The 57,367-nt window shown below is 38.5% G+C and carries 44 protein-coding genes, 13 pseudogenes and 1 other annotated feature; of the genes and pseudogenes, 6 read left to right on the plus strand and 51 right to left on the minus strand.

Going from position 1 to position 57,367, the window contains the following annotated elements:
• Nucleotides 1–232: 232 nt before the first annotated feature.
• The 29 genes and pseudogenes from M44_RS12085 to M44_RS12225 all read right to left on the minus strand — a co-directional run bounded on the left by M44_RS12085 (nucleotide 233) and on the right by M44_RS12225 (nucleotide 24,872).
• Entirely contained in the window at nucleotides 233–1,336 is a 1,104-nt protein-coding gene (locus M44_RS12085; RefSeq protein ID WP_237705279.1) for a ribonuclease E/G, read from the minus strand.
• Nucleotides 1,337–1,419: 83 nt separating this feature from the next.
• A complete protein-coding gene (locus M44_RS12090) occupies nucleotides 1,420–1,674 on the minus strand; it encodes a hypothetical protein (RefSeq protein WP_010173957.1) in 255 nt (84 codons plus the stop codon).
• 60 nt (nucleotides 1,675–1,734) lie between these two features.
• Nucleotides 1,735–2,601, minus strand: a complete 867-nt coding sequence (locus M44_RS12095) for a M50 family metallopeptidase (protein WP_010173959.1) — start codon at nucleotides 2,599–2,601, stop codon at nucleotides 1,735–1,737.
• Nucleotides 2,594–3,353: pseudogene (locus tag M44_RS22810) on the minus strand (peptidoglycan DD-metalloendopeptidase family protein). Before M44_RS22810 ends, M44_RS12095 begins: the two are co-directional and overlap by 8 nt.
• A 122-nt stretch (nucleotides 3,354–3,475) precedes the next feature.
• Nucleotides 3,476–4,695: pseudogene (locus M44_RS22815) on the minus strand (ISL3 family transposase).
• A 177-nt stretch (nucleotides 4,696–4,872) separates the two neighbouring features.
• Nucleotides 4,873–5,676 carry a septum site-determining protein MinD gene (gene minD, locus M44_RS12110; protein ID WP_010173962.1) on the minus strand — a complete coding sequence of 268 codons (804 nt, stop codon included), beginning with the start codon at nucleotides 5,674–5,676 and terminating at the stop codon, nucleotides 4,873–4,875.
• Nucleotides 5,677–5,678: 2 nt separating this feature from the next.
• Nucleotides 5,679–6,354: pseudogene (minC, locus tag M44_RS22820) on the minus strand (septum site-determining protein MinC).
• A gap of 76 nt (nucleotides 6,355–6,430) precedes the next feature.
• Nucleotides 6,431–6,751 (minus strand): hypothetical protein, encoded by a 321-nt coding sequence (locus M44_RS27040; RefSeq protein WP_155814961.1) that lies wholly within the window; start codon nucleotides 6,749–6,751, stop codon nucleotides 6,431–6,433.
• Between the two features lie 198 nt (nucleotides 6,752–6,949).
• Entirely contained in the window at nucleotides 6,950–7,849 is a 900-nt protein-coding gene (mreC, locus tag M44_RS12125) for a rod shape-determining protein MreC (RefSeq protein ID WP_010173969.1), read from the minus strand.
• Between the two features lie 24 nt (nucleotides 7,850–7,873).
• Entirely contained in the window at nucleotides 7,874–8,893 is a 1,020-nt protein-coding gene (locus tag M44_RS12130) for a rod shape-determining protein (RefSeq protein WP_010173971.1), read from the minus strand.
• Nucleotides 8,894–9,019: 126 nt separating this feature from the next.
• Nucleotides 9,020–9,160: pseudogene (locus M44_RS12135) on the minus strand (JAB domain-containing protein); the annotation flags it as partial.
• Between the two features lie 121 nt (nucleotides 9,161–9,281).
• Nucleotides 9,282–9,449 carry a group II intron reverse transcriptase/maturase gene (locus M44_RS29980; protein WP_155814962.1) on the minus strand — a complete coding sequence of 56 codons (168 nt, stop codon included), beginning with the start codon at nucleotides 9,447–9,449 and terminating at the stop codon, nucleotides 9,282–9,284.
• Between the two features lie 55 nt (nucleotides 9,450–9,504).
• A complete protein-coding gene (locus M44_RS12145; protein ID WP_010173974.1) occupies nucleotides 9,505–10,350 on the minus strand; it encodes a hypothetical protein in 846 nt (281 codons plus the stop codon).
• Between the two features lie 425 nt (nucleotides 10,351–10,775).
• Nucleotides 10,776–11,348, minus strand: coding sequence for a RadC family protein (gene radC / locus M44_RS12150; RefSeq protein ID WP_010173976.1), 573 nt, complete (start codon nucleotides 11,346–11,348; stop codon nucleotides 10,776–10,778).
• A 33-nt stretch (nucleotides 11,349–11,381) separates the two neighbouring features.
• A complete protein-coding gene (locus M44_RS12155) occupies nucleotides 11,382–11,939 on the minus strand; it encodes a Maf family protein (protein WP_010173978.1) in 558 nt (185 codons plus the stop codon).
• 141 nt (nucleotides 11,940–12,080) lie between these two features.
• Nucleotides 12,081–12,776: a hypothetical protein gene (locus tag M44_RS12160; protein ID WP_010173980.1), complete on the minus strand. Its 696-nt coding sequence runs from the start codon at nucleotides 12,774–12,776 to the stop codon at nucleotides 12,081–12,083.
• A 61-nt stretch (nucleotides 12,777–12,837) separates the two neighbouring features.
• Entirely contained in the window at nucleotides 12,838–13,029 is a 192-nt protein-coding gene (locus tag M44_RS12165) for a hypothetical protein (protein ID WP_010173982.1), read from the minus strand.
• Nucleotides 13,030–13,128: 99 nt separating this feature from the next.
• On the minus strand, nucleotides 13,129–13,581 hold the full coding sequence (locus tag M44_RS22825) for a type II secretion system protein (protein ID WP_010173984.1): 453 nt from the start codon (nucleotides 13,579–13,581) through the stop codon (nucleotides 13,129–13,131).
• Nucleotides 13,582–13,592: 11 nt separating this feature from the next.
• Nucleotides 13,593–14,513, minus strand: coding sequence for a hypothetical protein (locus tag M44_RS12175; protein ID WP_010173986.1), 921 nt, complete (start codon nucleotides 14,511–14,513; stop codon nucleotides 13,593–13,595).
• Nucleotides 14,510–15,127, minus strand: coding sequence for a hypothetical protein (locus tag M44_RS12180; protein WP_010173987.1), 618 nt, complete (start codon nucleotides 15,125–15,127; stop codon nucleotides 14,510–14,512). Before M44_RS12180 ends, M44_RS12175 begins: the two co-directional genes overlap by 4 nt.
• A gap of 1 nt (nucleotide 15,128) precedes the next feature.
• Entirely contained in the window at nucleotides 15,129–16,085 is a 957-nt protein-coding gene (pilM, locus tag M44_RS12185) for a type IV pilus biogenesis protein PilM (protein ID WP_010173989.1), read from the minus strand.
• Between the two features lie 45 nt (nucleotides 16,086–16,130).
• Nucleotides 16,131–16,879, minus strand: a pseudogene (locus M44_RS22830) (prepilin peptidase).
• Between the two features lie 2 nt (nucleotides 16,880–16,881).
• Nucleotides 16,882–17,337, minus strand: a complete 456-nt coding sequence (locus tag M44_RS12195) for a pilus assembly FimT family protein (RefSeq protein WP_010173993.1) — start codon at nucleotides 17,335–17,337, stop codon at nucleotides 16,882–16,884.
• Between the two features lie 119 nt (nucleotides 17,338–17,456).
• The gene (locus M44_RS12200) at nucleotides 17,457–18,668 is read right to left on the minus strand and encodes a type II secretion system F family protein (protein ID WP_010173994.1); all 1,212 of its coding nucleotides are present in this window, start codon (nucleotides 18,666–18,668) and stop codon (nucleotides 17,457–17,459) included.
• Nucleotides 18,668–19,712 (minus strand): annotated as a pseudogene (locus M44_RS22835) (type IV pilus twitching motility protein PilT). The gene M44_RS12200 and the pseudogene M44_RS22835 overlap by 1 nt, the downstream one beginning before the upstream one ends.
• A 12-nt stretch (nucleotides 19,713–19,724) precedes the next feature.
• Complete coding sequence (locus tag M44_RS12210; protein WP_010173999.1) at nucleotides 19,725–21,386, minus strand: GspE/PulE family protein; 1,662 nt, start codon at nucleotides 21,384–21,386, stop codon at nucleotides 19,725–19,727.
• A 55-nt stretch (nucleotides 21,387–21,441) separates the two neighbouring features.
• Nucleotides 21,442–22,752 (minus strand): VanW family protein, encoded by a 1,311-nt coding sequence (locus M44_RS12215; RefSeq protein WP_010174000.1) that lies wholly within the window; start codon nucleotides 22,750–22,752, stop codon nucleotides 21,442–21,444.
• Between the two features lie 25 nt (nucleotides 22,753–22,777).
• Complete coding sequence (locus tag M44_RS12220) at nucleotides 22,778–23,497, minus strand: PRC-barrel domain-containing protein (RefSeq protein ID WP_010174002.1); 720 nt, start codon at nucleotides 23,495–23,497, stop codon at nucleotides 22,778–22,780.
• Between the two features lie 25 nt (nucleotides 23,498–23,522).
• Entirely contained in the window at nucleotides 23,523–24,872 is a 1,350-nt protein-coding gene (locus M44_RS12225) for a hypothetical protein (protein WP_010174004.1), read from the minus strand.
• Between the two features lie 215 nt (nucleotides 24,873–25,087).
• On the opposite strand from M44_RS12225, the gene M44_RS25385 reads away from it, so the two are divergent.
• The 3 genes from M44_RS25385 to M44_RS12240 are packed head-to-tail and all read left to right on the plus strand — an operon-like array spanning nucleotide 25,088 to nucleotide 28,161.
• A complete protein-coding gene (locus tag M44_RS25385; RefSeq protein ID WP_010174006.1) occupies nucleotides 25,088–25,585 on the plus strand; it encodes a type IV pilus modification PilV family protein in 498 nt (165 codons plus the stop codon).
• Nucleotides 25,527–26,138, plus strand: coding sequence for a prepilin-type N-terminal cleavage/methylation domain-containing protein (locus M44_RS25390; protein ID WP_010174007.1), 612 nt, complete (start codon nucleotides 25,527–25,529; stop codon nucleotides 26,136–26,138). Before M44_RS25385 ends, M44_RS25390 begins: the two co-directional genes overlap by 59 nt.
• 13 nt (nucleotides 26,139–26,151) lie before the next feature.
• On the plus strand, nucleotides 26,152–28,161 hold the full coding sequence (locus tag M44_RS12240; RefSeq protein WP_010174009.1) for a hypothetical protein: 2,010 nt from the start codon (nucleotides 26,152–26,154) through the stop codon (nucleotides 28,159–28,161).
• 169 nt (nucleotides 28,162–28,330) lie between these two features.
• Here M44_RS12240 and M44_RS12245 read toward each other — a convergent pair whose 3' ends face one another.
• The 5 genes and pseudogenes from M44_RS12245 to M44_RS22860 all read right to left on the minus strand — a co-directional run bounded on the left by M44_RS12245 (nucleotide 28,331) and on the right by M44_RS22860 (nucleotide 37,510).
• Nucleotides 28,331–31,582 carry a vWA domain-containing protein gene (locus M44_RS12245; protein ID WP_010174011.1) on the minus strand — a complete coding sequence of 1,084 codons (3,252 nt, stop codon included), beginning with the start codon at nucleotides 31,580–31,582 and terminating at the stop codon, nucleotides 28,331–28,333.
• Nucleotides 31,583–31,741: 159 nt separating this feature from the next.
• Entirely contained in the window at nucleotides 31,742–32,299 is a 558-nt protein-coding gene (locus tag M44_RS25395) for a GGDEF domain-containing protein (protein ID WP_010174013.1), read from the minus strand.
• Nucleotides 32,262–33,431, minus strand: a complete 1,170-nt coding sequence (locus M44_RS22850) for a GAF domain-containing protein (protein WP_010174015.1) — start codon at nucleotides 33,429–33,431, stop codon at nucleotides 32,262–32,264. Before M44_RS22850 ends, M44_RS25395 begins: the two co-directional genes overlap by 38 nt.
• Before the next feature lie 64 nt (nucleotides 33,432–33,495).
• Nucleotides 33,496–34,793, minus strand: a pseudogene (locus M44_RS22855) (bifunctional folylpolyglutamate synthase/dihydrofolate synthase).
• A 67-nt stretch (nucleotides 34,794–34,860) separates the two neighbouring features.
• A pseudogene (locus M44_RS22860) lies at nucleotides 34,861–37,510 on the minus strand (valine--tRNA ligase).
• A 56-nt stretch (nucleotides 37,511–37,566) separates the two neighbouring features.
• Nucleotides 37,567–37,798, minus strand: a binding site (T-box leader).
• A 144-nt stretch (nucleotides 37,799–37,942) separates the two neighbouring features.
• Here M44_RS22860 and M44_RS12265 point away from each other — a divergent pair.
• Nucleotides 37,943–38,131 (plus strand): hypothetical protein, encoded by a 189-nt coding sequence (locus tag M44_RS12265; protein WP_010174017.1) that lies wholly within the window; start codon nucleotides 37,943–37,945, stop codon nucleotides 38,129–38,131.
• 32 nt (nucleotides 38,132–38,163) lie between these two features.
• Here the strand turns inward: M44_RS12265 and M44_RS29500 are convergent, their stop codons facing one another.
• From M44_RS29500 to hemA, 10 genes and pseudogenes are all read right to left on the minus strand, one after another.
• Nucleotides 38,164–38,382 carry a hypothetical protein gene (locus M44_RS29500; protein WP_337444102.1) on the minus strand — a complete coding sequence of 73 codons (219 nt, stop codon included), beginning with the start codon at nucleotides 38,380–38,382 and terminating at the stop codon, nucleotides 38,164–38,166.
• Between the two features lie 4 nt (nucleotides 38,383–38,386).
• Entirely contained in the window at nucleotides 38,387–39,202 is an 816-nt protein-coding gene (ysxE, locus tag M44_RS22865; protein WP_010174019.1) for a spore coat protein YsxE, read from the minus strand.
• Nucleotides 39,203–39,275: 73 nt separating this feature from the next.
• Nucleotides 39,276–40,358, minus strand: coding sequence for a stage VI sporulation protein D (spoVID, locus tag M44_RS12275; RefSeq protein WP_010174020.1), 1,083 nt, complete (start codon nucleotides 40,356–40,358; stop codon nucleotides 39,276–39,278).
• 132 nt (nucleotides 40,359–40,490) lie between these two features.
• Nucleotides 40,491–41,781: pseudogene (gene hemL, locus M44_RS22870) on the minus strand (glutamate-1-semialdehyde 2,1-aminomutase).
• A 13-nt stretch (nucleotides 41,782–41,794) separates the two neighbouring features.
• Nucleotides 41,795–42,775 carry a porphobilinogen synthase gene (gene hemB, locus M44_RS12285; protein ID WP_010174022.1) on the minus strand — a complete coding sequence of 327 codons (981 nt, stop codon included), beginning with the start codon at nucleotides 42,773–42,775 and terminating at the stop codon, nucleotides 41,795–41,797.
• Nucleotides 42,772–42,954 carry a uroporphyrinogen-III synthase gene (locus M44_RS12290; RefSeq protein ID WP_010174023.1) on the minus strand — a complete coding sequence of 61 codons (183 nt, stop codon included), beginning with the start codon at nucleotides 42,952–42,954 and terminating at the stop codon, nucleotides 42,772–42,774. The genes hemB and M44_RS12290 overlap by 4 nt, the downstream gene beginning before the upstream one ends.
• A complete protein-coding gene (locus M44_RS12295; RefSeq protein ID WP_010174024.1) occupies nucleotides 42,951–43,568 on the minus strand; it encodes a uroporphyrinogen-III synthase in 618 nt (205 codons plus the stop codon). The genes M44_RS12290 and M44_RS12295 overlap by 4 nt, the downstream gene beginning before the upstream one ends.
• Nucleotides 43,568–44,501: pseudogene (gene hemC, locus M44_RS22875) on the minus strand (hydroxymethylbilane synthase). The gene M44_RS12295 and the pseudogene hemC overlap by 1 nt, the downstream one beginning before the upstream one ends.
• Before the next feature lie 12 nt (nucleotides 44,502–44,513).
• Nucleotides 44,514–45,347, minus strand: coding sequence for a cytochrome c biogenesis protein CcsA (gene ccsA / locus M44_RS12305; RefSeq protein WP_010174028.1), 834 nt, complete (start codon nucleotides 45,345–45,347; stop codon nucleotides 44,514–44,516).
• A gap of 13 nt (nucleotides 45,348–45,360) precedes the next feature.
• Entirely contained in the window at nucleotides 45,361–46,713 is a 1,353-nt protein-coding gene (gene hemA / locus M44_RS12310) for a glutamyl-tRNA reductase (protein ID WP_010174029.1), read from the minus strand.
• A 197-nt stretch (nucleotides 46,714–46,910) separates the two neighbouring features.
• Between hemA and M44_RS12315 the strand changes: the two genes are divergently transcribed.
• Nucleotides 46,911–47,396 (plus strand): hypothetical protein, encoded by a 486-nt coding sequence (locus M44_RS12315; protein WP_010174031.1) that lies wholly within the window; start codon nucleotides 46,911–46,913, stop codon nucleotides 47,394–47,396.
• 26 nt (nucleotides 47,397–47,422) lie between these two features.
• Here the strand turns inward: M44_RS12315 and yihA are convergent, their stop codons facing one another.
• The 3 genes and pseudogenes from yihA to lonB all read right to left on the minus strand — a co-directional run bounded on the left by yihA (nucleotide 47,423) and on the right by lonB (nucleotide 52,165).
• Nucleotides 47,423–48,004, minus strand: coding sequence for a ribosome biogenesis GTP-binding protein YihA/YsxC (gene yihA, locus M44_RS12320; RefSeq protein ID WP_010174032.1), 582 nt, complete (start codon nucleotides 48,002–48,004; stop codon nucleotides 47,423–47,425).
• Nucleotides 47,991–50,331 (minus strand): annotated as a pseudogene (lon, locus tag M44_RS22880) (endopeptidase La). The gene yihA and the pseudogene lon overlap by 14 nt, the downstream one beginning before the upstream one ends.
• Before the next feature lie 180 nt (nucleotides 50,332–50,511).
• A pseudogene (lonB, locus tag M44_RS22885) lies at nucleotides 50,512–52,165 on the minus strand (ATP-dependent protease LonB).
• Nucleotides 52,166–52,243: 78 nt separating this feature from the next.
• On the opposite strand from lonB, the gene M44_RS29030 reads away from it, so the two are divergent.
• Nucleotides 52,244–52,366 carry a hypothetical protein gene (locus M44_RS29030; RefSeq protein WP_272941197.1) on the plus strand — a complete coding sequence of 41 codons (123 nt, stop codon included), beginning with the start codon at nucleotides 52,244–52,246 and terminating at the stop codon, nucleotides 52,364–52,366.
• On the opposite strand, the pseudogene clpX reads toward M44_RS29030, so the two are convergent.
• From clpX to M44_RS12355, 4 genes and pseudogenes are all read right to left on the minus strand, one after another.
• A pseudogene (gene clpX / locus M44_RS22890) lies at nucleotides 52,363–53,635 on the minus strand (ATP-dependent protease ATP-binding subunit ClpX). The gene M44_RS29030 and the pseudogene clpX sit on opposite strands and share 4 nt — an antisense overlap.
• A 300-nt stretch (nucleotides 53,636–53,935) precedes the next feature.
• Nucleotides 53,936–55,222: a trigger factor gene (gene tig / locus M44_RS12345; protein WP_010174035.1), complete on the minus strand. Its 1,287-nt coding sequence runs from the start codon at nucleotides 55,220–55,222 to the stop codon at nucleotides 53,936–53,938.
• A 138-nt stretch (nucleotides 55,223–55,360) separates the two neighbouring features.
• A complete protein-coding gene (locus M44_RS12350; protein WP_010174037.1) occupies nucleotides 55,361–56,344 on the minus strand; it encodes a tetratricopeptide repeat protein in 984 nt (327 codons plus the stop codon).
• 184 nt (nucleotides 56,345–56,528) lie between these two features.
• On the minus strand, nucleotides 56,529–57,367 hold an 839-nt coding region (locus M44_RS12355; protein ID WP_010174039.1), incomplete at its 5' end, for a reverse transcriptase domain-containing protein.

The raw sequence follows: 57,367 nt of genomic DNA on the forward strand, positions 1-57,367 counted from the left end.
CCCTAGCTCGTGCGGATTTCCACCATTCTCGTGCGGCTTCCCTAATCCTGTGCGGCTATCACCTTTTCTCGTGCGGGTATGCGCGCTTTTCGTGCGGACACACCCTTATCTCGTGAGGATTTCCACCATTCTCATGCGCCCCACTCTCCACACCTACCGCACAAACCAAAGCCCTACCACAACTCCTAACTATCCACTCCTCCACCCCATTACAACAAAAGAACAACTCATATCAAAAATCCACTCGGACTATCTCATAAAAAGGAATAGGTTGATCTACTAAGCGAAACACCAATTCCTTATGAAGAACTCTCTCCAACCTTTCTTTATGTGAAGAGTTTTTTCCGCTAAAATACTCATGCACCCCGTTTGTCGTATGAATGGTTATTTTTTCTCCGTCATGCTGCTCATATTCCCATAGTTCTCTTTCTAGCTTTAAAGCAATATTCTCTTCGTGGTATACCCTACCGTACCCTAAGCATGTAGGACATTCTTTGGTAAAAGCATCTTGTAACGAGATACTCGTTTTTTTTCGAGTTAATTGTAAAACGTCAAGTTCAGTAAATCCTACAACCACGGTGCGCACTGGATCCTTTTTACATTCTTTCTTTACCAGCTCTAGTATTTCTTGCTTATCACGGCTCGATTTCATGTTAACGAAATCAATTAGGATCATTCCACTTAGGTTTCGTAATTTTATTTGCTCACAGATTAAAACAGCTGCTAACCGATTGGTTTCCATGACTGTCTGCTGAAGGCTCTGATTCTTCGTTGATTTTCCCGTGTTAATATCGATACTTGTTAAAGCTTCACCATAATCAAATACGATAAATCCGCCATTTTCTAACCAAAGCTTTCGTTTCATTAGGGCACCAACGGAATGGTCAAGATTAAATGAGTTGAAAATATTTTGAGCTGATACGTGTAACTTAACAGAGCATGCTTGACTCATATGCTGTTTGATTACGGTAAGCATTTCTTCAGAATCGACCCATACCGTATCCTCCGCTTTCCACTCCTTTTCAAATAAGGATGAAAGGCTATTCAGAAACGCATCCGTTTCTTTAATTAAGGCAGGTGCTGAAGTATGTACAAGCTGTTTTTCTACAAGCTGACTTTCCTGCATAAGCTGGTTCAGCTCTTCCTCTAATGTGGACCAATCACAGTGTCCCGCTACTGTTCTGAATAAAAGACCATCACCAGCTGGCAATTTCGTTTTTGCCCATTCTTTTAGAGCTTGGCGTTTTTCATCAGTAATTTTTTTACTTGCTGCGACATATCCCCCATTTGGCATATAAACCATATGTAGCCCTTTATATTCAATGAGTCCTGTCACCTTAGGGCCTTTTGAGTCCGTTTCATCTTTCATCACTTGAACGAGAATTTTCTCTCCTTGATGAAGATAGTGTGAGATGGGCTTTAGGTGTTTTTTTCGTCTTTACAGGAGGCGAAGCTCGCGACATCCTCTTTTGATAAAAAAGCTCTCTTATCCTCTCCGAAATTCACAAAAGCAGCCTGTAAGCCACTGACTACTTTTTCTACAACAGCATAATAAACAGACCCTACCTTAGATTGGTGGGTCCCTTGCCTAGTATGGAATTCTTGAAGCATCCCGTCTTCACGTAATGCCCATCTTTTATCTCTTCCTTTAGCATTAACTATTAATTCTTTCATTTGTACCACCCAGCTCTGTTCTATTTTATACCGTAACTCTAATAGAACAAACATAGCCGGTCAATAGTGAAGCAGCAAATCTTTTGTTAAAGCATCTGTTCTGTGCTCCGCAAAAAATGCATGCAATACTTCATTTTCATCTAACTCTCCTGTTTCTCGTCCATTCTCAAAGATGATAATAGGGTGTTTGTAGCCTCTATAAAAATGCTCTAGCACCTTCATGATCGGCCATTCCCCTTCGACTTTTAATGGCTTTAGCTTTTGAAAGGTTTCCTTTTTACCGTAATAACGCTCTAGTAAAAATTTCATATAGTGAAACTTTCTTTGCTTCCACTCTAAATAGAGAGAAAGGTATAAGAAGCTTAAAACAATCCATAAATGAATATGAAAAGGAACCGTCAAAAGAACGAAAACATGTAAACCTAGTAAAAATAACAGAGAGGAAATAATGGAATATTGACTACTCGTTAAGTAGGAATATCTTCTTGTCAGCATTAGATGGATAAGCTTCCCTCCGTCTAGCGGGCAAATCGGGAGTAAATTAAATAGCAAAATCATTCCATTATAAAATACAAACGTTTCATAATAATAAATAGGAATCAAATTCACCACATGTAAAAGGTACGCTACTACAATGAGCCAGACATGCTGAAAAGGCCCCGCCATGACAACAATTAGTTCTTCTTTGATCGGTCGATTTCCGTATTCGTCCATCTCCACAACTCCTCCAAATGGAAGAAGCCCTATTCTTTTTACTCTCCATGAAAAAACATGGGCTGCTACCCCATGTCCCATTTCATGAATAAAGATAATGCATAACAACATACTGATTTCGATAAAATGACCTGTAATAATCGCCAGAAAGATCACGAGCCATAATAAAGGATGAACATACACTTTCTTTAGAATGGAAAGGTAGTTAGTCAAATGTCATCACCTGGATTGGATCAATAAAAAGCTTGATCCTGCTTGATAGCAAAATAAAATTCACCTTGTCCTTCTGTATTCGTTGACACGGTTCCAATCGCCGCTCCAGCACTCACGGCTTCGTATGCATTTACCTGTATATCCTCTAAATGCCCATACCATGATTCAGATTTATCACTGTGTTGAATAATGACCGTTTCACCTAGATCATCTTTCTTTCCAGCAAACACGACAAGTCCGCCTTTCATTGCTTCAACCGGCAATTGAGGTGCGGTTTGGACCATAATCCCTTTTCCATTTGATTCAAAATTCTCTATCACTTTTCCTACAGCAGGTAAAGCGACCTCTTCTTTGGTCACCTCTGTACTTTCATTTGGACTTTCTGGAAATAATGCTAAAGGTTGTCCAAATTGTTCTTCATAGAATTCCGAAATCATGGCAAATTGAAACTCATTCTCCATTGTATTTTGGACAAATCCTCTCGCATCATTAAAATACGGGGCATCCATTCGGTACAATACTGCCACCGATAAGACCATAACAGCAGATAGAAGAACTTTAAATAGGAACACTTCTTTCTTAAAAAGTGGATGCAATTCTTTCTCAGAATGTGATCCATAGGATGTATGGGGCGGTCCATAAGTATCATATTGAGATTCATCATGAGTTGTTGAAGAATGTCTCTCCCCCGAACTGTTTTCTCTTTTACGCTTTGCTATTCGTTTTCTTATTTCATCCGCACGATTACCCATTGTCCCATTCCTTTCCACACGGCTTTTGTACAATGTATGACAAGCCTTTCACGTTTATGAAAAAAGAGGAGAGAAATAGGTTCAACGTCAAATGTTGGGGTGAAGTAATTCCTACTTCGCCCTCAACCAATATGAACACCCATTTTTTATACTTATGTGTCAATAATATTTTAGCTCTAAAACGCTTAAAACTTCTAAATCCAAATGCATTTCTCTTCATTACTTTAGTTAGATTATTAATTCCTTCTAAAAACCCATTAGAAAAGTTATAAACAAAGCTATTCAATATCTCTACCTGCCAATTTTGGAGCGTTTGAATAGCTTTCTTAAACTCTGGTAAATTGGCTTGTTCTACTTTTTGATAGAACTCTTGTAATAATTGTGGTTTGAAGAATAGAACCCTGACCGTTTTCTTTTGCCTCATTAAACCACTGGGAAAATGCCTCTTTCAGTTCATAAGCTACTTTTAATTCATTGGATAATCCTAGATATCGGTTTAAGTACCACCGATCTTCTTCTGTTAACTTTTCTGAATTCCGATGGAATACATAGCGCATCTTTTTACACTTTTTCCGATCATAATCATGCCAAGTTGACTGTACTCTTCTTCTAACCCCATCCAATGCCAGTAGATATACCGCACAAAATGAAAGCGATCTGCAACGATAATCGGTTTCCCCAGAGCTTGTCGAACAGCTGCTTTAAAAGAGGGGCTCATATCCATTACTACAACTTCTACATTCGTACCATACTTTCGCAAATAATGTGATATGGTCTTTTTATAACGGTTGGGTAGTATATCAATAGGTTCCCTTGTCACTCCATCAGCGATAATAAGTTGGTATTTTCCTTCTTTTGTGTCCCCTTTATACTCGTCTATCGCAATGACTTTTGGTAACGCATTAGGTTCTTCTTGTACCGTGTCTTCAGCCACCTTGTCAAACCTACGTACAATCGTTGAAGCTGACGTACCATAGATCTCAGCTGTTTCTTTAAATGTTTTCCCTTTTATACTTCTAATTGTAATGGSTTGATTATATKCAGTAGATAACCKTTGATWACGATTAATAAAGGGATWWTTCTCAGGAAACCTTTTTCCACAAAGACAAGTATAACGGCGCTTCCTATAAAAAATGAGAGTATTACGCTCAAACATCTTCAAGTGCTTTATTTTTTGAATTCTATAATCATGAACCTTCATGGTGTGTTTACCACAATTTGGACACGTATGCTTGCTTACTGGCATTTCAACGTATAGGCAAAGGGTACCCTCAATTACTTCAGTTTTATTGATTATCACTTCTTCAAATCCAGGTAAAACTATGTTAGAATTCATATGCACGTGTCCCCACTCTCTACTTGTTTCTCGACAATTCAAGTATATAAGAATGGGTGATATCGTGCTTTTTTTATTTCTTCAAATTGTGTGGAAACCCCAACATATATTATAGAACCAGAAAATATAAAATGCCCGATAAGAAAGCAAGTGAACTTGCTTTCTTATCGGGCATGAAAAGAATTACGCTTTAACCCCAAAAAATTTCTTTAATTTGACCATAACTCCATTCTTATCTTCGTGAAGAGTTTGAAGTGGAACAGATTCTCCGAGGATTCTTCTAGCAATGTTCCGGTAAGCAATAGATGATTTATTGTTAGCATCTAGTGCTACGGGTTCACCCTTATTAGATGAAGTAATGACAAAATCATCGTCTGCTACAATTCCAATAAGGTCAATGGAAAGATGCGTGGTGATTTCATCCACATCAAGCATTTCACCGCTTTTCACCATATGGGTTCTAATTCGGTTAATAATTAAACTTGGAGGATCAATATTTTCTTGTTCTAATAAGCCGATGACACGGTCTGCATCACGAACAGCAGAGATTTCTGGTGTTGTCACTACAATTGCGCGATCTGCACCGGCAACAGCATTTTTGTAGCCTTGTTCTATTCCAGCAGGACAATCAATGACTATGTAATCAAATTCTTGTTTTAGTTCATCTATCAATTTCTTCATTTGCTGTGGATTTACAGATGTTTTATCACTAGTTTGAGCAGCTGGTAATAAAAATAATTTATCATCAAACCTTTTATCTTTGACTAGAGCTTGATGAGTTTTACATCTTCCTTCTACAACGTCCACTAAATCATAGATGATTCTATTTTCTAGCCCCATGACAACGTCTAAGTTCCTAAGACCAATATCTGTATCTACTAAACAAACTTTCTTTCCAAGAATGGCAAGAGATGTTCCTACATTCGCCGATGTAGTTGTTTTTCCAACGCCGCCTTTTCCAGACGTAATGACAATCGCTTCTCCCATCATCAATACCCCCCTACTAAACTAGTAATTTGTGGTCTAAGCTGTTTTAACACTTGTAAGCGGTCTATAACGATTTGATTTTCTTCGTTAACATACGCACACTCCATTTCCTGAGTTAGAGCTTCCTTCATTTGTGCACGGTTAACATGGGTGGCAATTCTCAGCTGATTTGGAACCATTTTGGAAGCAACAATGACAGCCGAATTGCTTCCAGCATAACCTGCATGTGCGATCCCTTTTAATGCTCCCATTATGTAAATGTTTCCTCCCGCAAGTACTGTTCCTCCTGGATTTACGTCACCTATTAACAATAAATCACCAGGAACCTCTAATACTTGTCCTGAACGAATAACTCCAACTTTCGAAGAAATATGGTTTTCTTCTTTTAATTTTATTTGCTTCTTCATTGGTCATTACATTTGAAGTAATTTCGTCTACTACTAAATTTCGTTTATGTCGAACGATAGTTCGAATGTCTTCTTTTTGATTTTCTGTAAGGTATCGATTCCCTGTTTGTATTTTAACACTCAACAAAGGAGTCTCTGTTTCTAACTTCGAGTGAGAGGCTAGTTTCTGATCTAACTCTTGCACTAATTCATCCATGGAACAGGTATCACTCAAGTGTAAAATTAATCCGTCTTTTGTTCCTTTTATCATTACATGTGGTTTCTTTTTCATCGCTTGTCTTTCACCTCAGTCATCAACTAATTCGACAAACCCCTTACAATACCCTTTATTTTTTTCAAAAATACCGTTAAATGTCCAAGATTCTTTTTCTAATCCATAGGAGAAATTGCTTAAATGGATAGGAAAATAGAAGAAGAATGATTGCATTTAACACAATGGTTGGAACGAGCCTTTCGAGTAAGAACTCTTGAAACGTAACAGAAGTATTTTGGATCATTAAATGAAAAGCATATAGAATAAATTCGCCAATCATTAAACCTAGAAGGGATAAAAAAGATGTAAATACGACATTCGTATCAAACCCCCTAGATGCTTTTGAGAACAAATAAAAGCAATCCAGGCAACAAATACAAATACACTCCAAAAATCGTTGTATGATAAACATCATAAAAAAACCCCGAAAAATGACTGCATAAATGAAGCTTGCTTTTTTATCATAATACACATTCACAAAAAACAAGGAGAGTAATAAAAATCTAGGAACAATGGTCATATCTGGAAAATATACGAGTGAAAAGAATTGAACAAAAACACTTTCAAAATAAAACAAGAAGCAGGATAACACCAGGAAGAAGGAAGCGAATCATTATTCTTCCTCCTCTTCTGACTTATCCTCAGTTTTTTGTTCGTGTTCAAAAATATCCGCATTGGTGATAAGCTCGCGGTCCACAACTAAGACATGCTCTAAGTCATAGAAGTTTCCAGCAGGCTCAACAAAAGCTGTTTTAGTTAAGCCAAATTCATCAATGATGACTTCAGTGACCGTTCCGACAAGTAGATTTTTGGGAAATACTCCACCTAACCCTGATGTGACTACTTTGTCGCCTTCTTTTATCTCCTTATCAAAAGGAATTTTCTTGACAAGTAATTTATTTTTCTCTTGATCAAATCCTTCAATAAGACCAAATACAACTTCTTCACTTCTTACTTCTACAGATATTCTGTTAGTAGTGTTTGTTGACGTAATCAATTCAACAGTAGAAGAGAATTGGTTGGTCGTCTTGATCTTCCCCACCAATCCTTTTGATGAAATGACGGCCATATCCTTTTCAACATTTTGAGCTTCGCCTGCACTTATGGATAAAAGTTCATTCCATTGGTCAGGGTTCCTAGAGTAGACCGTTGCATTAATGGGGTTAAAGCTGCGTATATTCTCTGTTATATTCAGTAGTCTTCTTAACTCTTGATTATCACTATCTAAGTCTTTCACTTGAGTTTCAAGTACGGCTAATTCTTCTAACTGTGCTTTTAGCTTTTGATTTTCGTAGTATGTATTTTGAAGATCACTCACATCTTCAAAAAAGCCCGCCACATAAGAAGCGGGCGTTGCAACTAGAGATTGACCGAAACCAACAATATCTTTCACAAACTTCTCTGTCCACGGTAGTTCATCTCGGTCGCGAATGGAAAACCCAATCAATGCCACGAGCACTATTATGCTAATTAGAAGAACGATTAAACGTTTATTCAGGAAAAATTGTGGCATGATATTACACCTCAGTTTTCATAATTAGCGGTCTTCTGATTTATCTTTAATAACGTCCCAGTTATCTAATGCTTTACCCGTTCCAATTGCTACACAATCCAAAGGATCCTCCGCAATCATAACAGGCATATTGGTTTCTTGACTAATAATTTTGTCTAGGTTACGAAGAAGGGCTCCTCCTCCAGTTAAGACAATTCCTCTATCCATTATATCAGCCGCTAACTCTGGCGGTGTTTTTTCAAGCGTATTTTTCACAGCTTCTACAATGGCATAGACTGTATCATGTAATGCATGAGCAATTTCCTCTGCTGAAATCTCCATCGTTTTTGGTAGACCTGTTAATAAGTCACGACCACGAATTTGGAAGTTTTCAATGCCTTCTGGATCGCCCGCTGAACCGATTTCTACTTTGATTGCTTCAGCAGTACGTTCCCCTATCATTAGGTTGTACGTTTTACGTATGTAATTCGTGATGGCATCGTCCATTTCATCACCCGCTACACGAATAGACTGGGCTTCAACAATTCCACCAAGAGAGATAATGGCTACTTCTGTCGTTCCGCCGCCGATATCGACCACCATACTTCCCGTTGGTTCCCAAACAGGCAGGTTTGCACCAATGGCTGCAGCAAATGGCTCTTCAATTGTTTGAGCATCCTTAGCTCCCGCTTGTTTTGTCGCATCCTTAACGGCACGTTTTTCTACCGGCGTAATACCGGTTGGAACACAAACTAAAACATTTGGCTTCCCTGAAAATAATCCTTTATTTTTTAACGCCTGTTTAATGTAGTATTTCATCATAGCAGCCGTTGTATCATAGTCTGCAATAACTCCATCTTTCATAGGTCTTTTAGCAATAACATTTCCCGGCGTACGACCAATCATATTTTTCGCATCGTTTCCTACAGCTAAAATCGTTTTTGATTCGTTTTCAATTGCCACAACGGATGGCTCACGGACGACAATCCCTTTTCCTTTTACATAAACAAGGGTATTAGCCGTTCCTAAATCTATACCTAAATCACGATTACCAATTCCAAACATAAGTTGTATCTCCCTTTCTAAACGGATTATCCGATAGATGTCAAATAGTATTATACAGTTTTAATTCAACTATTGAATAAAAATCATAAGCTCTATTATATCCCAAGCCTATAAAAATTCATAGTATCATATGTAGCCTTTTTCTTTAAGGCTAACATACTTTTTCTCTCCAATAATGAGGTGGTCTAACACTTCTATGCCAATTATCTTACCACATTCTACTAATCTTTTCGTTACTTCTATATCCTCTCTGCTTGGAGTTGGATCGTTGGGTAGAAAAGCTAGGAATATCCTCTTTCCTCCCACAGAACCGTACGTACACCTTTCAGTGTATACGGCTCGCCGGCTGTTACTTCTATTTTAATGATAAATGAACAAGCAAAGATAGTTACAATTTCATTAAATTTGTCACAGTGCAGTAGTCTTTCCTTTTCTCTATCACTTTCCTTACCGTACTCTTACGTTTCCCCGCGATGGTTTTTAAGAAGCTCCCTTTAGCTAGATGCATGACTTTTTTCAAGATACGTTTATTAGACGCAACCTTGTAAAGTTCCACATTTCAGTCCATTCTCTTTGGTAAACTCTCCTGATTTCTTCTTCCGTCTTATACATTAAATAGGGCGATGCTTACTTCGAAAAGGTTGAAGCGTACCATATTTCTTGGAGAATTGGATTAGTTCTAATTTGGGAATCGTAATCTGTATGAGATGGTGGGAGCGACTAATTTCTTCATTAGCTTTCCTCACGGCCGTAATTCTATGTTGTAAAAAATCCACTCTCTTCTTTTTTCGATGACTAGAAAACTGAATAGGTAAAGATAAAAAGGGATTTTCTTGAAAGGCCTTTTCTTTTCCATGAAACCCAATTAGTACATCCACGTCATATCTAACGTAATAAGCATGTATCCCTATTCTCTCGAATTGGATACGCATTTCTTTGTCAAGCTGAAGAAGTGCTAGTCGTTCACAAAGCGACAAAAATTTCTTCACCTCTTTGGATGCAGAGGATTGACGTGTCCATTTTAACAACCTCATGACCAATTGATTGAATTTAGAATCTTGTATAGTTGCCTGCAGAAAGCTGTCGACTTTGTGTTGAAGAACTTTAGGAGTGAGGGAGGAGATGGTACCTGTTAAAAAGTGTGTTACCTCCTTCCAATTTTTGATACCTTGCAAAACATATATGTGGGAGGTTTCATGGGGAATAAAGATTTGGGATAAGGTATACGTTACTACGGAATAGAGATAAGTATCTTCTAATTTTTTAGCGGTGTAAAGCCTGCCTTTCTTGCTTAGGCAATGGAGCCAACTACTTTCAATCTCTTCTTCTTTTCTAGCAGAGAATAGGGTTGACCACAGCTTCCTGTGAAAAATGAGACGATAACAATCTGTTAATGGTTTGTTCATTTTATAGCGATTGTGTAAAACGTCTAGTTGCAGAAATGGATTTCTTGCCATATTCATGACTCCTTTCTATTAGACGTTGACTTTAGCCTATCTCCCTTCCCCGTGCTAAACTCATTACAAGCAAACGATTGAGTACTACGAAGATTCCGTTACCATATGAAGAAGACTTCTTCACTTAGGCAATCCCTAAATTATTTAACATGTAGATACGCAATGGGTAGGTAGCCCGTTCGGTGTTTCACAATTGTGGAGGAAAATAGCCCTTACGATAATATGATTCTGGTGCCATCATATTATGCTATTTTTACCCTGTAGCAGGATAGCGCACCCTACGCCCTTTCACCTAGGCTTCAGGCAGTATAGCTTTTACCATGCATTGCTTGGTCAACTTGTCATGCTATTGTCCCATTTTGAGTTTCCTCTTCAGGTTAGACAACGACCATAGAACGTGTAAGGTATTCTAGATTAAAAAATCACTACATTGTTAAACCGTATAGGCGCACACCAGATGGATGATTATGAATGCAGATAATAGAGGCAGCAGACCGTCTAAATGCTTCTTTATACACCTCTCTAGGGTGAACGATGCTAGCATTTAAACTACCGATAAAGATTGTTTGTTTGTGGATGACCTGATTTTTGGTGTTTAAATAGAGGCAAACAAAGTGTTCTTGCGATAGGAATCTCATTTCATGCATCACATAATTGGCTCCGTCTTCAGGTGAACGAATCACATATCGATCCTCATACGTTAAATCATGAATTCTTTTTCCTAGTTCAACCGCAGCCATTAATTGAACAGCCTTGGCCGGACCTATCCCTTTCATACTGGTCAATTCTTCAAGTGAGGCATCCTTTAATAAGCGCAGCCCATCAAACGTGTGTAAAAGGGAATTGGCTAAATGAATGACCGATTCATCTCTTGAGCCAGAACGTAGAAGAATGGCTAGTAATTCATGGTTCGACACACTTTGAGGACCAGCTGAAAGCATTCGTTCGCGGGGACGATCGTGGAGAGGGACATCTTTAATCATTAATGGCGAATTCATTTTTTTCCTCCTTAAGGTTCACACATATCTACCTTAATAGGATACAACCTTACGATAAACCGAAGCAAGTGGTAATCCAACCACATTGAAATAGTCTCCGACAATACCTTTTACCAATATTGACCCTAACCCTTGGATACCATAAGCTCCTGCTTTATCCCAAGGTTCACCGCTTTCAATATACTGTGTGATGTCCATGTCTGTTAATGGATAAAACGTAACATCTGTTTGTTCATAAAAACGTTCTTCTTTTCCTGGAGAGAGAATGGACACACCCGTTAACACTTGATGAGTTCGACCAGACAGGGAAGATAACATACGCACCGCTTCTGCATGATCCTTCGGCTTCCCTAAGATCTCTCCATCAAGGGTTACGACAGTATCCGCTCCAATAACAATAGCTTCTGGATGCAGCTGAAAAACAGCCTTTGCCTTCTCGTACGATAATTGCAGCACCGTTTCACTTGCAGTCCAGCTCTTGTCGATCTTTTCATCAACATCACTAGTCTTGACGTCAAATAATAGTCCTACTTGTTCTAATAGCATTTTTCTTCTTGGTGAACTTGACGCTAAAATGAGATAGTCTTTCACATATAACAACACCTTATCCGAATTAGTGGGAGATACACTCTTATCCTACCAAAATTTGTGAAAAGACTCAATCTTAGGAGACTTCAATTCATAAAAATGTTACCAAAGCATGCCCTGACAATTTATTTCCCAGAAAATGATTTAGTTTACTAATAAGTACTCTTTTAATACCGTAAGCATTTTTTGTTGGACGTCTGATTCATTTCCTTCTCCGCTCACATACGTTTCAAGAGATTGATAGGCCTCTGAGACAGCTGCTTGCAGTTTTTTTACGTTTTCATTCGCTGTAGCTGCACCTGAAATACTCGCAATCTGATCTTTGAATACTGTCACCTCTGCTTTTCCAGTAGATTGAAACGAAGAGTAGGTTTTTACCATCTCAGGAAATACAGTAGCTACTTTTCCTACTGTTTGAGCATCCCCTTCAGAAAGGGTAATGTCTTTGGCTGGAATGCCAATAGATTTATCAAACACATCTACACCCAATTCTTTGTAGCTTGTTTCAAGCTTATCAGCGCTTTCTTTTGTACTTGCGAGACCAGTCCAAATATAATACTCATTGTTTATGGTCAGCACTTCACTAGGAATATTTTTATCTTTAAAAGATGCTAACTGGGTTGTAGCCGAATCTTGTTGAGAGAAATAACCACCTTGGACGACATGTAGATTAAATCCAGGTAGAGTGGAAGGGGTTAACACTTCTGTTGCTCCCTCATTGGCTTCTTTACTAGTGTTTGTAACATCAACTAATGCGCTAGTCGGTTCATTTTTATCTTGCTTAATCATTTGGAGTATAATTACACCCAGTAACACACCAATTAATACAGCCGTTAACATAGGTCCTACTAATTTCCATATACGAAAACCAGATGGTTGCTTTACTGTCGAACGGTGAAGTCTAGGATTTTTCCGTTTTACTATTTTTTTGAGGAAAATAATATATTTTATGCTCATTCGTCGTCTCTTTTTGTGTTTCCTCAGAAGCAGCGACTTCATCAGATCCAGCCTTCCAATCATGTACAGGAGGTCCTTCTGTAAATGTTTTCGTCTCACCGTTAATCTTCACTTTGATTTCTTTCTCACTTTTCATTTCACCCTTCCTCCCTGTCCATTTTGTCCTATCCTAGCATAGAGAGAAAAAAAAAGAACAAGACTTTTGTCGTCTTGTTCGTGAATGTTTCGTCAAGTTCTACTGTTTATCAACAACATCTTCACTCGAAATCTCTGAGAAGGCAATCGCCTTATCTAGTGAAACATCCTCCTCGTCTGATGCACATAGCACTTTTGTCTCCCCGTAGAAACAGACCCCCGTGATTCGGTCGCCTTCAACGGTTAAAAAGCTAGGGTTACCTGAAGCGATAATAGGATTCTTCGTAAATGGATCTGTAATTGGTTCAATTAGTTCTTCTGTAACCAAGGTTTCGTAAGAGACTTGGTCAATGGTTCCCCCTTGAAGTATCGTATCTTTCACGTAAATTTGAGCGGCATCCTTTAACACATAGGCATTTGAAACAAAAGCCTGTCGTTTTGAACGGTCAATAATTTGAGTGATAGATAAAATGGATATAAGGGCAAGAATGCCTAATATAACAATCACGGCTAACAATTCTACGAGTGTGTATCCTTGGTTTCTTTTCTCCATATTCTCTCACCTTATTCCTCTGATGAATCAGGCTCATCCGCTGATTCTGTATCCGTTTCATCTGTCACGCTATCAGACGATTCAACCTCTTCATCCGTTAGGCTCGGATAGGAAGAGAACGGGTTTCTCTTATTCTTTGGTGTTGGAGCGTCTAACTGTGGTAATTCCGTTACTAATTCTTCTAACGTTGGAAGGTAATATGCCGACACTTCTACTTTAAACTCTACAGGCTCAAATCCGTCCACCGTATGTATTAAATCTTTATAGCCTCCAAATGTAATGGCTTCAATTTCGACAATCCGCTGTAAGTTTTCTAAAACAGATAAAAACTTCTCCATTTCAAAGTACGTAGCAGATTCTACGGTCAACGTAGCGGTGACTTTCTTTAATCCTTCTGGAAGAATTTGGGTCGGGGCGGATTCTAATTCCGTTCCTTCCCCTTCAACTGGTTCAACAGGCTCCTCAGACGAATCTACAGTTTTTTGAGTTTCTTGAGTTTCTTGAGTTTCTTGAGTTTCTTGAGTGTCTTGGTCACCAAATTGCTGAACTTCTGCTACATCCTCTTTAATTTCTTCCTCAATGGTTAAAGGAGTCGTAACATCACCATCTGTAAATTCTATTTTCGTAATGTAAGAATCTGAAACCGTTTCAGCTTTTTCAAAATTTAATAAGAGCTGATCTGTGATAGGCTTAACGGGAACTTTCTGCTGCAGACTAGCTGTACTTGTAAACTGCTCTTGCTGAATTTCCGACACTCTTGACTCTAGCACAGATATAATATTTTCTTCAGCGGCTACTTTTTCTTCTATTTCTTCTAATTCTTCCTGAGCTGGCTTTAATAAGAAAAAATAAGAACTCGAAATCAATAACACACCAATAAGAAAAGAAGAGACAATCATTAGAAGTTCCTTACGATCTAATTGACTATTCATTCCTCCTCCTCCTCTAGTGTTTCAATTTCTTGTTTAACGAGTAGTTTATCCACTGTAATCGTATACTCCGCTACATAACGTGGAAGTAATTCATTCTCTTCAAGGGCTGATTGTTCAACAGTTTCTGTCACAACCTCTTCGTCCACTTCTAGCGTCAATAGCTCCGCTTCTTTATACCATAGATCCCCTTCAATATTGGTTAAGTAGTAAGCAGCATCTCGAGTGGTATCAAATCGCACTTTAAGCGTAATCGTACCATCTTCTTCATAACCAAATTCTTCAAAGAAACCACGTTCTGGCAATAATCCAATCAAGCTTTTTAATACTGGTACGGTCTCAAGAGGATAATTTTCCGCCCATTGCACAGCTTCTTCCAATTGCACCGTATTATTGGAGCTATTGTACGAATTCAACTGTGCTTCAAGCGCAATTCTAAATTCAATTGAATCTTGTAAAATGATTTCCTGGTCTTCAATTACACCATTAATAGACTGAGTGAGAATGAACATACCAGCACTTACGATAAATGAAAGTATTAATAGGATAATAGCAATAAGCATTGGGATTTGTCGTTTTTTCTCTTTCTGAGGCAATAAATTAATTTCTACGAGCAATTTATATCACCTCTTTAAGGCCAAGACCGATAGCCACTACAAATTTTGGATCTAGTAATGCATCATCCTTATTGTAGCTTTCAATAATTGGCATACTTTCAACACGTACATCAAACCGATCATTTAAATGATCAAAGATTTCAGAAAGATGGGGATGATCTCCAATAACGAACACTTTATTGACACTAGCTTCGTCTTTATTCAGCGTATAACGATAAAAATTCATCACTTTTTCCACTTCTTTAAATGTATCCTCTAATGAAAACAGAACAGATTCTTCTTGTTCAGTGACAATGACTCCATTTTCTCCTTGTAGAGAAAGAGGTCGCAAGAATATAGGTCGATGATGATTAAAGATCGTAAGTGTTAACAGCTTTTTATCAAAATGCAAAATCATTTCATGGTTTTGCCCATTCGTCATTTGCATACCATGATAAAAACGATACAAACATAGAGGAGAGATATCTGCGGCAATCGGTTGAAGTTTAACATCTTCTAAAATCTCTTGATAGGAAAGAACCACTTCTTCAGGAGAAGCAAATAGTAAAATTTCTTGCTTTCCTTCTTTTTCTTCCAGTAATAAGTAATCAAATAACGGATCTTCGAACGGTAAATGAATACTGTTACCTATTTCAAGGAACAAATAATTTCTCACTTCATCCTCTGCTATATCCGAAGGAATGAGCATTTTTCTAATAACAATATACATATCAGGTGCTACAAATCGAACCTTCCGCTTCTTCAACCCCCAAAGAGCGATTATTTCTTCTAAAATCATTTCGAGCGTTTCACGATCTTGAATTTTACCATCGCTAATAACACCAGCTGGCAAAAGCTTCTCTTCAAGATTCACAACTTGGAAAGGATTCCCTTGTTTAACTTCAGCAAGGCGGATGGCTTCATCTGTGAACACTAGATTCGCTATTCGATTTGTTTGCTTAAATAATGTAAAATCCAACGAATATTTCCCCTTTAATAAAGGCAGCTAGCGCCCGCTTCATCCTTATAAGAATAAATCCAGATACCATAGTATCAGTTCATTACCATAAAAGAATGCAAGCAGGCTACCAATTGCAATAAAAGGCCCAAAAGGCATCGGTTTTCCCTTATGAACCATTCCTATTATCATCCCTATCGCACCTACCACCGTACCAACAAGAGTGGCTAAGAAAAACGAAAGCAATGTAAGTTTCACGCCAAGAGCCAGACCAATCACAGCATACAGCTTAATGTCTCCCCCCTCCCCATGCCACCTCTACTCACCACACTAATAAAAAGTAAGAGGAGAAAGCCAACAACTGCCCCTAAAAAAGGCGACCACCAGGGTGTTAACGGGAATATCAAACGTTCGATGAAAAGGACACTAGCAAAAAATAAGAGAACACGGTCTGAAATAATCATATACTTTAAATCGGACACCGTGATAATGATAAAAAGGGAGCAGAGCGTTAACCCAATGATCAGGTTTGGACTGAAGCCAAAATGGATATATGTAACAAGAAACAAGAGCCCCGTCAAAAGCTCCATAATAGGATAAAAGAGGGAAATGCCAGCCTGACATTGGCGACATTTCCCCCCTTGAATGACATATGATAGAACTGGAATCAGTTCCTTCGCTGTTAGCTCATGTCCACATGTAGGACAGCTTGAGCGGGGTCTGACAATCGATTGCCCTACGGGTATTCTTAGGCCCACGACGTTAAAGAAAGAGCCGAAGATGGTGCCGTAGAGGAAGAAAATTATTCCAACCATCCTTATGGTAATGTTATATCACTACGAGTAACAGTAGAAGGATTTTCAGCAGTCATATATTCATGTCCATCTGCATTTTCAAGTGTAACAGTATAATCATAAACTCCAGCTACAGCATTTGTTCCTGTTTGATTATCAACAGAAACAATGCTGTTTGTAGTTTCATAACCAACACCAGTCGGGTCTTCAACAGGCTCTAAATATCCTTGGTCAATGAGATTTTGTAATGTCAAGTCTTGACCAACTAAGCTCTCATCGGAAGTAACAGCTAACCTTGCAGCATTTACCATTTGTTGAGCAGTACCAATGTGTGCATCTCTTTCAGAGTTATTAATCAACCCACCAATACTAGGAATCGCAATCGCAGCAATAATCCCTAAAATAACAACAACTGCTAGTAACTCGATAAGCGTTAGTCCACGCTCATTTTTCACTGACTTTTTTACCATGTTTAACATTGGTATATCCCTCCATTTTCCTAATTTACTAGTCTTCTAGTTAGTAATCTAGTCTTATTTTATTATACAACATCTCCATGTCGAAACAACAATACATTTGTAAATTTTAAGAAATTTTTCTAGTAGCTGTCGACATGATTAAACACTTCAAACATTGGCACAAGAATAGAAGAAACAATGGTTCCCACTAAAGCGGCCAATACAACAATCATAAGTGGTTCGATTAGAGATTTCAATCGGTCAGTTCCTGCCTCTACTTCCTTTTCATAGAAATCAGCCACTTTTCCTAGCATGGCATCAAGAGATCCCGTTTCTTCCCCAATTGCGATCATTTGGGTAACGAGCGGTGGAAACGCCCAGTGTTTTCTCATTGGGTCAGTGAATGATGTTCCTCGTTCTAATGAGAGTCTGGACTGGGCTAGTACCCGACTCACCACTTCGTTCTCCACTACTTTTTCACATATAGAAATCGCTTGGAGAATGGGCACAGAGCTTGATACGAGTGAGCTCATCGTGCGTGTCATTCTTGCAAGTACGGCTTTTTGAATGAGCCCACCAAAGATGGGCATTCGCAGACTTGCTACGTCTAAATAATATTTCGTTTTAGGATTTTGCCTTAAAAATACGAAACCAATTGCTAGCAAAATCATGAATGCAACAACAAGATACCAATATTTCTGCATCCATTCACTACTACCAATGACAAATTTCGTGATCGCCGGCAAATCTCCTCCAAAATCGTCAAACATCCCTACAAACGTAGGAACAACCGCTACGAGTAAAAAAATCACAACTCCTATAGCAATCAATCCAACAACTGCAGGATAAGCAAGGGCTGAAACGATTTTTTGTTTTGTTTGATACTGCTTTTCATAATGAACGGCTAGCATATTTAAGGTTTCGTCCAGGCTCCCTGTCGCTTCCCCTGCTCGCATCATGTTAACAAACATCGGTTCAAAAATCTTTTTATGCTGACTTAAAGCGTCTGAGATTGGATTTCCATCTCTGATTTCTTTTTCAACTTCAATGAGCGCTTTTCTAAGAGGTTTACTTTCCGTTTGCTCTGATAGAATCTTGGTTGCATCTACAACAGTTACCCCAGCTTCTAATAGAGTGGCAAATTGACGAAGGAAGATGACCATATGCTGAAGCTTCACAGGATTCCCAATGGTCACATCTTTTGCTAAGATACTCTCTTGTACTTGTTGAATACTAACAATTCGAACACCTTGAGCTTTTAACTTAACCATTGCCTCCCGCTTATTATCAGCTGTAATATAGGCTGTTTTTTTGCCTTTACGGTCTCTTCCCGTATATTTAAAACGGGCCATTATGAATGACTCTCCTCTTTTAAGTAGGGAAGGGCTAATTCTTTGGCAATTAGTCCTGCCTCATACAAGCTTTTTATACTACTCGCCATCGTATGCATTCCAGCTGATTTACTCGTTTGCATGATATTGGCGATTTGGTGAACCTTTTCAGAACGAATTAAGTTCGCGATAGCCGCGTTATTAATCAGAACCTCCGTTGCCGCTTTTCTTCCTTTTTTATCTACGAGAGGGAACAAGCGTTGAGACACAATTCCGACAAGAACAGAGGCAAGCTGAATCCGAATTTGAGATTGCTGCTCTGGTGGAAAGACGTCTACAATTCGTTCAATCGTAGCAGGGGCACTGGATGTGTGAAGTGTGGCTAGCACTAAATGTCCTGTTTCCGCAGCCGTAATCGCTGTATGGATGGTTTCTAAATCTCTCATCTCTCCAACTAAAATTACATCGGGATCCTGACGCAAAGCGGCTCGTAATCCTTTGGCAAAGCTAAGGGTATCAAACCCTACCTCTCGTTGATCAATCACTGACGTACCATGGTTGTGTAAATACTCAATGGGATCTTCAAGTGTAATAATATGTTTCCTCATGCTTGTGTTCATGTACTTAATCATACTAGCTAAGGTCGTTGATTTTCCCGAACCAGTTGGTCCAGTTACTAGGATTAATCCTTGCGGTGAATTAGCTAATTCCTTGATAACTGGAGGCAACTCCAAATCCTCAAAAGATGGAATAGAGGTTGGAACAACACGAATGGCTAGGGAATAACATGAACGCTGCTTAAACGCGTTAATTCGAAATCTGGAGACTCCAGGAATTCCGTAGGAGAAGTCTAGCTCACCGTCATGTTCAAGCTTACTCCACAAATGTTCAGGAATAATGGCTCGTGCCATTCCTTCCGTATCATCTTTAGTTAGATTTACTTTTCCGTATCTCTTTAAATCACCATGCTGACGAAATACAGGAGGTGTTCCGATTGTTAAATGAATATCTGATGCTTTTTAATTCAAATGCTGCACGTAAAAGCAAATCAATTTTATCTTTCATTAATGCACTCACCTACTCTGACATAGCTACTCGTAAGACTTCTTCTGTCGTTGTGTATCCTTGCTTCACTTTCAATAACCCATCATCAATAAGGAAAATGGTTTTATTTTTAATCGCCACATCACGAAGCTTAGTAAACGATTCCCCGTTTAAAATAATGCGTTTCATCTCGTCGTTCATAACAAGAACTTCATGGATAGCCATTCGTCCTTTATATCCTGTCATATTACAAGACGAGCACCCTTCGCCTCTCATCACTCGTTCAATTTTCATTCCGCGCTTCGCGAAAATTTCTTTTTCCCTAAAGCTCGGCTCATGCTCTCTGCCACAATCACGACATACTCTTCTTATAAGTCGCTGAGCAACGACACCCGATAACGCAGAAGCTACTAAAAATGGTTCTACTCCCATATCAAGTAATCTCGTCACTGTACCAATCGAATCATTTGTATGAATAGTGCTTAATACAAGGTGACCTGTTAAGGAAGCACGGATCGCTACTTCAACAGTTTCTCGATCACGAATCTCCCCGACCATAACGACATTTGGATCCTGACGTAATATGGCACGTAGCCCTTTTGCAAAGGTTAGGCCTACATTAGAGTTCACTTGGATTTGGTTAATGCCTTCTAATTGATACTCTACCGGATCTTCAACTGTAATAATATTAACTTCCTCTGAATTTAAACGGTTTAATGCGGCATAAAGAGTAGAAGATTTACCTGATCCAGTTGGGCCCGATATTAACACAATGCCCGTTGGCTGCTCAATCATATGAAGGAATCGTTTTAAATTCACTTTGTTAAACCCAAGTTGAGTTAAATCATTAAGAGAGGCACTTAGATCTAATATCCTCATAACAATTTTTTCACCATACACAGTTGGAAGTGTTGATACACGTAAATCAATTGGATGTAGGTCTACATTGGCTTTAATCCGTCCATCTTGAGGAACTCTGAATTCGGTAATATCAAGATTGGCCATGATTTTAATACGGGCTGTGAGCATGCTTTGCATATGCTTTGGTAAGGTCCGTTCCGTTCTAAGGACACCATCCACACGATAACGAATCACAAGCTTTGTTTCCTGTGGGTCCATATGAATGTCACTTGCTTTTTGCGTGAAGGCATTGGATAGAATTTGATTGACTAACCGAACGATAGGAGAGTCATCATCAATGATGGTTTCTTCCTCTACCTTGTCAATTCCCAATTGATCTCGTGTAAATTCTTCAAATCCCTCGTCTACGTCATAATATTTTGCAATAGCTCGTAAAATATCATCCTTCGTCGCAATGGCCGTTTCAATTTGAAAGCCTGTTGCTAATCGAAGATCCTCAATAGAATAAAAGTCCATAGGATCTGACATCGCAACGGATAGTCGATCTCCTTCCTTTTTTAAAGGAATCATCAAGTTACGTTTGGCCGATTCTTTTGGAATCAAATGAAACAGGGTGGTGTCGAATGGATATCGATACAAACTCACATGAGGAATACCAAGCTGAAACTCTAACACTTCAATCAGCTGTTGCTCCGTAATGTATCCTCTCTGCAACAGTGCATCCCCTAATTTTTGACCTTTAGGCTTATCCTTTAGGGTATCCTGCAGCTGATCTTCTGTAATTAAGCCCGATTCAACCAATAAATCGCCAAGACGTTTTCTTTCTTTAATCACCTTGTCACCCCATTTCTATTTTGTAATGGATGGATCGTATGGATCACCGCTGTCATTATCCTCTTTTTTTATCTTTATCTTTTTCTTCATCTTTATCTTTTTCGCTGTCTTCACCACTTGACTCTCCGTCACCTTCAGTGTCAGGATTCGTAGTGCCATTAGAGGAATCTCCTGAATCTGTGGCACCATCGCTTTGTCCCTTTGAATCGCCTGACGTGACGGTTGTATTTTCTCTTTTACTTTGGTGAATCTCTATACGGTGAACAGGTGGATAAAAGTCCTCTGATATGAATTCATCTTCAATCAAGGTCCCTTTGCTATCAAAGGATTGACGATAAACCGTCACCATTACTCCTTCTTTTCCTTCTTCCTTTACTTCCACCGAAGTTACTTGAGGACTGTATTGAATGATGGTTTTAGGATCAAAGGTTTCTTCCTCTTTGAGTAAAGGTTTAAATTCTTGCGGAAATGCTGGTCCTATTAACTCCGCTACTAATCGATTTCCTTTTAACTTAAGGGATAGCTCATACATAGTTGCATTTGGATTAGCCACGACAAAATCAATCTGATTGCTTGGACTTACTTTTGCTTCGTATCCTAAGCGAATCCCTTCAGATAGACTCTGACTTTGACTTCTTTCAACAATTAAGAAATTGGTGGACAAAAATAGCTCATACAGTAAAGAACCAACTAAAGTTAAAGAGTTTTCATTTTTCACCGTGATGCCACGATCCGTAATTGTATCGTTCAAGGAGAACATAGTATTTTCTTTAAGTTGTATACTGGATAGATTGTTCGTGATGCTCGTTAAAGAAGGTTCAATCGTAATGGGCTCTGATATAACCTCAACAAGAACTTCACGTGTATCACTGGTAGATACATATTCCTCTAATGGAATCATGGTGGTGCTTGGTAGGAAAGATAGTTCTCTCTGTAGTGAATTTAAAAGTTCCTCTACCAAAAGTTGGTTTTCTGACAATAAGAATTGCTTTTCAATGAATGCTAAAAGACCCTCACGATCAATCGTAACGAAAAGAGAATTTGTAGCTGAATCACTTGCTACTCCAACGGAACCCTCTACATCAAATGTAAAAAACTCAAGTGGTATTTCAACAGTGTTGTCTACATAGCTAAACAGTACTTCCCCTGTTTTACCCCATTGTTCTATTGCTTCTTCTACCAATTCCATAGAAGAGTTAGTAGATTCACCCCCAACACTAACGGATCCGATTGATGTGTTTGGAGTGAAATTTTGCGAGTTTACTAGACGATTGAATGCAAAGGAGCCCAGTTGTGAAAATCCGAATAAATAGGTTGTCATAAGCATTAAGCTTATGAGGATTTTGGTAAATGATGTACCAGTCACTGGCATCTCCCCCTTTTATCGATCCTTATTCTACATTCATAGATAGCTCTACAAATACAGATGGTCCTGCAAGTCGAGCAACTTCAACATGAACTTCTTCTAAGACTATATCCTTATGAATAATGACTGAACCAGTCGGGTCATATATATCTTTTGTTACTTTCTTCCCGATTAGTAGTGAATCTTGCTCTTTTCTAATATTTTCTAATTGTGACGGCGCAGATTCTTCTTTTACTTCCTCTACCATCACATCTTCCCTAGCTTCAGTTGCTGACTTTTTATAATGATTCATCGCGTCTTCTTGTACTACAATAATATCTTTACCAAATGTTAAGACATGCTTAGCTTCTAAATAAGCATCTCCTTGATTTGAACGTAAATCCATTCCTAAAATCAAACCATTTTCTTCATCTACATAGTATTCTGTGATTTCACCAATCAATTGACCTTTTCTAGTCATCACTCTTGTTTCGTTAATACGAATTTTCTTGTTAACCAGTTGATTAGCAATTGGAATTTCATTTAAATCAATAACGGCACTTTCCGTTTCTACAGTAACAGCAAACTCACCAATTCCTACCACTTTCTTAAATGGTATAGCTTTCACGCTTACTTCGTGTTCAATTGTTAAGAAATCAATCGAACCTTTTTCTGGATTTACGACTAGTGATTTTACTTTTCCTATCTCAGACCCGTCACCGATGCTAATAATTGGTAGTCCTTTAATTTCTGCGCTTTTTTTCATGTTTACCACACCTATTCTGTTCAAATTATTTTGCTAATTTAAATAATTGTATTTCTTGTTGTACTACTGGATAAGATTCAAATCGTTTCTCTAGCTCTACAATGAGCTCAGCTAAACTTTCTTGATCCTCGTTTTCAATATAAGATTCTACCAGCATTTTTGCAAAAACGTAATAATCCTTGTCGTGGAGATTTGGATGTAAATATTGTTTAATAAGATGTTGATACTCAGGTGCTTCAAGTTGCTGCTTTTCCTCTAAAAGTTGTTTTACGAATGTTTGGACAATCAAATGAGAGATTGATTTCTTTTCAGTCGTCTCAATTTCTACTACATGATCTTGCTGTTCTAACTCTTCTTGTTCTACTTCATCACTCTCATCAAAGCTCTCTGCCGTTTCTTGTGTTTCTTCTAGCAGTACTTCATCTTGCTCTAAGGTCGTTTCTTCCTCAATAGATTCAGGTGATTGTAATTCGAACTCCTCTATTGCTGAAATGGAATGAGACTCTTTGCTTTCATTTTCGTTTTGAGCTGGTTCGCTTTCTGTATCTTGATTTAAGTTAGGAGTTTCTTCACTGTCTACTGAAGACTCGTCTATTTCAAAGAGATCTTGATCTGTTAAGCTATCTTCTTCATGAAGAACTGGAGTAGAATCTTCTTTGTTTGAATCATAGCTCAATTCTTTGTCTTCTTCTTCGGTATCGAGTTCTTCTTGGAATAAATCCTCGAGATAATCTACAGGTGAATCTTCCTGTAATTCATCTATTTTCGTTGATTCTGTTTCTTCCGAATGGGATAAGCGGTCTGTTTGATCAAAAATCTCTTCAAGTTCAAGCTCTTCTTCATCCTGTGGAGGGGTATTTTCATCAACTAGAAGTGGAAGAACACTATCAAGTTCTTCTTCATCCACTTTCCCAGGTAATGAGTCTTCATCGTTAGGTAACGGCTCCTCTTCCAACGGTTCTTCTAAAATAGCGGCAAAGATTTCTTCTAATTCTTCATCTTCCAAATATTCATCACTATTTTTATTATCGGTAGAAACATCTGTTTTTGATGACTCTACGAATGGTAATTCTTTACTCTCCTTTACGTCGGACTTGGGGTGTTGAAGAGATGGCTCTTCATCTTGTAAATGAGAGATTGCTGAGACGTTGTTTGTTTTTTCAGGAGTAACTCGTGGAATGACTTGCTCCTCAAACTCATCCATATTTGACTCTTCTCCTTCATCGGCGCTAGTCAAACCTGAAAATGCAGGACTAAATCGTTTCTCAAGTATGTACGTCGAAAATAGTACTAGAATGAACAAAACGATAAGGACGGCCCCAACAGGATAGGAAATAGAAGCTATCATTCCAAGTAATGAAATAAATAAGGCCACACTTGCTAAAATTATTTTTCCTTTTAAGCTGAAATCCAATAGGTAAAAAGTATAGTATTGGTAGTAATAGTAAAAAAGCTACGACAATTAATAACAAATTCACCGCATTCACTCCCTTCTTTTCAATTTTTCTTATTTTTTTCTTGATGTATCAACTTTTTTCGACTACTAGATATTGTATAATAAAGTGAAGTATTTTAAAAGAAGGTGTGTGAATGAAACATTCAAAATTAATAAAAAATAATAATGGCTTTACACTCATTGAGCTTTTAGCTTCTATCACCATTCTTAGTATTATTCTCCTAAGCTTTATGAACTATTTTATTCAAGCAAGTACATACACGAGTTACAATCAAGAAAAAACGGTTGCCGTCAATGTTGCAAGGAATGTGATGATGTTTATGGAAAAACAAAACTATCTGCAAATGAGAGATCGGTTCGAATCCACTTCCGTTAACCAACCGCTTGAAGTACTAATCTGTGGTAGTGAAGGCTACAACATGTATCCTTCCTCTGAAACGCCTGATGTATCCTGCAGTCCTATTACTATAAATAACGATCCTTTTGAAGTTGTTGTCTATCAAAATGGAGAAGAAACGGAAGAAAGCAAAGGACATTACTTACCAATTCAGGTGGAAGTGAGGTGGGACCGAAATGGAAATAGCGAAAGTACAACAGTGGAAGGAACGATTAAAAGCGAGGATCTCAGATAACAAAGGAGTTACATTAATTGAACTTCTAGCAACAATGGCGATCATGAGTATTCTATTACCTGTCTCATATGGCGTATTATTAACGGGATTTAGAGCATATGAAATGATCACTATTGAAGGCCAATTCAGAGAAGATGCCGACTATATTTCTGCACTTATAATACAAACCTTATATACTACTCCATTTGATGATTCTAAAATATGTGACGGAGAAGCAGCAGGTGAATGTGTAAGTTTTATTGATAGTACGACTTCCACAGTAGAGCAAGGTTCTTCTTTCTACTATGTTAACGAACAAGGTGAAGTCGACGCACAAACGACCACAAATGTAAGACTAGTAGAACAAAACGGAAGCACATTCTGGGAGATAGGCGGTAATGTCATTCCGACTACATCGACTTTTGAGAATTCATCTATATCTCTTACCTGTACTAAAACAACAGACTATAACGGAGCAACCTTGTGTTCAGAGGGTATCATTGATTTACATATAGTGGCAAATGATCAAGAGTCAAACAGGTCATTAACATTAGATAGTCAATTTGCTTATTAAAGGAGGGTCTAAGTTGAAGTCATTATTAAATAATAAAGGGAACACGTTACTAAACGTTATGATTACGACAGTCGTTCTTGTAACGGTAGGTATGGCGATTGTTTCCGCATCCATTGGTGGTGCTAAGAGGACTGAAGTTAGGGAGACCGATATTAATATTACGTATGATGCGTTAAAAGTTGTCGATAGAGTCACTGCTGAGCTGTCCACAAAGCTTTCAGACCCTACAAATGTAGACTATGCCCTAGCAAATAGTAATTTCTTGTATAACTTAAATAATAAACTTGGTCTTGAAACATTGAATTCAGTGACTGATCTATTTATGAATGAGAGTAACTCTGATACGTATTTAGAATCTATCGAATGTATTAACTTAATCGATATTACGGATGGTAACATCACATCAATTGGTTCAGATTCGTGCGTTGGAAACGTATCCTCTCTATATCCTACTGCCCCGTTTGATCTGGATCGAAATTTATTTACCAGAGTGTATGATATTGTCGTTGTTACCAACACACCTGACGATCAAGAAGGATTTGTTCAGCGCACAGCGATAAAAAGAGTCATTCTCTCACCTATCCCAAGCTTCTTAAAATATGCTGTAGGTGCTGGTGAAACCCTTCATTTAAATGGATCCCCTTCTATTGTTGGAAACCTTTATGTTAATGATTTACTTATTCAGAAAGATGCAGAATACACGACACAATCTCAAGCGTTAAATGTGATTGATACACCGTACCCTTCTATTTACGGTGACCTTTTCACTAATATTAATACGGCTAATTATACTAGCTTAAAAGAATTGGTGTATCCATCAACACCTGATAGTGAGATTAAGTTTTATAAAGAAGACGCACCAGAGCTCTACCATGACAGTCAGTTTGTAGACATTGATTTTAACGAAACGATTGCTGAAAAAGGGGAAGCGATGCTTGCTGCGAATGATTTATCGTCTGGAGATTATAGTGGAACGTTAGCAGAACGGATTGCATCTAAGTTTGGCCTAGGTAGTGTGTTACCTGTAGATGATATAGTTGAAGATATTCTAGGAAATATAACAGATATTCTAGATGAGATTGACCTCACTGATGCGGATCTATTTCGAGATGATGGGAGCTTAACACAAATCCGCCACATAGGAGATGTAGTGGTATTAGCATTAGATACTCCAATGAACTTAACGGATGTTGTTGTAAACGGGGATATCACCATTATAACAGACCAACCTGTCTCAATTGATAACATCATAAGTACAGGTAACGTCTCCCTTGTTAACATTTCTAATACGCTTGAAATTACGGGAGATATTATCACGACTGGGAGTTTCTCCATAGAAGCTCAAGAGCAATTAAATATTGCTGGAAATATTTATTCAGAGGGAAATGCCTTTATTAAATCACTAGATTCTACTATTGATTTACGAGGGGATATGGTAGTAAGAAATGGTGAACTCATTATCTCGGGGAACGATAACGAAACGTCCCGCGGTGAAGCAGAGAACGATACCATTTTATTTGATTCTGTCATTTATGTGGAAAAAACGGCAGAAATCAGCAACCTAAATATAAAAGGCGGATACGAAATCCCTGGTGATGAAACGTCTAAACGAAAGAAACTTATTCTTCTTAGCGGGGATGACCTGTTATTAACGAGAATGAATGAGTTCAGGAATTTCTCTGACAGCCGTGAAACAGAAGGTCAATTATTACCATTTGATGAAGACATCGAACCTCTTCAGGCATTTTTCTATACGGATACAAACGCAGTACTGTATGGGGTAGGCTCTCAATTTTTCATTGAAGGGGGAATCTTCTCTAAAGGAGATCTTGAGATTAATGCCATAAGAGGCGAGGTTGTCAGTTTGGATAAATTAAACCCTACTAGTTCAAATATTAATCAAGAAGATCACTACAGTCGCTTTAATGTTGATTACGATCAATCCGTGTTAACAGATAATATCGATTTCCTGCCAAAGGTTGACCGGTTGTCTATGTATAGTTCTGATTTAATTGTGAGGTAACGTATACTACCTAAATAGAGGGTGGACCCTAGTCTTTTGGGCCCACCCTCTTTTAGTATCAAAAGCAAGGAATGAAAATGATGAGGATTCGTACATTTTATTGTGCGCATGTATAACCTTTTATTTTGCATAGAAAAAAGACGAACTACTAATAGTCCGTCTTTTTCGTTTACCATCTTCCCTCAATTGAATCTCCGCCATCTCCGTTACCATCACCTGGGTCTCCACCAGAAGAGCCTTTAATGATTTGGAATGTAGCTGAATCTTTAATTGGATCTCCGTTGGATAATGTCTCTTCGGCCGTAACCGACACTTTTGTATATCCAAGGCTTTCTGGAATCAGATACCATACATTTTCATCTTCATTATAGATCACTCTCATAATGTCTTGCTCTGAAGAGATAACCTCTGCTAAATTTTTGTTGGTTGCATTGGATGGGTTGTAGATTAAATAATCATCTACATTTATGCTTTGGTCGTCTAGATACACCGTAATGACTGGCTCTTTGAATTTTATACTTAGAAGTGGATAATATGGTCTAATTACCGTAATGTCTATCCGTTTCTCCGTTCCAGAACCATCAGTGGCTTGAACGACTAATTTTGCTTCGCCTCGTATTTTCCCGTTAATCCAACCTTCTACCGTATTACCAGACACACTTGCTTGTTCAAAGCTTGCAATTGGCGTAAGGGATAGTGGAAGAAGTGGATCAATCACTTTAATGTCTAACTCTTTATTCGTGGCATTTTCAGGTAGTACTGTAATGGTGACACCCTTTGTCTCATTCTCATTAACACTGATTGATTCTGGAGAGATGAGAATTTCTTGAACTGAGACGAATGGATCAATGACTGTAATAGGAACTTCAATAACCGTTTCAGAACCATCTAAGGCTCTTACCTCAAGTACTGCGGTACCTTCTGAAATACCTGATATCGTCGAGTTATTGGCTAATACGGCAACTGTTCCATTCCCACCGTCAGCTCGGGTCTGCTCTTTGATTTTCACTTCATATTGTTTGTTTGTTGCATTTGCTGGAAGAACGGATACCGTAAAGGATTCTTCATCTCCAATTTCCAATTCAATCGGATTCGGTCGAACTGTGATCTCTTCTACGTACTGATCAATATAGATGGTTTGCTTTACAGTCGCACCGTTTCCGAATCCTCCAGTTGCTTTAACACTTACTTCATACTTACCAGGCTCTGTTAATCGTTTTGTTGTAGTAGGATCAAATGCTTCTGGTACAGATGGTATTCCATCCTTCGTATGTTGATACGTATAGACAACATTATTACCCGGTACTAGTCTTGATAACTCTGCTACCACATCGTCATACGTATGATCATTGTTACTCAGGATTGAGCCTGATGCCTGTTCAGATAGTTGTAGTTGTGGTTGGAAATAAAGGATACCCTTTGTATCTTTACTATATAAGCTTTCTAGACCTACAATTTTCGTACCTTCTGATACGAAGGATAGTTCTTTTACCGGTTCTTTCTTAAGACCAAACGATTCTGCTTTTGTGGCATCCGTACGGTCTAAGACAGCTCCTGTTAATCGTTCTACTTTCTGAATCACTCCATTGGCAAAACCATCATAAGCGACTAATGCACTTTCATTAATACGAACTTTACTTGTAAGTGATTGTGACCTTGAGATACCCGTTAATGTTGCAGAACCTGGACCTGAATCTGAATCAACATAGGTTACGGTTGCATTTGGGATCGAAACATTATTTAAAGCCCAGTCTGTTTCTAACGTAATTCCACCTTTTAGTGGATTTGTTGTGAAGACACCATTTTTATATGGAAGTGAATCTCGATACGTGATATACGCAACATTTCTCCCATTTTCCACTACTTTGTTTGTTGTCACATTAGAAGTTTTCCCAATTAAACTTACTCCTTCAGGTAATTCCTGGCGTATGACAATTTGAGATAGGTTCCCATCTACTCCAGGTGCTACTTCCGCAGATGGAGTTAATGAATAATTGATGGTGAAATCATTTTCTTGATTGTTTGAATCTCCACTCATTTTCACTAAACTATCAATTGAATTGGTGACACCTTTCACTTCAAGAGTCCCGTTTAGAGAGGCTGGTGCGTTTTTCATAACTGTGATAGTCACAGGGTCATGAACTTTAGTTTTCGTGTTCCCTTCTAAATCTTTATACGTAAGGGTAATATTATCAAAAGTATAGACTCCTTCTTGTTTAAACTCTAATGGTAGGTTAATGGGAACGGCAGCAGGAGTTCCGTTTTCATAACTGAATGTGTGTTTAATAAATAAATGGTTTCCTTCTTTACGTGCTCCAGAGTTTTCTGGAACGACAATTTTATTACTATACTTCGATAGATCAATCTTTACTTCTACATCAACTTTTGGTGCAGCAACCTCTTCTGAAATATTCATGAGTACTTCATTAATGTCTTGTCCTATTGCGTTTTTGTAGGAGCCACCTGTAAGGTTCGCTAATTCGGCTAAGTAATCTCCATCTATTGAATCTCCGAACCCTAATGTATAAAGTTTAATTCCAGATGAGGATAGAGATTGAACTACTTTTTTGTCGTTTTGTTTCACCAGTTTTTCGAAATTGTTCTTATAGGTAGTAGCATTGCCATTTGGGTTATATGTGGTGTTCATATTATATTTCGTATTATTCTTATAGAAATAATCCCCCATTTTATACCAATACTTAGTTGTTTCAGTAAACTGATAAGTTAGGTCCGTATAGGATTGATATTCAACCCTGTCATTTCCAGAAGATGAACCCCAGTAACTTTTATAGTATACTTTTTCGTCACTAAATGAAAATGTTGGGGTGCCATCTGTTAAGAAGATAATATTCTTATCCTTAGAGGATGAATCAAATAGTTTCGATGCTACGTCTAGAGCCTCGGTATAATTCGTTCCTCCACTGGCTGAAAGTCCCATTGTCTTGTTATGGATCGTTTGTAATTTTGAATTAGTATAACTAGAGCTCCCCCATCCACTTGAGTCTGTTAAGGAAACTACATCTGTATTAGCATTAGAACTAAATGGAACAAATCCAAATCGGTCGCTCGTGTTCTGACCGTCGAAAAACATTAAAGCATTTGTCATGGCCGATTTTGCACTGTCTATACGCTTAACAGATGAATTACTTGCTACTTTAAAATCCATCGAACCAGATTTATCAAAAACAAATACTAAATCAATTGGATCTCTTTCTGTTTGAGGATTTCCTGTTGGTGTTAGCATAAGATTTAAGCTTGCTTTAGCATTAGAGGTTGTGGGTAGTATGACAACACTTTGTGAAGGTGTTACGGACAAATTTACCGTAACATTGTTTGATGCAGAAGCCAAATTAGTACTAAAGATGAAATTTAATAGTAGTAAGAAAGTAAATAAATACGAGAATCTTGCCATTTGCTTCATTAATAGCCCCCCTTTTCAATACACGGTTATATTTACCTAGAATTTGTTTATTTTTATGAATATTGTCCTAATCCAATTATAACAATCTTCTAATCTATATAACACAAAAAAAGTTCACAATCATGTAAATTTTTTATTAAAAAATACACGATAGTGAACTTAGCCACGAGAATATGAGGCTACCTTATTTCGTCCTTTTTGTTTGGCTCCTACGTATAGGGCACGGTCTGCATTCCTAACTAGGGCCGTTTCATCATCACTGTCAAGAAAGGCCGAGGACACACCAAAACTAGCTGTAATATAAACGCGATCATTTAAAGGGGCCACCATTGTATCATGAACAGGAAATGGCTCGCTTTCTAGAGACAACCTAAATTGTTCTGCTAATTCCACCGCTTCATTCTTTTCAAAATCAGGCAACAATACAACAAATTCTTCTCCACCAAATCTTGCTACCGTTCCCTTTTTTCCAATAAAGTTCTGTAATCTTCTACTTAAATCTATTAATATTTCATTCCCAGCCTGATGACCGTATGTGTCATTAATTTGTTTAAAGTGGTCAATATCTAATAGAATCAGTGAAAGATTTTGTCTTTTCCCGTCTTTTAAAAGAGCCATTTCAAGCTCAATAAAATTTTCGAAAAATCTGAAATTATAGAGTCCTGTCAAACCACATCTTTCAGAATTCCTTTTTTGTTTTCTCATAGTTTCTGGCATTTTGGATGGCTACTCCTAAGTAGGAAGCAAGGATATCCGCAATCATCACTTCGTATTTTTTGAAGCCGCTCCTTTTATACGTTGTTAACAAAAGAATGCCTTCTACCTTTTGACTTCTAATGATGGGAACCACCATGAGGTTCTTCCAATTTTTCTTTTTTTTAATTTCATGATCCTTTATTTCATTGTTCTTTACTAACATCGGAGATTTGCTTTCACTCACCTGTTTAAATATCTCCCAAGAGTTTTCATGTTGAATCGCTCTCGGTAAACGAGTGGCATCAGATGAAAATTCTAATAACAAAAATTCCCCTTGCTTTACGTCATAAATATAGGCTTCTGCTCCAGGGATTGTTTCTACAATACGTGTAATAAACGTTGATAATACTTCTTCCACTCTTAAACGCTCTGTAAGATCATGGCCGATATCTGCCGCTTTTTGAAGAATTTTATTCACATCTTCAGAGCTTTTATACATGGTGAGTAAATAACTAACGCACACAAACGGTACACCTAACAATAAAAAGGCACCAGAACCTATTTCTTGAATTAAATAATAAAGCGAAAGTCCTAATGGCAAAGAAACAAGGCTCCCAATAATATCCCAAACAACATCTTCTCCAAATAATTTACGCTTTCGTCCTGTATACCACTGGGCAACAACCAGAAATAGTTCATTAAATAAAAATAAAGAAATCTGATAGATGATGATAGGACCAATTAATGAAGAAAATTGCATGTCAGACGTATTTCCACCGACGGCAAAATATACGAGACCGCTACACAAGCTAATGAAGAAAAACATGAGTGAATTCATAGGAAAACGATAGGAATCTCCTTTTCCTAAATTCAATCGGACCAGCATAAATAATACGGCCATTTGAGTGAGTAAGATCTCAAAATAAAGTCCAAATTGTAAGAATGCTGCAATGGTAACCCACTGTATATTCACAATTGGCGTTTGGTTAATGACAATCGGAAAATATGATACTAGAAAAACAAGTAAAATGTACCCAAACATGACCACTAAATCCCATGATTCAGGTCCATAGGTGTAAGATAAGGTGATGAGACCAGTAGGGAACAGTATGAGCCACAAAATATGTATAAGCCACTCTTTTCGTTTCGTCACAATTCCCCCCCTATCTTTTGTACTATTTATTCTACCAAATGATAGCCAAATATTCTCTACTAATTTATTTTATTTTCTGAAAAAACTTTCTTACTTCGGAAATAAAATATAATGAGCCTGTAACGGCTAACACTTTGTCCTTTTCGTCTAAATGAAGAAACTCTTCTATATACCTCTCGTAATCCTCTACTATTTCTACATTAAGGCTATTTCCTTCTCTTCTTAATTCCTTTGGAGAAAAAGCACGAGGAAATGCAAATGTCGTTAAAAACATTTTGCTATACGAATTTTTAATCATGTCGATCATATCAGCTGCTTCTTTGTCCCTCAATGCTGAAAAAACAACGGTTACATCCTCCCTTTTGTAACGAGAATTCAATGTGTTTAGAAGACTCTGAATGCCTTCTATATTATGAGCACCATCCAAAATAACTGTTGGATGGTCTGACATCACCTCAAACCGACCTGGCCACTTCGTATGCTGTAATCCATTTCGTATAGCAGATTCTGATAGTATTACTTCGCCTTTTTCTTGTAAAATGTATAGACTTGTGAGAGCAACTACACTGTTTTCAATTTGATGCTCTCCCGCCATATCAATGCGAAGATCACGCAATATATGTTCGCCCCATTTATACGTAAACGTTTCACCAGTGGCATGTGATACGTTAGATTCATATGTAAAATGATGATGTAGAATATAGAAGGGAGACCGTTGTTCCTTTGCTTTTTCACAATAACCTCTTTCGGTTCATCTTGTTTGACACCAATTACAACAGGTGTTTTCTTTTTTATTATCCCTGCCTTTTCAAATGCAATTTTCTCTAGTGTATCACCTAAATATTGCTGATGATCTCGACCTATTGTGGTAATGACAGAAAGAAGTGGCTCGATCACATTCGTAGAATCTAATCGACCACCTAAACCTACTTCCACTAACACAAAATCTACCGGGTGAACACTACCGAAATAGTAAAAGCACATAACTGTGATGATTTCAAATTCAGTCGCTTCCCCTAGATCTGTCGCTTTTAATTTCTCTACGACTGGCTGAACCGTCTCGACAAGCCGGGTAATCTCTCCATCCGAAATGGGTGTTCCATTTCTAGAAATTCTTTCATTAAAGCTCTCTATAAAAGGCGAGGTGAAGGTTCCCACAGTATATCCCTCTGTTAAGAGAATTTCTCTCATATAACTTAACGTGGAACCCTTCCCATTCGTACCACCAATATGTATCGAACGCATATTATGCTCTGGATTTCCTAATTGTTCTAACATAAAGTTCATTCGCTCAATGCCAGGTTTAATCCCAAATTTCATTTGGGAATGAATCCAATCAACTGCTTGATGATACGTCATCATTCTGCCATCACTACTTTCATTCGAATATAAAGAGGACGAACCAATGGTTTGGTTCGCCCTTTCTACTTTACACTTCTGACTTTAATTCTTCAATACGCGCTTCTACTGATTTACGCTTTTCTAGATACACACGTTCTTTCTCATGTTCTTCAGCCACTACACTTTCAGGAGCCTTCGAGATAAATCGTTCATTTGAAAGTTTTCCTTGAACACGCGAAACCTCTTTGTTCCACTTGTCTAATTCTTTTTCCAAACGAGCAATTTCTTCTTCTATGTTAATTAAACCTGCTAGAGGTAAAAACACTTCTGCACCTGTTACAACTGCACTCATGGCCTTATCTGGAGCTTGTAAATCTTGTGAGATTTCTAGTTCCTCTGGGTTACAGAAACGCTCAATATATCCTTTATTTAGAGTCAGCGTAGAAAGTGTCGACTCATCTTTTGCTTTAATAAGCATTTTAATCTTTTTACTTAATGGTGTATTCACTTCGGCCCGAATATTACGAACAGAGCGAATGATTTCTACTAATAGCTTCATATCATTTGCAGCTTTTTGATCTGTTAATGCAGGATTCACTTTTGGCCAAGAGGCTAAGGTGATACTTTCCCCTTCATGAGGAAGGTTCTGCCAGATTTCTTCTGTAATGAATGGCATGAATGGGTGTAATAGTCTCATGGTGTGATCTAATACATACGCTAAGATCGAACGAGTTGTTTTCTTTGCCGCTTCATCTTCACCGTATAATGGAAGCTTCGCCATCTCAATATACCAGTCACAGAAATCATCCCAGATAAAGTTGTAAAGAATTCGTCCCACTTCACCGAACTCATACTTGTCAGCTAGTGACGTAACACTCTCAATCGTCTCATTTAAGCGTGTTAAGATCCATTTATCCGCTACAGATTTTTCTCCAGATAGATCGATTTCGTTATAGGTCATGTCGTCCATATTCATGAGGGCAAAACGAGAAGCGTTCCAAATCTTATTGGCGAAATTCCAAACACTTTCAATCTTCTCCATGCTGAATCGTAAATCTTGACCAGGTGAGCTACCAGTTGTTAAGAAATAACGTAGAGAATCTGCACCGTATTTATCTATAACTTCCATTGGGTCCACACCGTTACCAAGAGATTTACTCATCTTACGACCTTGCTCGTCACGAACGAGACCATGTATTAATACATCTTTAAATGGTTTTTCCCCTGTAAATTCAATACTTTGGAAGATCATTCTGGACACCCAGAAGAAGATAATGTCATATCCTGTTACTAATGTATTTGTAGGGAAGTATCGCTTAAAATCCTCTGACTCTGTATTTGGCCAACCCATTGTAGAAAATGGCCATAACGCTGAGCTAAACCACGTGTCTAGTACATCTGTATCTTGCTCCCAGTTCTCAATATCACTAGGAGGGGTTTTATCTACATATACTTCTCCTGTTTCTTTATGATACCAAGCAGGAATTCTGTGGCCCCACCATAATTGACGAGAAATACACCAGTCGCGAATGTTTTCCATCCATCGCATATACGTGTTTTCAAAACGATTTGGAACAAAGTTAACTTTGTCTTCATTCTCTTGAAGCTTAACCGCTTCGTTCGCAAGTGGCTGCATTTTTACAAACCATTGAGTAGATAGGTATGGTTCAACAACGGCACCGCTACGCTCACTGTGACCAACGGAATGCATATGTTCTTCAACCTTGAATAGAACGCCCTGCTCTTCTAGGTCTTTTACGATCTGCTTACGACAGTCAAAACGGTCTAAGCCTTTATATTTATCCGCATTATCGTTCATGGAACCGTCTTCGTTCATAACAAGTATCCGAGGTAGGTCATGACGATTACCAATTTCAAAGTCATTCGGATCGTGGGCAGGTGTGATTTTAACTGCACCAGATCCAAATTCCATATCTACATAATCATCAGCAACGATAGGGATTTCACGATTGACGATAGGAAGAAGGACCTTCTTACCGATTAGATGCTGGTAACGTTCATCCTTAGGATGAACAGCTACAGCCGTATCCCCAAGCATGGTTTCAGGGCGAGTTGTCGCAATTTCAATGGAACCTGAACCGTCTACTAACGGGTATCTCATATGATAAAATGCGCCTTGAACATCCTTATGAATAACTTCAATATCAGAAAGGGCAGTTTTGGTTTTGTGGATCCCAGTTAATAATGTACTCTCCTCGGTAAATTAAGCCCTTTTTGTAGAGCGTAATAAACACTTCGTTAACCGCATCATTTAGACCTTGATCGAGAGTAAAACGCTCTCGGCTGTAGTCAAGTCCCAGACCAATTTTCGCCCACTGGTTACGTATAAAACCGGCATACTCTTCTTTCCACTTCCAAGACTCTTCAAGAAACTTTTCCCGACCTAGATCATATCGAGACTTACCTTCTTCACGCAGCTTTCCTTCTACCTTTGCTTGTGTAGCAATCCCTGCATGGTCCATACCTGGTAACCAAAGTACGTCGTATCCTTGCATACGTTTCATTCGAGTTAAAATATCTTGTAACGCTGTATCCCATGCATGGCCAAGGTGAAGCTTACCTGTAACGTTTGGTGGAGGTATTACGATCGTATAAGGTTCTTTCGTTTTATCGTCCTTTGCTTCAAAAAACTTTCCATCTAACCACCACTGATAACGACCGCTTTCAATTTTCTCTGGATCGTACTTTGTTGGCATTGATAATTCTTGATTCTCCATCCTGTTTCCTCCTTTTACTAGCACCCGGTTTTTGACAATATAAAAACTCCCTACGCCAAAAGGACGAGGGAGTTTGTTCGCGGTACCACCTTTTTCTAGAGAAGGATAGACCATCTCTAGATCTTCATTCCGTTAACGAACATTGTCCGGCCTATACTACTTCCATTACGGGTTCATATAAACAGCTCCTGGGCGACATTCGGCTACTTTCACTTAGAAGATGTTTCAGCAATTCATCTTCCTCTCTAAAAGCTAGTTTAGCGTACTCTTCCCAATCAAAGCTTTTGGGTTATTTTTATGTATTGTTATTGTATATAAAAATCTACTCTATCGTCAATCATTATCACCAATTTTTATGACACCTATTCAAAAATAGGCTGGTGCACCCATTTTAATTAGTTGCATACCCTATAGTAGTGAGGAGGAGAAGTCATGAGGAAGTATAATACCTATACTTTTCAAAAGTGGTTCCGAAGTGCCAAGGCTGTGGCAGCACAACTTGTGATTCCTTTTACAATTTTTCAAGCCATCCGTACATTCCTTATGCCTACCACTTTTGATGTTTTGTTACTTGCCATCTTTATTGTGATTGCGGTTAGTATTAATTTCGAATGGATTTAAGCTGTTCACATATGGTAAAAAGGAGCTCACATTTATTGTGCAGCTCCTTCTGCTTCCTGCTTGGCTTTTTCTTTTTGCTTTTCCAATTCATCTAATTTCATTACTATATATTCCGTATTTTTCATACTCCAATAATGGCGTTGCAGTCTACGTACATACGAAGATTCTTTTTTCTTCTCTGCTGCTTGGTACTTTAATGTGGTTTCTATGATTCCTGTTGGATAGGATAAGTAGCTCAAAAATAAGCTCATCTCCTCATCTCTTAAAAGAAAAATGCCTAAAATATAGATCAAGCCAATTGTATACCTCTTCTTGATCCTTGGGATACGTGTATAATTTTCTCGAAAGAAAAGGCAACAGATCATGAAATGGAGCAGCCTGCTTCATTTTTTCAAAGTTGCTAAAATAGGCAGTCCCTCGATCATCATATAAAAAGTGCTCTGTGGATAGCTTTCCATGCACAAAGACGGTTCTCACTTTTTCTCGTTCCTTTGATTGTTCCAGCCATTGATCAAGCTTTTCTTTCGCAAACCTTATGGCTAGAGAGGATTCGTGGTAGTACAGACAAAACAATTGCTCAAAAGGTGACATATAGTCTTGTTCCTCACACCGAGACAAAAATTCTTCCATAAACTCAGTCTCTTTCTCCCACCGAAGGCTAATCTCATCGTAGTGTTCCTGTCTCGCCTTTTGTTCAATAGGAATTTCCTTAGAAGTGATACTATGCATCCTTGCCACTTCACGAAACAATTTGACATGCTTCCCATCGTAATCCTCTTTTTCATCATTTAAGAGCCAAGGCATGAGATAGTAGAGCGAAGAGTCATAAAGTACGGCATAACGCCCATCAGACGTAGGATAAACTGGCACAATTCTGTTATAACCTGATTGAAATAGGTGTTGTATTTGATGAACAAAATCGACTCCTCTTTCCGCAGGCAATTCTTTTAGTGCATAGTTCCCTTTATTTGTATAGAGTTTAAAACATTTTCCATATCGTTCAGCTAAATGGAGTTCTAACTGGTAATATTGAGCAATCTCCTTAAGCTTTACCATAAGCTGTTGATCCATATACTGCACCCCCCCTTCCTCTGTTCATGATGAATAGAGAAGAGCAGGAAGGCTTCCTGCTCCAATTACATCCTTATTTAAGTACATACGTTTCACTGATGGTTAATACTTGACCTTCATAGACATCCTGAGAAACATCTAGTGAATTATCTCTAATAATGGTTTGAGCACTTGTTCCGTATCGTTCAGCAATTTGCTCTAATGTATCTCCATTTTGAACAATGTATACCCGTAATTTAGACGTTTCTTCCTGCTCTTTTCTTGTGAAGAATTCAGTTAATGAGATGGCTTCATCATATCCCTTTGGTTTCTTTCCTTTTTGAGCGACCTTCATTTCACTACTTTCTTCTTCTTCTTGAAAGAGTTCATCACTTGAGGAAGATTCTTCTTCAGAATAGCTAGGAGTGCTTTCTGGTGAACTAGACGATTCTTCTTCATAAGTGCCTGGGAAATTTAATACATTACTATCTTGTTCCCCTCTAACATCACTATATTCCAGTTGAGGAGCTTCATACTCTTCTTCATAATACTCAATCGGAACATTTACTTCTTCTTCCTCTTCCACTTTTCTTGCTTCAACATAAAATTCCTCATTGGAGTCTTCTTCTTCATGATAAGTGGGAGGTTCATACTCTACTAGCTCTACATCATCTTCCACATCGTACACTTGTGCAGCCGATCTGCTTTCGAGTGCATATTCAGGTTTTGCTTGTGGTTGCTCACTCTCACCTTGAATGCCTGTTACGGTTAAATCTGCATGTAATTTCAGGCAGGCTGTTTCAGGGATGTTGTAATCAAATGAATCAACAAACACATCAATATCGCTTAAATTCACAACGCGAAGCTTCGGAATGGTAATATCGACTGGAAACCTATGAGAAAATTCACTTTCACCTGTTTCTCTTGTGTTCGTGTAGGCAACTAGTTTGCCATATGTTCTTTCTTCTTCCCATCCTTCATCCGAATCCACAACTTCTTCTCGTTCTTTGTAGTCCCCTTGAAGCTCTAAGTATCCTCTAATAAGCACATATTGTTCTTGCTCTTGTATGGTTATATGAGGCTCTAATGTGATCGATAATAATTCTTCTACTTCCTGTCCTTTTTTAAACCAAATAGATTCCTCTAAAGAAAAGCGTAAGCTTGAATTTTGTGTCATGACTTGAATATCCTCCTTTCAGCTTGGGCGACATGCATAGCCCATCACACTACAAATCTATGTAGGGAGGTATCTGAATATGACACACTGTCAACAAAAAAACGCCTCTAAACAAGAGACGTTTTACTTTTATCAACCTTTAATTTTCGCAAATGCTTTTTCAGCTGCTTCAATCGTTCTATGTAAATCTTCATCGGTATGAGCAGTTGAAAGGAATAAGCCCTCAAACTGAGAAGGTGGCAAGAATACTCCGTTATTTGCCATTTCTTGATAGTACGCTGCAAATAGCTCAAGATCTGAAGTTTTAGCACGATCGTAGTTGGTGACGTCTTCATTTGTGAAGAAAATACCAACCATAGAGCCAGCACGATTAATGGTGTGTGGAATATCGTATTTCATAGCAACTTCATGGAGACCTTTTTCTAGCATTTCTGCCTTTCGACCAAATTCTTTATACGTGTCAGGTGTTAGCTGGCGCAGCGTTTCGTATCCAGCTGTCATGGCAAGTGGATTACCTGAAAGTGTACCCGCTTGGTATATTGGACCACTTGGGGCAATTTGAGACATGATTTCTGCCTTACCTCCGTATGCTCCAACAGGAAGTCCACCACCAATCACTTTACCAAGACATGTAATATCTGGTGTCACACCGTAATACCCTTGGGCACAGCCATAATCTACACGGAAGCCTGTCATGACTTCATCGAATATTAATAGGGATCCGTATTCTTCTGTAACCCGGCGAAGACCTTCTAAGAATCCAGGCTGTGGAGGCACAACGCCCATGTTTCCAGCTACAGGCTCAACAATGACACCAGCAATATCATCTCCGTATTGTTTAAACGCAAGCTCAATACTTTCTAGGTCATTGTAAGGAACCGTAATCGTATTCTGTGCCACACCTTCCGGGACTCCAGGACTATCTGGTAACCCTAATGTGGCCACTCCTGAACCGGCTTTAATTAGAAGAGAATCACCGTGTCCGTGATAGCATCCTTCAAATTTCACAATTTTGTTTCTACCTGTGTAACCTCGTGCTAGACGAAGAGCACTCATCGTTGCTTCTGTACCAGAAGAAACCATGCGAACAATCTCAATAGAAGGTACACGATCAATCACAAGCTTTGCTAGTTCGTTTTCAATTTCAGTTGGTGCACCAAAGCTAGTTCCACTTTCCGCTACCTTTTTAATAGCCTCTACAACATGATCATTCGTATGACCAAGAATCAGTGGTCCCCAGGAAAGAACATAGTCGATGTATTCATTTCCATCGATATCGTATATCTTACTCCCTTTTCCTCTCTCCATGAAGATCGGATCCATTTTAACCGATTTAAACGCACGTACTGGACTATTTACTCCACCTGGCATTAACCCAACGGCTTCTTTAAATGCTCTTTTTGTATTTTTCATACGATCTCATCCGAAACATCCCCTTAAGAATTAGTTAGCCATCTTGCAACATCTTTTGCGTGATAGGTAATAATCAAATCGGCACCCGCACGCTTCATACTTACTAGCTTTTCCATTACAAGGCCTTTTTCATCCACCCATCCGTTTGCAGCAGCAGCTTTAATCATGCTGTACTCTCCGCTCACATTATATGCAACAATCGGAGCATTCACTGTATTCTTTACATCTCGCATAATATCAAGATAGGAAAGTGCTGGCTTTACGATGAGGAAATCTGCCCCTTCTTCTATATCTGATACTGCTTCACGTAGAGCTTCGTTTCGGTTAGCAGGGTCCATTTGATACGCTCTTCTATCACCAAATTGGGGTGAGCTATGGGCTGCATCTCGGAATGGCCCATAAAAGCTAGACGCATATTTAACAGCATACGACATGATGGGAATATCCTCATAACCAGCTTGATCTAAGCCTTTACGAATAGCTGCAACAAAACCATCCATCATATTACTTGGAGCAATGATGTCCGCCCCAGCCTCTGCTTGGGAGATGGCCGTTTTCGCTAGTAAATCTAATGTAGGATCGTTTAAAATTTTTCCTTCATGAACAATGCCACAGTGACCGTGATCGGTAAATTGACATAGGCATGTATCTGCTATCACAACGAATTCAGGAAAACGTTCTTTAATGAAGCGAATCCCCTCTTGAACAATTCCATTTTGATCATACGCACTAGAACCTACATCATCTTTTGTAGCTGGTACTCCGAATACAATTAACGATTTAATCCCTAAATCGACTAGTTCTTTTAATTCTTCGTCTAAAAGGTCTAAGGAAAGCTGATATACGCCCGGCATAGAAGCCACTGCATTTTTCACACCTTCACCCTCAACGATAAAAATTGGATAAATTAAATCTTCTTTATGTAAATGTGTTTCTCTCACCATTTGACGTAAGTGATCAGATGAACGTAGTCTTCTATGACGTTTAAAATTTAGTTCTGTCATCTTCCATACTCCTTTTTAGTAAAATACGTTTTGATTTCTTCTACCATCGCTTCTATTGTATAAGTATCAGGACAAATATGCACTTCTAAACCCATGTTGTGTGCGGTTTGTTTCGTTTTGGATCCAATTACAGCATATTTACATGCCCTCACATATTCCGTTAAATTACGTTCATTCACGATTTTGATGTAATTCTTAACAGCTGAAGAGCTTGTGAATGTAACACAATCGATCCTATGTTTTTTACCGTCTCTTCTAAACACTGTGGAGAAGAGGTTGGTACTTCATTCTTATAGATCACCCACTCCTGATGGGAGATCCTCTCTTTTGCCAAACCATTCGATAGAATAGAGCTTGCTAAATTTCCTTTTGGAATTAAAATATGCTGTGCTAATGGATTTTCGAGTAAAAACTCTTGAATCATATCTTCCGCTGTGAATCTACTAGGAAGAAAATCTACCTCCACACCTAGTTCACGTAAATGCTTTGCTGTCTTCTCTCCAACAGCTGCAATGTTTACATGTAAGTCCTTTAGTGAAATGCCAAGTTTTTTTAGTTTTCGCCTGAAGAAATGAATACTATTATGGCTAGTAAAGAATATCCACTCAAATTGGGTGATCTTCTCCATCATTAATAGATATTCATCTTCTAAAGTACTTTCAGAGAACGCAAGAAGAGGAACAGCATGAGCTGTCCCCCCTAAACATTCAATTGCCTGAATCATAGAGGTGGATTGTTCTACTCCCCTTGTGACGATGATCTGTTTATCTTGTAAAGGGGAAGGCGAACTCATTACTGATCCAGCTCCTTTTTCACTCTATCGATTAATTCTTTCGCACCCAGCGAGCTTAATTGTTTGGCTACATTCACACCCACTTCAACTGGGTCTTGACCCGATTCAAAATGAGAGTAAATTGTTTTACCGTCAGGAGAAGCGACTAGACCTGTGAAGTGAATGGTGTCATCTTCAGAGAGTGTAGCATATCCTGCAATTGGGACTTGGCACGCCCCCCTCCATTTTGTGTAGGAACGTTCTTTCTGCCTTTGTCGTACGCTCTGTTTCTTTATCGTTAAATTTAGAAAGTAGATCAAGTAATTCCTCGTCATCTTCTCGACATTCAATACCTAAAGCACCTTGACCTATAGCAGGAACACAAATGTCTTCAGATAAAAATTCTGTTACAACATCTTTTGCCCAACCCATTCTAGCGAGGCCTGCTGCTGCTAAAATAATGGCATCATACTCTTCCCCGTCAAGCTTCGCTAAGCGGGTATCTATATTTCCACGAATCCATTTAATATCTAAATCTGGACGAACAGCAAGAAGCTGCGCACCGCGACGTAAGCTACTTGTTCCAATGACTGCACCTTTTGGAAGATCCTTTAGCTTTACGTGATTTTTAGAGATAAGAGCATCTCTTCTATCTTCACGAGGAGGTACACAACCTAAGGTTAGTCCACTTGGAAGTTCAGAAGGCATATCCTTCATACTATGAACAGCCATATCAATTTCCTTATCCATCATGGCTTGCTCAATTTCTTTCACAAATAGTCCTTTACCCCCAACTTTAGAAAGAGTAACGTCTAAAATGACATCCCCTTTTGTAACAATTTCTTTTACTTCAAAGGTAAAGTTTCCACCTAACTGCTTTAGTTGCTCAATGACCCAATTTGTTTGAGTTAGAGCAAGTGTACTTCTTCTAGAACCCACAACTATTTTTCTCATAGCTCCTCCTACTTAATACCAGAAGTGAAAGGTAGACACCCGACTTACTAGTAAGAAATTTATCAATATGATTAAAAAAGCACCTACATTTATCCGTGCTAACGTTCGACCAAATACATGACTTCTTGCCCGTAAATAAAGAACTGTACTATAGATAACAAGCAATAAAAATGAGCCAAGAATCTTAGGGTCATACCAAATGACATTTGGTAACTTCACCCACGCCCATTGTAAACCTAGAATTAAACTTAGTAGAAGCATAGGAACACCTATGGCAATCAGTCGAAATGAAATAGTTTCAAGCTGATGAAGGTCCCCTAATCTCCACAAACGCTGCCCCCATTTCTTTTCTTTCAATAGTCTATATTGAAGTAAATATAATAGGGAAAAAACAAACGAAAGTGAAAATGCCCCATAAGATAGAATAGCCATCGTCACATGAATAAATAACAATTCGCTCATTAGTTGTCCTGCTATGGCTTTTGAACCAATGGGATCCTGTGCGAAGGTATGTATAACCATGATGATAAACCCTAATATATTCGTAAAGAACACCGTGAAATCTACTTGCAATAGGCGGTTTATAGCCATAGATAACGAAATGAGCACCCACGCATAAAAGTACAGACCTTCAAATATGGTCAATACAGGAAAACGCTTCGTCTCAATCATATAAGCGATTAGAAATAATGTCTGTAAAACCCAAACAATAGAAAGAATCCAGAAGGCTGCTCGGTTAACCTTCTGGTTCTTTTGTACGAAATCTATGAAATATAAAAGAATGCTAATAGAGTACAAAACGATCATGGCTTCATGTAAGCGACCACTGAGTAGTATATTTTCCATTACTCTCCCTCACTTACGAAGAGAAAGAAGTCTGTAATGACACCAATGATGATGACTTCTTTTCTTGCACATATTCTGGTTCTACTTGCTCCTCTTGAAGAACCTCCTCTAGGTTAAAAATGCGCTTAAAGAGCTCAAGCTGCTCTTCACTATGAGGAGTTCCTGCTAATTCTTTAACATTTTTTATCGGGTCTTTTAATAATTGATTGACGATGCTCTTTGTATGCTTATTCAATATTTTAAGCTCACGATCGGTTAAGTTTGGCATTTTACGTTCAATGCTCTTCATCGTTTCCCCTTGTATAATAAGAGCCTTATCACGAAGAGCTGTAATCACCGGAACAACCCCTAACATACGTATCCACTCATTAAACTGAACAATTTCTGCCTCAATCATAAGCTCGATCTTTATCGCGGCTTTTTCTCTTTCAGCTAGGTTCGCTTGCACAATTCCTTCAAGATCATCAATATCATAAAGAAACACATTATCAAGCTCTGCCATACGCGGATCTAAATCACGAGGTACAGCAATATCGACTAAGAACAGCGGCTTACTTCGACGAAGACGACGAACCGTCTCAATCATCTCTTTTGTTACAACAAAATCCTTCGCACCTGTAGAACTGATCACAATGTCTGCTTCTACTAAGGCACATTGTAATTCCTGAAGAGTTTTAGCTTGTCCTTCGTACTTCTCAGCAAGCGCTTTCGCTTTCTCAAACGTTCGATTGATCACTGTGACTTTACTGGCACCACTTCCTTGAAGGTTATCAATGGCAAGTTCGCCCATTTTACCTGCCCCAAGGATTAAAATATGCTTATTCGAGAGATTACCAAAGATCTTTTTACCCAGCTCAACAGCTGCGTAGCTAACACTCACCGCATTTGAGCCAATCTCCGTTTCAGAATGTGCTTTTTTAGCAAGGGTTACACTTTGTTTGAAAAGCTGATTAAAAACCGTTCCCGTAGTTCTCATTTCTTGAGCTAGCAAGAAGCTATTACGAATTTGTCCTAGTATTTGCGTTTCTCCTAGAACCATTGAATTTAGTCCACATGTTACTTTGAATAGATGCTCAACAGCACCCTCTTGTTCATATATAAAAAGAAAAGGTGAAAACTCTTCTTTATCAATGTTAAACCAATCAGATAGAAATTGTTTAATATAAAAGCGACCAGTATGGAGTTGATCCACTACTGCATATACCTCTGTTCGGTTACACGTTGAAACAATTACATTCTCCAAAATACTTTTTCTCGCATTCAATTCTTGCATAGCATCAGACAATGTCGATTCGTTGAAAGATAATCGTTCACGAATTTCGACGGGAGCCGTTTTGTAGTTAAGACCGACCACTATTGTATGCATGTAGACATTCACCCCCCAAGTACTCATCCTATCTAGTATAACATACACAAAAAGTATTATTTAAATAAAATGTGAACAAGTATTGAATCCTGTTCTTTCCTATGAAAAAATATTATTCGTACAAGACACTTAACAAATCGTAACAAAATCCTGTTACAATTTCAAGTGAATGAATTTCCAAAAGCAGGTGAAAATCAATGAAAAAACAGCATATCGTCGCCGGTAGCATGTTAGTTGGATTTGGGGGATATTTCTTCCTTTTAGAGCAGGGCATAGAATGGTTCGATGGGATGCTCTCATGGCCTACCCTTATTGGAATTATTGGGATCGCCTTTTTACTACAAGCATACAAAGGTCGCTCTACTGAATACATACTACCTGGTACCATATTAGTTGGATTAGCTCTCCATTTCCACTTATCTAGATTCGTTGATGAATGGCCGAATGATCTTGGTGTATTTCTATTAATCACAAGTATCGCTTTCCTATTACATCACCAACGAACGAAACAAGGGCTCGTTTATGGACTACTCTTTTTAGCATTAGCTATTATTTTAGTATTCTATCAACAAGTATTATCATGGCTAGGTTTAGTTCAGAGTGAGTTTTCAATTAATTGGAGTATTTGGCCTGTTATTTTAATTGGAATTGGTGTGTACTTATTGTTCTTTAGAAAAAAATAAAGAAGCAGCCCATTTGGCTGCTTCTTCTACATATAACGCTTGATAGCTTCCCAAGCCTTGTCTTTTCCTAACCCTGTTTCGGATGAAAAAACAATGATTTCATCCCCTTTTTCTAATTGAAGAGTGTCTTTTACGACTTTTTTATGTTTATCCCATTTCCCTTTTGGAATCTTATCTGCTTTTGTAGCAATAATTATGACTGGGATCTCGTAATGCTTGATGAAATCATACATCATGATATCATCTTTAGTTGGTGGGTGACGAAGGTCTACGATTAAAACAGCCGCTTCTAGTTTGTCTCTTGATGTAAAATACGTTTCAATCATCTTACCCCAAGCAGCTCGTTCTGTTTTTGACACTTTCGCATACCCATAACCTGGAACATCTACAAAGTATAACTGCTCTTCAATGATATAAAAGTTAAGGGTTTGGGTTTTCCCAGGCTTAGAAGAAATTCGAGCTAAGCTTTTTCTTCCAAGCATCTTATTAATAAACGAAGACTTCCCTACGTTTGAACGTCCGGCAAGGGCGAACTCTGGTAAATTGTCATCAGGATACTGTTCTGGTCTAACGGCACTTATGACAATCTCTGCATTATTTACTTTCATTACTCTCTCCTACTAAAGCGATATCCAACACTTCGTCCACATGTGACACCAGATGGAAGGACAGCTCTTCTCGGACACTTTTTGGTATATCGTCAATATCTTTTTCGTTATCTTTCGGTAAAATAATTGTACGAAGTCCGGCACGGTGTGCACTTAGCGTTTTTTCCTTTACGCCACCAATCGGTAGAACACGTCCACGTAACGTAACTTCTCCCGTCATACCTACTTCTCTACGAATCGCTTTACCAGAAAGGGCTGACACTAGAGCAGTCGTGATGGTAATGCCTGCTGATGGCCCATCTTTTGGTACTGCTCCCTCTGGTACGTGTATATGAATATCATACTTCTCATAGAAGTTTTCTTCAATGCCTAATTCTACCGCTTTTGAACGAACATAACTAAAAGCCGTTTGAGCTGACTCTTTCATCACATCTCCAAGCTTTCCTGTAAGCACTAATTTTCCTTTACCAGGAGATAAACTAACTTCAATTTGAAGAGTATCTCCTCCGACTGTCGTATAGGCAAGTCCTGTTGCTACTCCCACTTGGTCTTCTAGCTCCGCTTGACCGTATCGGAAGAGTTTTTTCCCAAGGAAATCTTCAATATTTTTCTCAGACACAATCACTCGCTTCTTATCCTCTGATACGATAATTCTTGCGGTTTTACGGCACACAGCAGCAATTTGTCGTTCTAAGCTACGAACGCCCGCCTCTCGTGTATAATAGCGAACAATCGCTTTAAATGCATCATCGCGGATTTGAAGCTGACTTTTTTGTTAGACCATGAGCCTCTAACTGTTTGCGTAGAAGGTGATCCTTTGCAATATGAACCTTTTCAAGCTCTGTGTATCCTGCAATCGAAATAATTTCCATACGATCACGCAGCGGACCTGGAATCGTCGCCAGGTTGTTTGCTGTAGCAACAAACATGACATTGGATAAATCATAGGTTTCTTCAATGTAGTGATCACTAAAGTTATGATTTTGTTCAGGGTCAAGAACTTCTAATAAGGCTGCAGAAGGGTCTCCTCTGAAATCGCTTGTCATTTTATCAATTTCATCTAAAAGAAATACTGGATTCACGGTTTCAGCCTTTTTCATCCCTTGAATAATACGTCCCGGCATGGCTCCAACATAGGTACGACGGTGACCTCTAATTTCAGATTCATCACGTACGCCTCCTAATGAGACACGAACAAACTTTCTTCCAAGAGACTCAGCAATGGAACGCGCTAAGCTCGTTTTCCCTACTCCTGGAGGTCCAGCAAGACACAAGATAGGGCCTTTTAGTGAATTGGTCAATTGTTGGACAGCTAAGTATTCTAGAACTCGTTCTTTTACTTTTTCTAAACCATAATGGTCTCGTTCTAGAATCTTTTCTGCTTTATGAATGTTTAAATCATCTTTTGTACTCTCTGACCATGGTAACGCAAGTAACCAATCGATATAATTTCGAATAACGGCACTCTCAGCAGAGCTCGACGGAACCTTTTCATAACGACTAAGTTCTTTTAAAGCAGTCCGTTCAACATTTTCAGGCATCCCTGCTGCAGCAATTTTCTCTGTAAGCTCATCAACTTCTCCGGTTTTACCATCTTTATCGCCAAGCTCTTTTTGAATTGCTTTCAGTTGCTCTCGAAGATAATACTCCTTTTGCGTACGCTCCATCGATTTTTTTACACGCTGACCAATCTTCTTTTCTAAACGTAGGACTTCTTTTTCATTTTGAATCAGTTCAATGACCGATTGAAGTCGTTCATGTATATCTAAAACCTCTAATATTTGCTGTTTATCTTTAAGCTTTAATGGCAAATGCGAGGTAATAATATCTGCTAATCGACCGGGTTGATCAATATCTGAAACAGTCGATAACGTTTCTGCCGACACCTTTTTCGATAGTTTTATGTACTGTTCAAAGTAATCCAGTAATGTTCTCGCTAATGCTTGAGCTTCTGCATCTGGTTCAGCCATTTCAATCTTACTGTAAGGAACAACTTCTACACTAGTATACGTTTCTTCGTCCTTCATCTTATTGATTGAAGCACGTTCAATACCTTCTACTAATACACGTATCGTACCATTTGGTAACTTTAACATTTGTTTAACCTTCGTTAATGTTCCCATGCTATATAAATCATCTTGTGATGGTTCATTTATATTAATATCCTTCTGCATCGTTAAGAAAATCAACTGATCATTCATCATTGCTTTTTCTAATGCTTCCACTGATCGGTCTCTACCTACATCTAAATGAAGAACCATTGTTGGAAATACGAGCAATCCTCTTAACGGTAGGAGGGGAACGTTGTATTTAATTTCGTTGGCCATCATTTGCACCTCCATAAGGCATTTTGCCTAGTAATCTTTGTACAATTCTAACTGATAAAATAAAAGGTGTCCATTCATGTACTTTTACCCTAATGAAATGCTTCATGAACGCCCAAATGCTCTTGTTTTCATGATTCAAGGGTATCCTAAGCTACTTTATAGCTTAAGACACCCTTTCCATCAACTCGTTTCTCGATTACTATTTTTATCCAAAGAAGGGATCGCTTCCTTATCTAACGCTAAATCTAAGGCTTCTTTAACAGTACTTAATGGGACAATATTGATGTCTCCGATTGTAGAGAGTAGGGACTGGTGATTATCTACAGGAATGAATACCGTTTTCACTCCTGCTTCTTTTGCGGCTTTTACTTTACTATATACACCACCAACTGGCTTCACGTGTCCATGAATACTTATCTCACCCGTTATGGCGACATCATGCTTGACCGGAATACGATAGATAGAAGAATAGATGCCCACAGCCATGGCAATTCCTGCAGAAGGACCGTCAACAGGTACACCACCTGGGAAATTAACATGTATATCAAATTGATCCGCTGGAACTCCGATTGTTTTTAAATAGGTTATTACGTTTTCAATGGATCCCTTAGCTAAGCTTTTTCTTCTTACTGATTTACTTTTGTCTCCTAGGCTTTCTTCTTCTACGATACCGGTTATGTTAATCGATCCTCCATCCTTGGTTGGAAGGACGTTTACTTCAATTTCTAACAGTGTACCACTGCTTGGACCACTAACAGCTAATCCATTTACTACACCTACAGTAGGTTCCTCTTTCACTTTTGTATGGATTCGAGGAGAAAGCTGGCTGGATTGAATGACCCACTCCATATCTTGATTCGTAATACACTTTTGATCTGATGTAATGGCTATTCCAGCTGCGATTTGCACCATATTGACCGCTTCACGTCCGTTACGGCTATAAGTAGAAAGTGATTCTAGCGCTTCTTCCTCTATCTTCATTCGTAGCTTTTCGGCTCCTCTTGCTCCTACTTCTATTATTTCATCCTTCGTTAATTCTCTAAAGAATACTTCCATACAACGTGAGCGAATAGCCGGTGGTAGCTCACTCGGGGTTCTTGTTGTGGCTCCAATTAAGCGAAAATCCGCGGGTAACCCATTTTTGAATATATCATGGATATGAAGTGGAATTTGTTGATTTTCTTCATTATAATACGCACTTTCTAGATACACTTTTCGATCTTCTAGTACTTTCAATAACTTATTTAGTTGAATCGGATGCAACTCCCCAATTTCATCAATAAATAAGATTCCACCATGAGCATTTGTTACAGCTCCTTGCTTAGGTTGAGGAATACCAGCTTGTCCCATCGCACCTGCCCCTTGATAGATAGGGTCATGTACGGAGCCAATGAGCGGATCTGCAATCCCTCTTTCATCAAACCTAGCAGTCGTTGCATCTAATTCTACAAACACGGCATCCTTTGAGAAAGGCGTTGTAGACTGCTTTTTCGCTTCTTCTAAAACGAGCCTGGCTGCTGCTGTTTTCCCAACACCTGGAGGACCATAAATGATTACATGTTGTGGATTAGGTCCGCACAAAGCAGCTCGTAACGATTTAATTCCATCCTCTTGACCGACCACATCCTGTAATTTAGATGGCCGTATCATTTCAGACAATGGAACCGATAATTTAATGGAGCGCATTTTCTTTTAATTGTTCTAATTCTTTGCCTGATTCTTTGTCAATTGTAACCTTTTGAGTTCGTTGGTTTTTTAACAAATTCCAGAAATAAAGGCCTATAATGACCCCAAAAAATAATTGAATTAATAGAGCAATGCCAGTAAAGTTCAAGGGGCTTCCCTCCGTCATTCTAAGATGTTACTACGTAGTTTGTCCGTTCACTTTAGAGAATAAACACGAGGGATGAAGTTGAAGGAATTGGTAATTGTAGAGAGTGAAGGATATGAGATGCTATCATTTCTACTATTAATCCAAATAAAAATGGATAAAAGAAAAGACCGCAAGCCGCTAGCTTGCAGTCTTCATCATTAAGCGGAAGTTTTCGTCTCCGTTGAATCATCTAGGATGGTACCATCTTCAAGAAGTAACTTTGGTGTTGTCCCTTCAAGAACTGTATCTTTTGTAATAACACATTTCTTGATGTCATCACGAGATGGTAGGTCAAACATAACATCTAGCATGATGCTTTCGATGATAGAACGAAGTCCACGAGCACCCGTTTTTCGTTCAATCGCTTTTTTCGCGATTTCAATTAACGCATCGTCTTCGAAATCTAAATCCACTTCATCAAGCTCAAGCATTTTCTTGTACTGCTTCACAAGAGCATTTTTAGGCTTTGTTAAGATTTCAATTAATGCTTCCTCATCTAAAGGAGTTAGTGAAGCCGTTACCGGAAGACGACCGATAAATTCAGGAATTAATCCAAATCGCAGTAAGTCCTCTGGAATCACTTTTGTTAACAGCATTTTTTCATCTGCATCTTCAGGTTTTTAGCTCTCCACCGAAACCAATAACCTTTTGTCCAAGACGACGCTTGATGATTTGCTCAATTCCATCAAATGCTCCACCACAAATAAATAGAATATTCCCTGTGTCAATTTGAATGAATTCTTGATGAGGGTGTTTGCGTCCACCTTGAGGAGGAACGCTTGCGACAGTACCCTCTAAAATTTTCAATAACGCTTGTTGTACACCTTCACCAGAAACATCACGAGTAATCGAAGGATTTTCTGACTTACGAGCGACTTTATCAATCTCATCTATGTAGATGATTCCTTTTTCCGCTCGTTCCACATCATAATCCGCCGCTTGAATAAGCTTTAGAAGAATGTTTTCTACATCTTCTCCCACGTATCCTGCTTCTGTAAGAGATGTAGCATCCGCAATAGCAAATGGAACATTAAGAATTCTAGCTAATGTTTGAGCTAAAAGGGTTTTACCACTTCCAGTAGGACCAATTAAACAGATGTTACTTTTTGATAGCTCTACATCATCTATTTTGCTATTAGAATTGATACGCTTGTAATGGTTATACACCGCAACTGCTAACGATTTTTTCGCTTGTTCCTGTCCGATAACATATTCATCAAGGATTTCACGAATTTCTACTGGCTTTGGAACATCTTTAAACTCTACTTCTTCTTCTGTTCCTAATTCCTCTTCTACTATTTCAGTACATAGTTCGATACACTCATCGCATATATACACTCCGGGACCGGCAACTAGCTTTCGAACCTGATCTTGAGTTTTTCCGCAAAAAGAACATTTTAACTGTCCTTTTTCCTCGTTAAATTTGAACAAACCGTTCACCCCTTATTTTGACTAGCGAATTAACCAAACTCTGTTTGTTTACGTTTTCTTCGTCTACTCAAATAATATGTTCTTTCATAAATCAAGTGACTTTTGAATCAGTTATGTATTGCATTGTAGCATAGAAGCTACGACGGAGGAAATGAAAATGCCCCCTACTATGTGTACTAGTTAAAATACCCTTGTTTACAAAGGTTTACCCTAAATCCCTACAATCTATTCCTAAAATATGTATGTTGTATAAAACAAGGCACGAACTAGGTCGCGCCTTGTTAAGGAACTTACTCTATATTATGCAACAGTTTTGCTGTTTTCCACAAGAAAATCAATTGCTTTACGAACTTTCATATCTGCTTTAAGACCTTCCACGCCACCAAGTGCTTGTTTGATCATGTCTGCAGTCATGTTGTATTGCTCAGCCATTGTGTTAACTTCAGCTTCTGCTTCTTCATCAGATACTTCTAAGTTTTCTGCAATAGCGATTGCTTCAAGTGTTAAGTTTGTGCGAACGCGAGCTTCTGCATCCTCTTTCATTTGGCTACGAAGAGCTTCTTCATCTTGACCAGAGAATTGGAAGTATAGCTCAAGGTTCATACCTTGCATTTGAAGACGTTGATCAAACTCTTGCATCATACGGTTTAGTTCCGTATCTACCATAGCTGATGGGATATCCATTTCAGCATTATCTGATGCTTTTTGGATTAACACTTCACGAATAGTTTGGTCTGCTTCTGTTTTCTTGCTTTCAGTTAAAGATTTTTCTAGCTTTTCTTTAAGCTCAGCAAGTGTCTCAACCTCTTCATCCGCATCTTTCGCGAATTCATCGTCTAATTCTGGAAGTTGTTTTGTTTTAATTTCGTGGATTTTCACTTTGAATGTAGCTGGTTTACCAGCTAAATCTTCAGCGTGATATTCTTCTGGGAAAGAAACCTCAACGTCTTTTTCTTCTCCAGCAGCAAGACCAACTAGTTGATCTTCAAATCCAGGAATAAATTGACCAGAACCGATTTCAAGAGAGTAGTTCTCTGCTTGACCGCCTTCAAACGCTTCACCGTCAACAAATCCTTCGAAATCCATTACAATTGTGTCGCCTTCTTCAACTGTTCCTTCTTCTTTAAGAACTAGTTCAGCTTGACGCTCTTGCATAGCTTTGATTTCATTGTCTACATCTTCAGCCGTTACTTCAGTAGAAATCTCATCTACTTCAAGACCTTTGTACTCACCAAGTTTCACTTCAGGCTTAACTGTTACAGTTGCTGTGAAGATTAACTCTTTTCCTTTTTCCATTTGAGTTACATCGATTTCAGGACGATCTACTGGGTCAATACCAGCTTCTTCAATTGCATTTGCATATGCATCTGGAAGAATGATATCTAATGCATCTTGATATAGTGATTCTACACCGAAACGCTTTTCAAACATACCACGTGGCATTTTACCTTTACGGAATCCAGGTACATTCACTTGCTTAACCACTTTTTTGAATGCTTGATCTAAGCCTTCGTTTACTTTATCAGCGCTTACTTCAACTGTAAGAACGCCTTCGTTACCTTCTTGTTTTTCCCATTTTACTGACATACTAATACCTCCAACATCTATTGTACGTGTCGATTGATCTTTTCAATGATACGTTTCCTATGTAACAATGTCATTTCGACCATTGTGCTCTACAACCATTACATTATATCATACAGTGGCTTGGATTCAAGAAAAGCATTACATATTAGGAGAAGAAATATTTTCTAATTTCCTTATATTGTCTAGATAGCCTTCTAATTCTTGATCCTCTCTGTTCACTTCAGCGCCTAACAGTTCCTTCACATAAAGGATATAACTTTCTGCTAATTTCTTTGTGTCCCCCGCTGCTTCAAATGGGTACAAAAGAAACGCATGGCGTTTGACCACTTCTACTACATGCATCATGGTAGTAGGTTCAGAATGAGAGAGAACATCTTCTATCTCTTTCAACACATTTTGTACCCACGACAGCTCAAACACATCCTTACACTCTAATGGAGAGAACTCTCCCTCATTACCAAGCTTCTTAACCTTAACCATCTGCTCAACTCCGTGCTCCCGCAAAACATTTAACACCATGGATTGGATAAAAGGGTGAGCACCTTCTGTTTGTAAGTAATAGATGAGCTCTTCTTTATACGGGTAAATGTTCTGATACACCAATTGAGCAAGCTTGTAGGTTAACTCTGTAATATTGCCAACTAAAAAGCTACTCTTAGGTTGTCGTATTGGTTCACTATGTGTTGAAGTAGGCTGTTTCTTTGTTAACACCTTACTACTGATACGTAAGATTTTCTGGAATTGATCTTCAAATTCAATTGGAAWTTCACGTTCTTCAAAAAGAGCCGTTAATGKCTCGACAATCTGTTCATGATCGCGAAGCTGTAATAGTGCTAGCAAATACGAACGCATCACTTCAAAGTAGTCTCCGATCCCTTCTTTCAAGAGGGTTTCACATACTTCTTTGGATGCTTCATATTGTTTATTCTCATATAAAGCATAAACAAACCCAATCGCCGCTGCACTGTTTGTAGGCTCTAAGCTATATCCTTCTTGAAAATAGGAAACGGCATTAGGATAATCTTTTGCTTCAAGGGCTTTAAACCCTTTTTCCAACAACATATCCTTCATACCTGGGAAATATACGACATTTCCTTTTTTCTCTAAATGACGACGTTTCATGTATGGCATCCCGTCCTTTGGCTCTCTCTATGGGTTAGTGTAGCACGGATGTGGGGGAAGTACAAAGTTTGGAAGGGGGGAGTTGATCTTGCAATTAAACAAATCGAGTAGAGGGAAAATAATATAATTATTTTCGCCCCTCTCACAACACCGTACGTACGGTTCTCGTATACGGCGTTTCAATTTATATTACAGTGTGTACTTTTAGGTAACGTTCCAAAGCAGAGGGAATTCCCCTCTGCTTTAGTCTTTCGTTTGAAAGTGCTCTTTGAACTACTTTCGATAATCCTATATATCGGTAGCCTTTTCGACAAAAGGTTAATCCTTTCGCTTCTTCCTTAGGAATTCCTAATTGAATTAGCGATTTGATTTGTTTTCTCGGTACCTTCCATTGTTTCCATATGATTACCCTAATTCTTGAGCGTAACTTCCCATCAATACGAGTCATTACCTTTTTCATGCTTGATATTCTAAAGTAATTCACCCATCCGAAAATGACTTGTTTCAATTTCATTATTCGGTAATCTAAAGGGATACTCCAGTTTCGCTTTGTCAATTGTCGAAGCTTCCTTTGAAATTTCTGTACAGAAGTTATGTGAGGTTTCACTTGATATCTACCATTTTTAAAATCGTAGTAGTAACCAAAGCCCAAAAACTTCAAATCTCCCGGGCGGGAGATTTTACTCTTTTCTGCATTGACTAACAAGCCTAATTTATCTTCTATAAATCTCACGATTGATTTCATCACTCTAATAGCTGCTTTTTCACTCTTCACAAAGATAAGAGCGTCATCAGCGTACCTCACGAATCGTAGTCCTCTATTTTCAAGTTCCTTATCTAGTTCGTTCAACATAATGTTACTTAAGAGAGGGCTGAGATTACCTCCTTGCGGAGTCCCAACTGGTGTTTCTTCATATCTACCATTCGCCATAACCCCACTAACTAAGTATTTTCTTATTAGTGAGATAACATCTCCATCGTCTATTGTATTGGATATAATTCGCATAAGCTTATCATGGTGGA

This window comes from Bacillus coahuilensis m4-4, from assembly GCF_000171615.1.
In the GTDB taxonomy this organism is placed as follows: Bacteria; Bacillota; Bacilli; order Bacillales; family Bacillaceae_K; genus Bacillus_T; species Bacillus_T coahuilensis.

Excerpts from the sequence above, each read along its gene's own strand:
- M44_RS12090 (WP_010173957.1), bottom strand. The coding sequence starts at position 1,674 with ATGAAAGAATTAATAGTTAATGCTAAAGGAAGAGATAAAAGATGGGCA.
- minD (WP_010173962.1), bottom strand. The coding sequence starts at position 5,676 with ATGGGAGAAGCGATTGTCATTACGTCTGGAAAAGGCGGCGTTGGAAAA.
- M44_RS27040 (WP_155814961.1), bottom strand. The coding sequence starts at position 6,751 with ATGATGTTTATCATACAACGATTTTTGGAGTGTATTTGTATTTGTTGC.
- mreC (WP_010173969.1), bottom strand. The coding sequence starts at position 7,849 with ATGCCACAATTTTTCCTGAATAAACGTTTAATCGTTCTTCTAATTAGC.
- M44_RS12130 (WP_010173971.1), bottom strand. The coding sequence starts at position 8,893 with ATGTTTGGAATTGGTAATCGTGATTTAGGTATAGATTTAGGAACGGCT.
- M44_RS12145 (WP_010173974.1), bottom strand. The coding sequence starts at position 10,350 with ATGGCAAGAAATCCATTTCTGCAACTAGACGTTTTACACAATCGCTAT.
- radC (WP_010173976.1), bottom strand. The coding sequence starts at position 11,348 with ATGAATTCGCCATTAATGATTAAAGATGTCCCTCTCCACGATCGTCCC.
- M44_RS12160 (WP_010173980.1), bottom strand. The coding sequence starts at position 12,776 with ATGTTAACGGCTGTATTAATTGGTGTGTTACTGGGTGTAATTATACTC.
- M44_RS12165 (WP_010173982.1), bottom strand. The coding sequence starts at position 13,029 with ATGAAAAGTGAGAAAGAAATCAAAGTGAAGATTAACGGTGAGACGAAA.
- M44_RS22825 (WP_010173984.1), bottom strand. The coding sequence starts at position 13,581 with ATGGAGAAAAGAAACCAAGGATACACACTCGTAGAATTGTTAGCCGTG.
- M44_RS12175 (WP_010173986.1), bottom strand. The coding sequence starts at position 14,513 with ATGAATAGTCAATTAGATCGTAAGGAACTTCTAATGATTGTCTCTTCT.
- M44_RS12195 (WP_010173993.1), bottom strand. The coding sequence starts at position 17,337 with ATGTTAAACATGGTAAAAAAGTCAGTGAAAAATGAGCGTGGACTAACG.
- M44_RS12200 (WP_010173994.1), bottom strand. The coding sequence starts at position 18,668 with ATGGCCCGTTTTAAATATACGGGAAGAGACCGTAAAGGCAAAAAAACA.
- M44_RS12220 (WP_010174002.1), bottom strand. The coding sequence starts at position 23,497 with ATGAAAAAAAGCGCAGAAATTAAAGGACTACCAATTATTAGCATCGGT.
- M44_RS25385 (WP_010174006.1), top strand. The coding sequence starts at position 25,088 with ATGAAACATTCAAAATTAATAAAAAATAATAATGGCTTTACACTCATT.
- M44_RS25390 (WP_010174007.1), top strand. The coding sequence starts at position 25,527 with ATGGAAATAGCGAAAGTACAACAGTGGAAGGAACGATTAAAAGCGAGG.
- M44_RS12245 (WP_010174011.1), bottom strand. The coding sequence starts at position 31,582 with ATGAAGCAAATGGCAAGATTCTCGTATTTATTTACTTTCTTACTACTA.
- M44_RS25395 (WP_010174013.1), bottom strand. The coding sequence starts at position 32,299 with ATGCCAGAAACTATGAGAAAACAAAAAAGGAATTCTGAAAGATGTGGT.
- M44_RS12265 (WP_010174017.1), top strand. The coding sequence starts at position 37,943 with ATGAGGAAGTATAATACCTATACTTTTCAAAAGTGGTTCCGAAGTGCC.
- M44_RS29500 (WP_337444102.1), bottom strand. The coding sequence starts at position 38,382 with ATGAGCTTATTTTTGAGCTACTTATCCTATCCAACAGGAATCATAGAA.
- ysxE (WP_010174019.1), bottom strand. The coding sequence starts at position 39,202 with ATGGATCAACAGCTTATGGTAAAGCTTAAGGAGATTGCTCAATATTAC.
- spoVID (WP_010174020.1), bottom strand. The coding sequence starts at position 40,358 with ATGACACAAAATTCAAGCTTACGCTTTTCTTTAGAGGAATCTATTTGG.
- hemB (WP_010174022.1), bottom strand. The coding sequence starts at position 42,775 with ATGACAGAACTAAATTTTAAACGTCATAGAAGACTACGTTCATCTGAT.
- M44_RS12295 (WP_010174024.1), bottom strand. The coding sequence starts at position 43,568 with ATGAGTTCGCCTTCCCCTTTACAAGATAAACAGATCATCGTCACAAGG.
- ccsA (WP_010174028.1), bottom strand. The coding sequence starts at position 45,347 with ATGGAAAATATACTACTCAGTGGTCGCTTACATGAAGCCATGATCGTT.
- hemA (WP_010174029.1), bottom strand. The coding sequence starts at position 46,713 with ATGCATACAATAGTGGTCGGTCTTAACTACAAAACGGCTCCCGTCGAA.
- M44_RS12315 (WP_010174031.1), top strand. The coding sequence starts at position 46,911 with ATGAAAAAACAGCATATCGTCGCCGGTAGCATGTTAGTTGGATTTGGG.
- yihA (WP_010174032.1), bottom strand. The coding sequence starts at position 48,004 with ATGAAAGTAAATAATGCAGAGATTGTCATAAGTGCCGTTAGACCAGAA.
- tig (WP_010174035.1), bottom strand. The coding sequence starts at position 55,222 with ATGTCAGTAAAATGGGAAAAACAAGAAGGTAACGAAGGCGTTCTTACA.